The sequence below is a fragment of the Paenibacillus pseudetheri genome (assembly GCF_924513355.1).
GTDB lineage: Bacteria > Bacillota > Bacilli > Paenibacillales > Paenibacillaceae > Paenibacillus_AQ > Paenibacillus_AQ pseudetheri.
In genome coordinates, this window is record NZ_CAKMAB010000002.1 from 230,687 (window position 1) to 288,357 (window position 57,671).

49 protein-coding genes (2 of these 49 running past the window's edge) are annotated in these 57,671 nt (G+C 45.1%); 17 read left to right on the forward strand and 32 right to left on the reverse strand.

What is annotated here, in order from left to right; all coding sequences use genetic code 11:
* The 4 genes from L1028_RS02460 to L1028_RS02475 form a co-directional block, all read right to left on the reverse strand.
* On the reverse strand, positions 1-945 hold the 5' portion of the coding sequence (locus L1028_RS02460) for a Gfo/Idh/MocA family protein (RefSeq protein ID WP_042192615.1). It extends 51 nt beyond the left edge of the window; 945 of the gene's 996 nt are visible here — the first part of the coding sequence; its start codon is at positions 943-945; its stop codon lies beyond the left edge, outside the window.
* A gap of 161 nt (positions 946-1,106) precedes the next feature.
* Positions 1,107-2,060: a 1,4-dihydroxy-2-naphthoate polyprenyltransferase gene (gene menA, locus L1028_RS02465; RefSeq protein ID WP_234530892.1), complete on the reverse strand. Its 954-nt coding sequence runs from the start codon at positions 2,058-2,060 to the stop codon at positions 1,107-1,109.
* 38 nt (positions 2,061-2,098) lie between these two features.
* On the reverse strand, positions 2,099-2,872 hold the full coding sequence (locus L1028_RS02470; protein ID WP_234530904.1) for a DUF6081 family protein: 774 nt from the start codon (positions 2,870-2,872) through the stop codon (positions 2,099-2,101).
* A 133-nt stretch (positions 2,873-3,005) separates the two neighbouring features.
* Positions 3,006-3,923 (reverse strand): prenyltransferase, encoded by a 918-nt coding sequence (locus L1028_RS02475; RefSeq protein WP_234530906.1) that lies wholly within the window; start codon positions 3,921-3,923, stop codon positions 3,006-3,008.
* A gap of 335 nt (positions 3,924-4,258) precedes the next feature.
* Here L1028_RS02475 and L1028_RS02480 point away from each other — a divergent pair, with 335 nt between their 5' ends.
* From L1028_RS02480 to L1028_RS02490, 3 genes are all read left to right on the forward strand, one after another.
* Entirely contained in the window at positions 4,259-4,882 is a 624-nt protein-coding gene (locus L1028_RS02480) for an acetate uptake transporter (protein ID WP_042192624.1), read from the forward strand.
* A gap of 54 nt (positions 4,883-4,936) precedes the next feature.
* Entirely contained in the window at positions 4,937-5,254 is a 318-nt protein-coding gene (locus L1028_RS02485; protein WP_042192626.1) for a hypothetical protein, read from the forward strand.
* A 243-nt stretch (positions 5,255-5,497) separates the two neighbouring features.
* Entirely contained in the window at positions 5,498-5,974 is a 477-nt protein-coding gene (locus tag L1028_RS02490; protein WP_042192628.1) for a DsrE/DsrF/DrsH-like family protein, read from the forward strand.
* 86 nt (positions 5,975-6,060) lie between these two features.
* On the opposite strand, the gene L1028_RS02495 is transcribed toward L1028_RS02490, so the two are convergent.
* The 4 genes from L1028_RS02495 to L1028_RS02510 form a co-directional block, all read right to left on the reverse strand.
* Positions 6,061-8,337, reverse strand: a complete 2,277-nt coding sequence (locus L1028_RS02495; protein WP_234530908.1) for a glycoside hydrolase family 65 protein — start codon at positions 8,335-8,337, stop codon at positions 6,061-6,063.
* Positions 8,338-8,359: 22 nt separating this feature from the next.
* Positions 8,360-9,208 (reverse strand): carbohydrate ABC transporter permease, encoded by an 849-nt coding sequence (locus L1028_RS02500; RefSeq protein ID WP_076284877.1) that lies wholly within the window; start codon positions 9,206-9,208, stop codon positions 8,360-8,362.
* A complete protein-coding gene (locus L1028_RS02505) occupies positions 9,208-10,086 on the reverse strand; it encodes a carbohydrate ABC transporter permease (RefSeq protein WP_231573358.1) in 879 nt (292 codons plus the stop codon). Before L1028_RS02505 ends, L1028_RS02500 begins: the two co-directional genes overlap by 1 nt.
* 83 nt (positions 10,087-10,169) lie before the next feature.
* The gene (locus L1028_RS02510; protein WP_234530910.1) at positions 10,170-11,465 is read right to left on the reverse strand and encodes an ABC transporter substrate-binding protein; all 1,296 of its coding nucleotides are present in this window, start codon (positions 11,463-11,465) and stop codon (positions 10,170-10,172) included.
* A 188-nt stretch (positions 11,466-11,653) separates the two neighbouring features.
* Between L1028_RS02510 and L1028_RS02515 the strand changes: the two genes are divergently transcribed.
* Positions 11,654-12,376 carry a helix-turn-helix transcriptional regulator gene (locus L1028_RS02515; protein ID WP_234530912.1) on the forward strand — a complete coding sequence of 241 codons (723 nt, stop codon included), beginning with the start codon at positions 11,654-11,656 and terminating at the stop codon, positions 12,374-12,376.
* 172 nt (positions 12,377-12,548) lie between these two features.
* Here L1028_RS02515 and L1028_RS02520 read toward each other — a convergent pair whose 3' ends face one another.
* Complete coding sequence (locus L1028_RS02520) at positions 12,549-14,822, reverse strand: copper amine oxidase N-terminal domain-containing protein (protein WP_234530922.1); 2,274 nt, start codon at positions 14,820-14,822, stop codon at positions 12,549-12,551.
* Positions 14,823-15,191: 369 nt separating this feature from the next.
* Here L1028_RS02520 and L1028_RS02525 point away from each other — a divergent pair, with 369 nt between their 5' ends.
* Positions 15,192-16,703 (forward strand): aminotransferase class V-fold PLP-dependent enzyme, encoded by a 1,512-nt coding sequence (locus tag L1028_RS02525; protein ID WP_234530924.1) that lies wholly within the window; start codon positions 15,192-15,194, stop codon positions 16,701-16,703.
* A gap of 8 nt (positions 16,704-16,711) precedes the next feature.
* Here L1028_RS02525 and L1028_RS02530 read toward each other — a convergent pair whose 3' ends face one another.
* Both L1028_RS02530 and L1028_RS02535 read right to left on the reverse strand, forming a co-directional pair.
* Entirely contained in the window at positions 16,712-17,626 is a 915-nt protein-coding gene (locus L1028_RS02530) for an aldo/keto reductase (RefSeq protein WP_234530926.1), read from the reverse strand.
* Between the two features lie 44 nt (positions 17,627-17,670).
* Positions 17,671-18,288 carry a TVP38/TMEM64 family protein gene (locus L1028_RS02535; protein WP_234530928.1) on the reverse strand — a complete coding sequence of 206 codons (618 nt, stop codon included), beginning with the start codon at positions 18,286-18,288 and terminating at the stop codon, positions 17,671-17,673.
* Between the two features lie 299 nt (positions 18,289-18,587).
* Between L1028_RS02535 and L1028_RS02540 the strand changes: the two genes are divergently transcribed.
* Positions 18,588-19,586 carry a copper amine oxidase N-terminal domain-containing protein gene (locus tag L1028_RS02540; RefSeq protein WP_234530930.1) on the forward strand — a complete coding sequence of 333 codons (999 nt, stop codon included), beginning with the start codon at positions 18,588-18,590 and terminating at the stop codon, positions 19,584-19,586.
* A 13-nt stretch (positions 19,587-19,599) separates the two neighbouring features.
* Here the strand turns inward: L1028_RS02540 and L1028_RS02545 are convergent, their stop codons facing one another.
* Entirely contained in the window at positions 19,600-19,827 is a 228-nt protein-coding gene (locus L1028_RS02545) for an ATP-binding cassette domain-containing protein (RefSeq protein ID WP_234530943.1), read from the reverse strand.
* Positions 19,828-20,106: 279 nt separating this feature from the next.
* Here L1028_RS02545 and L1028_RS02550 point away from each other — a divergent pair, with 279 nt between their 5' ends.
* A complete protein-coding gene (locus L1028_RS02550; RefSeq protein WP_234530979.1) occupies positions 20,107-21,699 on the forward strand; it encodes a histidine kinase N-terminal 7TM domain-containing diguanylate cyclase in 1,593 nt (530 codons plus the stop codon).
* A 138-nt stretch (positions 21,700-21,837) separates the two neighbouring features.
* Positions 21,838-23,310, forward strand: coding sequence for an alpha-amylase (locus L1028_RS02555; RefSeq protein ID WP_234531157.1), 1,473 nt, complete (start codon positions 21,838-21,840; stop codon positions 23,308-23,310).
* A gap of 94 nt (positions 23,311-23,404) precedes the next feature.
* On the opposite strand, the gene mprF is transcribed toward L1028_RS02555, so the two are convergent.
* The 7 genes from mprF to L1028_RS02590 form a co-directional block, all read right to left on the reverse strand.
* Positions 23,405-26,056 (reverse strand): bifunctional lysylphosphatidylglycerol flippase/synthetase MprF, encoded by a 2,652-nt coding sequence (gene mprF / locus L1028_RS02560; RefSeq protein ID WP_234530981.1) that lies wholly within the window; start codon positions 26,054-26,056, stop codon positions 23,405-23,407.
* A 282-nt stretch (positions 26,057-26,338) separates the two neighbouring features.
* Entirely contained in the window at positions 26,339-26,683 is a 345-nt protein-coding gene (locus L1028_RS02565; protein WP_234530983.1) for a FlxA-like family protein, read from the reverse strand.
* Positions 26,684-26,693: 10 nt separating this feature from the next.
* Positions 26,694-27,926 (reverse strand): multidrug effflux MFS transporter, encoded by a 1,233-nt coding sequence (locus tag L1028_RS02570; protein ID WP_234530985.1) that lies wholly within the window; start codon positions 27,924-27,926, stop codon positions 26,694-26,696.
* 154 nt (positions 27,927-28,080) lie between these two features.
* The gene (locus L1028_RS02575) at positions 28,081-28,701 is read right to left on the reverse strand and encodes an alpha/beta hydrolase (RefSeq protein WP_234530987.1); all 621 of its coding nucleotides are present in this window, start codon (positions 28,699-28,701) and stop codon (positions 28,081-28,083) included.
* Positions 28,698-29,648: a ring-cleaving dioxygenase gene (locus tag L1028_RS02580; RefSeq protein WP_234530990.1), complete on the reverse strand. Its 951-nt coding sequence runs from the start codon at positions 29,646-29,648 to the stop codon at positions 28,698-28,700. Before L1028_RS02580 ends, L1028_RS02575 begins: the two co-directional genes overlap by 4 nt.
* 17 nt (positions 29,649-29,665) lie before the next feature.
* A complete protein-coding gene (locus L1028_RS02585; RefSeq protein ID WP_042192683.1) occupies positions 29,666-30,067 on the reverse strand; it encodes a DoxX family protein in 402 nt (133 codons plus the stop codon).
* A 139-nt stretch (positions 30,068-30,206) separates the two neighbouring features.
* Entirely contained in the window at positions 30,207-30,677 is a 471-nt protein-coding gene (locus L1028_RS02590) for a MarR family winged helix-turn-helix transcriptional regulator (protein ID WP_423803004.1), read from the reverse strand.
* Positions 30,678-30,967: 290 nt separating this feature from the next.
* On the opposite strand from L1028_RS02590, the gene L1028_RS02595 reads away from it, so the two are divergent.
* From L1028_RS02595 to L1028_RS02605, 3 genes are all read left to right on the forward strand, one after another.
* A complete protein-coding gene (locus tag L1028_RS02595) occupies positions 30,968-31,630 on the forward strand; it encodes a futalosine hydrolase (protein WP_234530992.1) in 663 nt (220 codons plus the stop codon).
* The gene (locus L1028_RS02600) at positions 31,630-32,481 is read left to right on the forward strand and encodes a 1,4-dihydroxy-6-naphtoate synthase (RefSeq protein ID WP_234530995.1); all 852 of its coding nucleotides are present in this window, start codon (positions 31,630-31,632) and stop codon (positions 32,479-32,481) included. Before L1028_RS02595 ends, L1028_RS02600 begins: the two co-directional genes overlap by 1 nt.
* 293 nt (positions 32,482-32,774) lie before the next feature.
* Entirely contained in the window at positions 32,775-33,596 is an 822-nt protein-coding gene (locus L1028_RS02605) for a class I SAM-dependent methyltransferase (RefSeq protein WP_234530997.1), read from the forward strand.
* Between the two features lie 67 nt (positions 33,597-33,663).
* On the opposite strand, the gene L1028_RS02610 is transcribed toward L1028_RS02605, so the two are convergent.
* From L1028_RS02610 to L1028_RS02640, 7 genes are all read right to left on the reverse strand, one after another.
* The gene (locus L1028_RS02610; RefSeq protein WP_234531008.1) at positions 33,664-34,644 is read right to left on the reverse strand and encodes an alpha/beta hydrolase; all 981 of its coding nucleotides are present in this window, start codon (positions 34,642-34,644) and stop codon (positions 33,664-33,666) included.
* A gap of 220 nt (positions 34,645-34,864) precedes the next feature.
* Positions 34,865-36,232, reverse strand: a complete 1,368-nt coding sequence (locus tag L1028_RS02615; protein WP_234531021.1) for a sensor histidine kinase — start codon at positions 36,230-36,232, stop codon at positions 34,865-34,867.
* Positions 36,229-36,903 carry a response regulator transcription factor gene (locus L1028_RS02620; RefSeq protein ID WP_234531024.1) on the reverse strand — a complete coding sequence of 225 codons (675 nt, stop codon included), beginning with the start codon at positions 36,901-36,903 and terminating at the stop codon, positions 36,229-36,231. The genes L1028_RS02615 and L1028_RS02620 overlap by 4 nt, the downstream gene beginning before the upstream one ends.
* A gap of 228 nt (positions 36,904-37,131) precedes the next feature.
* The gene (locus L1028_RS02625) at positions 37,132-38,205 is read right to left on the reverse strand and encodes an ABC transporter substrate-binding protein (RefSeq protein WP_234531036.1); all 1,074 of its coding nucleotides are present in this window, start codon (positions 38,203-38,205) and stop codon (positions 37,132-37,134) included.
* Positions 38,202-39,035: an ABC transporter permease gene (locus L1028_RS02630; protein WP_042131492.1), complete on the reverse strand. Its 834-nt coding sequence runs from the start codon at positions 39,033-39,035 to the stop codon at positions 38,202-38,204. The genes L1028_RS02625 and L1028_RS02630 overlap by 4 nt, the downstream gene beginning before the upstream one ends.
* A complete protein-coding gene (locus L1028_RS02635; RefSeq protein ID WP_042192705.1) occupies positions 39,025-39,837 on the reverse strand; it encodes an ABC transporter permease in 813 nt (270 codons plus the stop codon). Before L1028_RS02635 ends, L1028_RS02630 begins: the two co-directional genes overlap by 11 nt.
* Entirely contained in the window at positions 39,827-40,936 is a 1,110-nt protein-coding gene (locus tag L1028_RS02640; RefSeq protein WP_149645568.1) for an ABC transporter ATP-binding protein, read from the reverse strand. The genes L1028_RS02635 and L1028_RS02640 overlap by 11 nt, the downstream gene beginning before the upstream one ends.
* A 307-nt stretch (positions 40,937-41,243) precedes the next feature.
* On the opposite strand from L1028_RS02640, the gene L1028_RS02645 reads away from it, so the two are divergent.
* Complete coding sequence (locus L1028_RS02645; RefSeq protein WP_234531038.1) at positions 41,244-42,341, forward strand: FUSC family protein; 1,098 nt, start codon at positions 41,244-41,246, stop codon at positions 42,339-42,341.
* A 78-nt stretch (positions 42,342-42,419) separates the two neighbouring features.
* On the opposite strand, the gene L1028_RS02650 is transcribed toward L1028_RS02645, so the two are convergent.
* Complete coding sequence (locus tag L1028_RS02650; RefSeq protein ID WP_234531040.1) at positions 42,420-43,307, reverse strand: DMT family transporter; 888 nt, start codon at positions 43,305-43,307, stop codon at positions 42,420-42,422.
* A gap of 96 nt (positions 43,308-43,403) precedes the next feature.
* On the opposite strand from L1028_RS02650, the gene L1028_RS02655 reads away from it, so the two are divergent.
* Genes L1028_RS02655 through L1028_RS02665 form a run of 3 tightly spaced genes read left to right on the forward strand, consistent with a single transcriptional unit; the run spans position 43,404 to position 46,700 of the window.
* Positions 43,404-44,300: a LysR family transcriptional regulator gene (locus L1028_RS02655; RefSeq protein WP_234531042.1), complete on the forward strand. Its 897-nt coding sequence runs from the start codon at positions 43,404-43,406 to the stop codon at positions 44,298-44,300.
* A gap of 2 nt (positions 44,301-44,302) precedes the next feature.
* Positions 44,303-45,277, forward strand: coding sequence for an aldo/keto reductase (locus L1028_RS02660; RefSeq protein ID WP_234531054.1), 975 nt, complete (start codon positions 44,303-44,305; stop codon positions 45,275-45,277).
* 31 nt (positions 45,278-45,308) lie between these two features.
* Positions 45,309-46,700, forward strand: coding sequence for an aldehyde dehydrogenase (locus tag L1028_RS02665; RefSeq protein WP_234531057.1), 1,392 nt, complete (start codon positions 45,309-45,311; stop codon positions 46,698-46,700).
* A 63-nt stretch (positions 46,701-46,763) separates the two neighbouring features.
* Here L1028_RS02665 and pgmB read toward each other — a convergent pair whose 3' ends face one another.
* The 5 genes from pgmB to L1028_RS02690 form a co-directional block, all read right to left on the reverse strand.
* Positions 46,764-49,769: a beta-phosphoglucomutase gene (gene pgmB / locus L1028_RS02670; protein ID WP_234531070.1), complete on the reverse strand. Its 3,006-nt coding sequence runs from the start codon at positions 49,767-49,769 to the stop codon at positions 46,764-46,766.
* Positions 49,770-49,803: 34 nt separating this feature from the next.
* Entirely contained in the window at positions 49,804-50,895 is a 1,092-nt protein-coding gene (locus tag L1028_RS02675; protein ID WP_234531072.1) for a carbohydrate ABC transporter permease, read from the reverse strand.
* Positions 50,895-51,983, reverse strand: coding sequence for a carbohydrate ABC transporter permease (locus L1028_RS02680; RefSeq protein WP_042194677.1), 1,089 nt, complete (start codon positions 51,981-51,983; stop codon positions 50,895-50,897). The genes L1028_RS02675 and L1028_RS02680 overlap by 1 nt, the downstream gene beginning before the upstream one ends.
* 136 nt (positions 51,984-52,119) lie before the next feature.
* Positions 52,120-53,544, reverse strand: coding sequence for an ABC transporter substrate-binding protein (locus L1028_RS02685; protein WP_234531074.1), 1,425 nt, complete (start codon positions 53,542-53,544; stop codon positions 52,120-52,122).
* Positions 53,545-53,875: 331 nt separating this feature from the next.
* Positions 53,876-54,880, reverse strand: coding sequence for a LacI family DNA-binding transcriptional regulator (locus L1028_RS02690; protein ID WP_234531076.1), 1,005 nt, complete (start codon positions 54,878-54,880; stop codon positions 53,876-53,878).
* Positions 54,881-55,236: 356 nt separating this feature from the next.
* Here L1028_RS02690 and L1028_RS02695 point away from each other — a divergent pair, with 356 nt between their 5' ends.
* A complete protein-coding gene (locus L1028_RS02695; RefSeq protein WP_234531078.1) occupies positions 55,237-56,250 on the forward strand; it encodes an LLM class flavin-dependent oxidoreductase in 1,014 nt (337 codons plus the stop codon).
* 475 nt (positions 56,251-56,725) lie between these two features.
* Positions 56,726-57,671, forward strand: the 5' portion of a protein-coding gene (locus L1028_RS02700) for a hypothetical protein (RefSeq protein ID WP_234531090.1). Its footprint extends 41 nt past the window's final position; the window shows 946 of its 987 coding nt (coding positions 1-946); it begins with the start codon at positions 56,726-56,728; the stop codon falls past the right edge of the window.

A 57,671-nucleotide genomic window follows, 5' to 3' on the forward strand; every position in this document is an offset into this window, starting at 1 on the left:
AACCAGCCGCATACTTAGCACCGGATCCTCCGGTGCAATGAGTCTCTTACCTGTGAACACAGCGGCTGCAAAATCATCCACCTGCCGAATGTATGGATTAGCCCCTGTGGCATCGACCCGTCTCACCTCATCACCAGTGTACACAAAGAATTCCGCATCCTCGTCTCTAGCGTTGAAAGGCATAGGCACTTCAATTCGTCCCTCAGTCCCAAGAATCTCCAAGAGCTGGCGGTTATATGCCCACATTCCGCAATCAAAGATCAAGCTTAAACCATTTGGAAACTCTACCAGCCCTGAAGCCATCATATCTACATTATCATGTTCAGGGGAGAACTTCGCATGCACGGTCACAGCTTCCGGCTCCGTCCCAAACAACAGCCGTGCCGCGCTTAACGGATAACAGCCAACATCATAAAGCGAGCCGCCACCCCAAGCTGATTTAAAACGAATATTTGAAGTGTCTGTAGCATCATTGTAAGTAAATGTACCTCGAATCGAGCGTAATTCTCCGATTTCACCGCTAGCGATAATGTCCTGGAGTTCAGCAATCCGTGGATGATGCCGATACATGTACGCTTCTGCTAAGTGAACGCCTGCATCGTTGCATGCTTTCACCATCTCTGCAGCCTCTGCACTGTTCAGTGCGATCGGTTTCTCACACAACACATGCTTACCTGCTTCTGCCGCACGGATCACCCATTCTCGATGGAGATGGTTAGGGAGTGGAACATACACCGCATCGATTTCTTTATCCGCAAGTAACTCTTCGTAACTGCCATATGCTTTCTCTATTCCGAACTCTGCGGCTACAGCGCTGCTTTTTTCCAAGCCACGACTCGCTACCGCTGTAATTACTCCCGAATCTGAATTCATGATAGCTGGCATCACTGAACCAGTCGCAATCTGCGCACAGCCTATGATTCCCCACCGAAGTTTTTGTACCATAATGGCTACACCTCTTCCCTTGGATTAGTTACTATACTTTAAGACACCTTATCATATAATGAAACTCATCACTAATAGAAAAGTACAGGCACAACACAAAAAGCAGCATCCATAGGAGCTTCAACTCCGATAGATACTGCTTATTAATTCAAATGAAAAAATTACATTATCATATTTAACAGCACAGCCGCACCAAGCACAGCAATACGCGCCGCGTTCATCAACACGAAATTTTTGACGGCAAGAATAAAGGTACTCGCCTTCTCCTGCTTCTGTTTGAACAAATCGATATTTCGGTGCAATGGGATCAGTGTAAGCAGAATCGCCAAGACAAGAATTGGGTTAATCCCCAAGATCAGCAGCACTACAAGATCCAGATAAGAGACGTAGTAGAGATATTTAAACAGCACAAGCGCATTACGTCGGCCAATGTAGACTGGAAGCGTGTATCTGCGGTTCTCCACATCTTCATCAATATCACAAATATTATTAGCGAGCATAATCCCTGCAATCCCCAGAATGGCAGGAACAGAGAACCAGAACAGGTACAGCACTTCCACAATATTGATATTCAAGCTGACCCAACCGTTCTGAAGCAACAGCGATACCACATGCTCGTCCGTATGAATATAGGCAGAAATAAAAATAATGACAAAGCCCATAAACAAACCCGAGAACAACTCACCTAACGGCATCCGCGAAATCGGGATCGGCCCGAACGAATAAAGGATACCTATCAAGAACGACAGCCCACCCAGCAAGAAGACCAGCAAACCCGTCTGCAAAACAAGCGCAATCCCGCCCCCTGCAGCCAGAGCCAGCAAAATAACAATCGTCGCCACGACGGTGCTCTCTTTTAGCTTAAAATGTACAATCGCATTATGCGTCTCATAGCCATAGCCGTGGGTTTTGGAAGCTTTTTTGAAATCGTAATAGTTGTTAATCGCCGTCGTTGCCATATCAAAGCTAAGCAGGGAAACGAACATCAAACCAAAACGCAACACATAAAAATCTTCAAACCGATACAGGGCATACAGCGTTCCCATCAGAAAGGGGATCATACTGGCTACTTTTGTCGGCAGCTCCACAAATCTTAGAAAGCTTTTAATATTCACACCATACACCCTTATTTATCAATTGAGCCTGCAAGGTATTACTGTTCAGTCGTTGTAATCTTCACTGGAGACCATTCTGCAATAACCGTTTGTCCATGCACAGACACGCTGCCTTCAGGACTCAGATCCTTCTCTGTCATAATTCCAAGCGCCACTGTAAAGTTGTTGAATTTGACCGGAATATTTTCCTCACGACGCACTTCTTTGCCATTCAAATAGAATACAGCCTCATCGTTGCCACGGTGGTACGTTATGCGGTAGGTATTAAATTCACGTGGTTTGAAATCCGTATCTTCTTTAAAAATGCAGAAATATTTCGTCCCTTTACTCTCTGGTACTTGTACCCCCGGGAACGGCAAAATACCATATACACTAGCATATTTATCATTTCCTGCAAAAAAGTCTAATGCAGCACCTGTCGTAAAATCAAGCAAGTTCAGGGATACATAACCGTCATACAAATCTCCTGGTGCTGTTCCCTGTGTACGGCAACGAATTTGCAGCTCGAAGCTGATCTCTCCAGCCTCAGGAATTTCCACTGGCTCCGCGGAGTAATACATATGCTTAGCATTGTCTAGAATTTGTACTTGATGGTTCTCACGAGACAATTTCGCACGCACATACAGCGTATCATTACGAACGATAACTACCGCTTCCGGTTCACGATAAGCCCAAAAGGATCCATCAGGCAGTGTAAATCCACCTGTCTTCCAGACCTTTCCTTCTTCTAAAATGGAGTGAAAATCTCCGAGCACTATTTGGTTGCCTTTAGCGCTTTGTTCCTTCATCAATTCCTTGTCCTTCTTTTCCATGAAAACTCACTCCTTCTGTATGGTAATTATTAGTACAAGCAAAAACGCCTTCGGCGTCCCTAATGGACGGTAAGCGTTTATGCGAGAAATATAAGGATAATGTATAGCGTGAAACCTATAAATTCTTATATTTTCAGAATAACCCTTGAATTAGTAAGGTTGCTGCCATCACTACTCCGCAACGAACGGAGGCTTTTTGTGAAGCACCCATGAGCGGGATATAGGCTGGTGAAGCATTATGCGGCTTCAGTCCACGATAAATACGAATCGGCCAGAAGGCTGTAACCAAGGCCAATAGTGCATAAACTGGAAGTACGCCCATCAGCACACAGATTACCACAGAAGCATAACCAGTGAAGAGAAGCACACGCGAGAAGACAAGTGCCTTCTGTTCTCCCCACACTACAACAAGCGTAAGTTTTCCAGCCTGCTCGTCCGCTTTCCAATGTAAGAAATGATGATTAAACAACAGCAATGTAGTCAAGAATCCAACCGGCAACGAAAGAATGACAGGCTTCATGCTAAAATGACCAGTTTGTACGAAAAAGGAACCTAACACAGGCATAATCCCAAAAGCTATAAAAATAGCTATCTCACTGTAACCTTTGCCGCGATAGCCATACCGCAGGGGTGGGGCTACATAGAAATAAGCGATTAAAGCACCTACAAGTACAAACCAGAGGATATTCCAGCCGCTATATATACTTAGGATTCCACCACAGATGAGGGCAATCGCCAACATACTCCAGGTCATTTTTGCATAAAAAGACTCCGAGAGGATTCCACCTGTCAGTAGCCCGGAGTTTGTGCTGATTTCACCAGCGGAATTCTTCGCCTTTGTATCTGTTCCGTTGCGATAATCCCATAAATCATTCACCATATTGGAAAACAGATGCGCCGAAATCGCTCCTATTAAGGTTAGAATAAATAAGACCGGATGGAATGACCTTTCCCATACATATGCCCCAACTGTACCTAAAACAATCGGGATAAGCATAACTGAAAAACTCCAAAACCGGGTCGCCTTCGTAAATAATGTCCATTTGCTCACTTCAAGCTTACCGCCTTTTCATTATGACTTGATAATAATTATCACTGACTATTATACATCAATTTTCAACAGATTGTGAAGATTATCACTGCATATAATGTCTAATCTTGACATAATACCTCGGTTTTTTTAGCTAAAAGGTTTCTTCAATGAAGCTGAAAATGTAAATAACCTCTTATTGGACATAGGGCCACCCTTTTACAACAAAAAATGAGCGCTGTTTTATAGGCAAGCACATACCGATATGATATGATAGGCAAGCCTATGAACAGCGCTCCTTGAGTGCTGTTTTTAAGAGCGTAAAACTATATATAATAATGGAGGCTTTTACTGTCATGTCAGCGCAATCCCCTAACACCCAATCTGTCAAAATCGTCACCGCAGACCCTAGCGCCATCGGGCTATTCGGACTGGCTATTGTCACATTGGTTGCTTCTTCACAGAAGCTTGAGTTTACAACAGGACTTAGCTACGTCATTCCTTGGGCTATCTTCCTCGGAGCATTTGCTCAACTATTTGCCGCAATTCAAGATGCTAAGCACAACAACACCTTTGGTATGACCGCCTTTGGCGCCTACGCTTTCTTTTGGTTCGGCATGGCTAGCAGCTGGCTGATCAAGCTCGGCGTATTCGGCCCAACGCTTGCAGAGGCTGTAGATCCTAAGCAGCTCGGATTTGTATTTCTGGGTTACTTGATCTTTACAATCTTTATGACCATTGGCGCGGTTGAGGCTAATAGAGTTTTGCTTATCATTTTTGTATTGATAGATTTCCTTTTTATTGGACTAACCTTCGATTCCTTTGGTATCGCTCCAGAATTCTTTCATAAGCTTGCTGCTTGTGCCGAACTTGGAATTGGTATCGTATCCTTATACGGATGTGGCGCTTCTGTGCTAAACGCTCATTTCGGACGCACTTTCTTACCGATCGGAGCTCCGCTAGGTATTTTCAAGAAATAGTAATTCACCTTTTTTGAATCCTAACTTTTGCAAGCCGAAAGGATGCCTGAGACCATGCATGTCCTATCCTCTTCTGAATTAGCCGTAACCGCTATATTTGCGCTTATTCTCGCAGTTATTGCCTATTGGATCATTCGGAATATCCCAAAGATGTCTGGAGATATTGCGGCTTTTCGCAAAAGAACACTGGTCTGGACCCAGGTTTCGCTTGTACTAACGGTACTTCAGCTGAACTTCAAAGCAGGCGACTGGCGATTTTCTATCGTTCTTGGACTCATCGTATTATTTACCGGAAGCATTTGGCTTTCCGCCCGTTACCATGACATCCGCAGCACCTTAGATCCAGAATCCAAAGATTCTGAAGTACATTAGTAGAAGCTAGGTAACAAAATAAAGGTGATGAAGCTCCCGTAAGGGGGCTTTTTTTTGTGAATTCGGAAGGTCCCTTCGCATACTTCTCCCCTCCATAACCATACTAATGACATTCCAAGCTAAAACGCCTTCGGCGTCCTCTTAAGGACGTTTAAGCGTTTATGCGAGAATTATAAGGATAACGTATACCGTGAAACTTATACTTTCTTATAATTCAATATAAGTAACGGGAGGACTATGCAGGTGAGTAAAAAAATAAATCTTCTGATGTTCAGCGGAGAATACGACAAAGCCATGGCGGGATTGATCCTAGCGAATGCCGCGAGAGATATTGATGTAGAGGTTACGATGTTTTTCTCTTTCTGGGGTTTGTTTCTGGTGCGTGATCCGGAGAAGATGACGCTAGAGGATAAAAGTATTTATGAGAAGCTGATGGATGTCATTACGCCAAAGGGCCCTGGGCAGCTGCCACTCTCCCATTTGAATTTCAGCGGGCTGGGCCGGATGATGCTAGAGGAGATGATGGAGGAGCAAGGCGCGCCGAAGCTGATTCATTTTCTTAAAGGAGCTCGTAAAAAAAACATCAAGTTCTATGCATGTAAGCTCTCCGTCGAAATCATGGGCTTTAAAACAGAAGAACTGCTGCCAGAGGTCGAGATTATCGATGCTGCGGCGTATTTAAGAGATGCTTTGGAGAGTGATGTTCAGCTGTTCATTTAGCGGTTAAAATTAATTAATATAAGAAAACATAAAGCGACATGGGGAATTTCTCATGCCGCTTCGGATTTCAATTGAAAGGATATAAATTATACCGTGATGATTGTCTTGCCCATTGGAATCTTGAAGCTCTTCTCCATTACTTTGATATGAATCAGCTCTTGTGCATCCACGATTAATTGCGTCTTCAAATGGTTCACTTCCACGGTAATCGTCGCTTGACGGTAACGCATCGTGAAGGTGTATCCCTTCCATTGCTTCGGCAATGACGGGTTCAATGCCAAATGATCATCCTTGATCCTTACACCCGAGAAGCCATAGACGATCGACATCCATGTACCACCCATGTTCGCCATATGCAATCCGTCTTTCGTGTTGCCATGAGTGTTATCCAAATCCATTCGTGCCGTTTCAATGAAATAATCGTACGCCTTGTCCGAGTAACCTAACTTCGAAGCCATGATGCTATAGATCGCGCAGGATAAGGACGAATCATGAGTTGTCAGCTTCTCGTAATAATCGTAGGAGTTCCGCAAGACATCGGTTGAAATGCCATCCTCGAGCAAGAAATGCGCCAGCACCGTATCGGCCTGCTTCAACACCTGATGACGATAGATGTGTAGCGGGTGATAGTGAAGCAGCAGTGGGTGTTTTTCTTCCGATGTGTTCTCGAAATCCCACACCTTCTTCGCTAAGAAAGAATCATCTTGTGCATGAATGTTCAACTTCTCATCGAAAGGCAGATACATCTTCGCAGCCGCTTCTTCAAATGCTGTAATCTCATCTGTTGTTAAGCCAATGCGACTACACAAAGCTTCCCATGCTCCAGGATGAGTTTCTGCCAGCTGTTTATACCACGATGCAGCCCACTCTAGATTATATTTTGCAAGTACATTCGTGTAATAGTTATTGTTTACGATGGCCGTATACTCATCCGGACCTGTTACATCATCAATCTTGAATAGACCTTCATGATAATGACCTAGCTCCATCCAAGTTCTTGCAGTTTCAAATACGACTTCCGCACCGAATTCCGCAATGAAATCTTTATCGCCTGTCGCGAGATAATATTGAATATACGTATAAGCAATATCACCATTAATATGATACTGTGCCGTACCAGCTGGGAAGTACCCCGAGCACTCTTCCCCTGTAATGGTACGCCATGCGTAAGCGGCCCCCTTCTTGTGGCCTAGCTCTAGCGCACGCTTCTTCGCTTCGCCTAGAATCGTATAACGGTAACGAAGCAACTGCTTCGCCAGCTCTGGCTGACAGAGGATGAAGAACGGCAGGATATAGATTTCGGTATCCCAGAAATAATGTCCCTCGTAGCCCTCACCGCTTAAGCCTTTGGCTGCGATGTTACTGTATTTATCTTTGCCCACAGATTGCAGCAACTGATATACATTATATCGAAGACCTTGCTCAAGTACCTCATCACCTTGGATCTCGATATTTGCAATTTCCCAAAAATGTTGTAAATATACTTCTTGTGCCATGTAAGCCGCTTGAATCCCTTGCGTTAATACCAAAGCCATCAACTCACGTCCGTGAGCAGCTGGATCTTCGTGTCGACGTGTATCTGTAAATACGTTGAATTTTGTGAATTGAACAATATCCTTACCGGCTGGGAACGCATACCGCACCATTACACTTTTCTCACCCTTGATCAGTTCACCGTTCACCGCAGGCGTTGTCTGATGAACTGTTGTTGCCGCCACTTGTAGCTTCGATGTATTTGTCTCAAGCACGATTTGTAAGGAGGTCTCGTCGAACACCTCGATATTCTTCATATCCAATAGCTTGGCATGACCCGATGCAACACGAGGGTCCTTCGCATTCGTATAGTTACTCACATCGCCATTCACGCCAGAGGTAATCGTCACTTCATCCTGACAATTGATACGAGTTACCTCAATATCTATCGTGAACAATTCGAGTGTTGTCAATGACGCCATGCGTGTGAATGAAATTTCGACCTCTTTACCTTGTGGTGATATCCAGTGCACGAGCCGTACGTACTTACCTTCGCGCATATCGAGATAACGCCGCCCAGATACGACCGTTCCTGTGAAAAGACTGAACTTCTCCTCCCCGATATGAATGGTCACATCCTGTACATCCATCACATTCACAAGTTTCTGTTGTGTATCGGGAAAGCCATACGCGCTCTCCCCATATAGCATCGGTGTAATATCATAAAATGCATTTATATATGTTCCACGAACCGTTGGCTCGTCACCTTCGTAACCTTCTTCAAAATTACCTCGAACACCTACATAACCATTAGCCACATTAAAAATACTCTCACTAACGCCGAGGTCTTGCATATCCCTATGATTCTCAATAATCCAGCCCGACTTCATATGAAGGCCCCCTCATCCAATTTTATTTCACAGCACCTGCCATAACGCCTTTAATAATGTATTTCTGTGCGAACAGATAAAAGATAATAACCGGAATAATCGATACGACAAGTCCTGCCATTGCAAGGTTCCACTGAATTGTAAATTCTCCAAAGAAGAAGAAGGTTGACAATGGAATGGTACGAAGCGCTGGGCTTGTTAAGGTCAAGGATGGAAGTAAATAGTCATTCCAAATCCACAATAGATTCAAGATTCCTACAGTCATCGTAATTGGCGTAAGCATTGGGAATACAACCTTCCAGAATGTCTGCCACGTATTACAGCCCTCTATCATCGCCGCTTCTTCAAGAGCAATCGGTACCCCTTTAATAAAACCATGATAAAGGAAGACCGACATACTTAGCCCAAATCCGATATACATGAAAATTAGGCCATAATGTGTATTAATCATAGAGAAATTAAGTGATGGGATATCCCATTTGTTTAAATATTGCATTAGCGGAATCATCACCGATTGAAACGGGATGAGCATCGTACCTACGAATAAGAGGAGAATGCCATTGGACAATTTATTCTTCATGCGAACAAGCATCCAAGATGTCATCGCTGAGAAGATAATAATAAGCCCAATACTAATGACACTCACTAAGAGCGAGTTTTTAAATGCTGACAAAAAGTTCATTTTGTCCATTGCCGCAGCATAGTACTCGAAGGAAAAGGATTTCGGCAGGCCGAACGTATCGGTGAATATCTCGGCACGTCCTTTGAACGAATTCACAAACATAATATACATAGGCAACAGCATAAGAAGTCCACTAACCCAAGCTATAACTTCAAGCAATATTGAAGTTGATTTATTGCGACGTTTCATTATTGTTCAACCTCCCTTTTCTTCGAGATAACGACCTGTGTAACCGTCACAACTAAGATGACGAGGAAGAAAATAATCGCCTTGGATTGCGCGAGCGCATATTGATTCATACTAAACGCGGTTTTAAAGATATTCATTGCAACAAGCTCGGTTGTACCGTAAGGACCACCGTTCGTTAGTGAGATATTGGTATCATATTGTTTGAATGCGTTCGACAGCGTCAAGAACAAGCTGATCGTGAAGGCTGGCATAATGAGTGGGAACATAATTTTGCGGAATCGCATCCATCCGCCTGCGCCATCCATATCAGCTGCCTCCAGCACCTCATCCGAAACACCTTGAATAGCTGCGATGTAGATGATCATGACGTAGCCGGCCATTTGCCATGTTCCTACGAAGACCAGCGCCCAGAAGGAAGCCGTCGGATCATCCAACCAATTGAAGAAGATCGAGCTATTCCCCATTACTTCTCCAACCTGTACGAAGAATTTCGTGAATACGAACTTCCAGATGAAACCTAGGATCAGACCACCGATCAAGTTCGGCAGGAAGTATATTGAGCGTAAAAGATTACGCGACTTAATTTTGGAAGTCACCAGCATCGCGAGTGAAAGTCCGATAACGTTAACGAGAATAATCATGCATACGGCATATTTAAATGTCAGGCCGAAGGATGTAAGAAAATCTGAATCTTGAAACACCCGTACATAATTATCGAAGCCTACAAAGTTAGAACCTGCAAATTTAAACCCATCCCAATCTGTAAAAGAGTACACAATCCCCATAACGAATGGAATGATGACTACATTTATAAAGATGAATAATGATGGAACAATAAAAGCTGCCGCTATTAAATTTCTCTTTACACTTTTCTTCAATGGTTTCACCTCTTATCCATTTCTACAAAACAGGAAGAGGCCGCTTAACGAATATTCGAGAAGCAGCCTCCATAGCCATACGATTATTTTTTAACCGCAGTCATCCAAACATTCTGAAGTGCTTCTAACAAGCCCTCGCCCGTTAATTTTCCTGCATAGTATTTTTCCACTTGGTTCGCAAACTCTTGATCTGCTCCCGCTGGGAATTGATCGAATACCCATTTCACTGTCTTGCCTTCACTTGCATAACGGTTCACTTCTTGGGATAACGGATCCATTTTGCTAGTATCAAAACCGGAGTACACAGGGATAAAGTTAAACTCATCCGTTACATAGTGCTGACCCGCTGGATCTGTTAGCAACCAATCCAAGAACGCCTTCGCACCCGCTTGTTGATCTTCCGATGCATGCTTGTTCACGCGGAAGAAGTTACTGTTACCTACCGCAATACCTTGATTACCTTCGAACGGTACTGGCAAGAAACCATATTCAAATTTCACATCATAATCGTTCAAGAGACCTTGTGCCCAGTTTCCTTGGTGAATCATCGCATATTGGCCTGCCGCGAAGCCTGCAACTTGTTCATCATACGTATCTTTACTCAAGTTCGTATGGTCTTTGATCTTGTCCAGATCAGCAACGTACTCTTTCAATTCAGGAATATCTTGAAGCTTCAATTCGCCAGCATTAATCTTAGCAATCGTACCCGATGTATCTTTCATTAATGCAAATGGCCAGTTAAATGGATGCATGAAACGGAAGTAAGACTCTTGTGCATACGCTATTGCCTTCTTCACGCCTTTCACTTGCTCCAACTTGGTACTTGCTGCAACAAGGTCATCCCATGTCTTAATATCGTCCGCATTCACGCCTGCTTCCTTGAACATATCCTTATTGTAGATAAGTCCGAAGCCTTCAAGCGCAACTGGCAAGCCATATAATTTACCATCACTACGCGCTGCTGTATCTTGTCCTTCAACAATTTTGCTAGCCGCTTTCATATCATCCAAGGGTGCCATATATGGAAGGTATTTTTGAAACTCTGAGCCAGATGCTGTTGTGAAAATGGTTGGTGCTTTTTCTGGTGCGGAGCTGAATTGTGTCTGGAGCACCGTCATCAGGTTGTCACCTGCTGCTCCTAATGCTTGTACTTCATATTTATCTTGAGTTTTATTGAATTCTTTCACTGCATCCTCTAGTGCACTTTGGATTTCTACTTTATTCTGAATGATTGTAATAACCGCTTTTTTACCAGTTCCTTTAGACGTTGTGTCTGCGCTATTTGCCTTGTTTGCCCCATCATCACTTTTTGCTCCACAAGCGACTAACGTGGATAACATAGCTACAGATAATAATGCTGCCCCTACTTTTTTCTTCATCTGCAATACCCCTCTTCTGAAGATTTCATAATTTTTATTGATATTTCTAAAATTGAAAGCCTTTACAAAACTGATATTACACGATAATATAACACTTAATTATAAATTCTTAACATTAGTTTCGATTTATAAATACGGATTATATTGTAAAATCCTCCCTTAAACAGGTAGCCTAAAGGAGATTATCCATGCTAGACATTACTGCCGTCCTCGAACGCAATATGGCGAAGAATCGCTATCAGAACTATATGCACCCTTCCTATGAGCACGAAAAGAAGCTCGTCTATGCAATCCAACGCACTGATCGTGAAGGTGCCGTTAAAATATTGAATGAAATCAACCTGCTGGAACGAGCCAACCTGTCACCAAAGCCTTTGCAGTCGTTGAAATATTCTCTAGTCGCTAGCTGCACCATTTTTACGCGTGCGATCATTGAGGCGGGAGTCGATTCCGAGTCCGCGTTCATTCTCAGTGACCATTACATCAACTTAATTGATGAGAGCGACTCGATCGTGAAGACCGTTGAGATTGAATACCTCATGCTAAATAGCTTTATTAGTGTCATCTCAACCCATCGTTCGTATTCGTATGGACCTATCATTAATAAGACGATCGCCTATATTAAAAAGCACATTGAAGAGAAGCCTACGCTAGAGCGAGTTGCGGAAATCGTGCAGTTGCATCCGAATTACCTCGCAACGCTATTCAAACAAGAAACAGGGAGCACTGTCCTCAACTTCATCCATAAAGAAAGAATTGATGCGATCAAGAACTTCCTGATCCATACAAATATGGCGCTTCAGGATATTAGTGATATCTTCGGCTTCGCTTCCTCTGCCTACTTCTCTACCTACTGCAAGACGCATCTAGGCATGACCGCAAGGGAGTATCGAAAAGATCACATGAAATGACAAGCAAAAACGCCTTCGGCGTCCTTAAGGACGGAAAGCGTTTTTGCGAGAAATATAAGGATAAAGTATAGCGTGAAACTTATACTTCCGTATATTTTTTAAAAAAGGCGAATTCTCTTTCATAGCTGAATGGAATCTCGCCTATTGGTCCCCTAATGATTACTTTGCATAACTATCTCTTCGGTGGTTGCGGTGTAATCAGGAAGTTAACCGGCAAATTACTACCAGACGCTGCAGTGAACAATATCTCAACAGAGCCCCCTTCATCACCTGTACGATAAACCACACTATTCAAGTTTGCATTTGTAATACTGCCGGTACTTGGCATTTGAACAATTTGACCATTCACCATAACAGGTCCCATATAATTACCACCACGCGGGTTAAAGGTAATTAATGAATTTGGAGCAACATGTTCAAATTTGATTTTGTATAGTACTCCGAAGTTGCCTGCATTGGATGCCTTAGTTCCTGACATAGGGTCGGTGCCCATCAAATTCAAATCACTTGAATTATCACCGATGAGAAGTCTCGCAGGTGTTCTTCCTACTTCATCCGTAACAGTCATGATACGTGTAGAATCAGCATAAGTCCCTCGGTTATGCACGCCATCACGATCCAGTATTGGAAGCGTAGGAAGTGTGGTTAACGGATCTTTATTCGTATCAATCATCATAACATTGTATTCAATAGGATAATCACTATATAAGTCCGCTTGGAGTGACACGATTTCGCCCGGTTTTATTGCAATATTATTCAGATCAGACAGGATAGAGACGCTTTCACCAGGTTGCAGGACCGTTGTCTTGTAATCTTTTTTCGTTTGCATGGATTCCCAATAACGTTGCACTGAGAGTTTACCCGTAGCTTCCGGAAAGGGGTGTGGGCCTCCAACGCCTAAATATTCTGTTGTGATCGTCGTAGGGGATAGATTGTTGTTCTTAGCTATCACATATACCTTCATTTTAGTATTCATATTATTCTTGTGGTGAATCAAAAAGCGGGTTCCACCGAACGATGTTTCACGATAAGTAATCCCTTCCATATTTACGGTTTCTGGACTGTTAGCGCGAATAAGATTATAAGGCTCAGAAGTGAGCGTATAAGCTACCTTCTGCCAGTTTGGAACATTAGATCCGTCAATATCAAATACACCACCCGGAGAAGCGAACAATCTATAGAAATCTTCCTTACTGTACAAGACTTCACCCGTAATATTAATGACTTTTTCAAAAGTGCTGATTGCGCCATGTGAATCTTCTACTTGAATAGAAACTGTTGCAGGACCAGGCGTGAAGAAAGCTTCCGCTTTATTCGTCCAGGTCGTTGTTTTAAGTGTATCTCCGTCTGGGTCGGTGCTCATATCCGTATAAGTGATCATCTCACCCATTTTGTAGGAATTCTTATCGGTCGTAAAATTTGCAACCGGCGGTGTATTCGGTTTTAGAATCGTGATCGTCGTGGAGTAAGGATCACTCCATTGTCCATTAGCATCCCTAACAGAGTAGGATACTACATATTGCCCAGGTGTATCATAGATATCCTGCTTCCCTTCCCACTTCTCTTCAACTATGGCTGAACCAATCGGTGAAGAGCTAGAAGTCAGGAAATTCACTGGATCACCAGCATAAATTATAGCCGGTACTGTAAAAGAAGCTTTAGGCTTCAAATTTAGCGAAAGAATGACTCGTTTTTGCACATTATCCACGGTATACGGAATGCCCAGCGCCCCAGTAATGGACGTCAATGGAATCATAAAGGTTCCTTTGAATTGATAAGCTGGACCTTTCATTGTCACATTCTTACCATTTACGGAATAAATCTTACTGTCTGTCTTGAACCGCATAACGTCGCTGCCTTTAGTAATAATAGTCTCTTTCGTCTTATAATCGTAAATGTATTTCACACCTACACGTTCAACCATAGCTCTAATCGAAACGTAGGAAACGCCATTCTTCACTGCCATTGGCTGATTAGCCAAATATTCAATGCCATTCTGATACATTTTGTTACTATTCATCATAAGTACAAGCTGATTGCTAGCCCCTGCATTAACTATATCAGTTGTAATCGGTGGTGTGGTGGTCGCAGGTATAAGTGTAAGACTTGGACTCGGTGTGGGGGATGGTAACGTTGTTAAAGTAGAATCGGTTGTTACCCCTGTAATTGGCGTTACTGTCGCTGTTGGTGTTGCTGTTGGCGTTGGTGTTGCTGTTGGTGTTGCTGTTGGTGTTGCTGTTGGTGTTGCCCCTTCTGCTACCGGACGTGTCAATGATGGCAATGGATCAGTAGCTTCTGGAATTACTTCCGTAACAGATGTAGTAGCCACTCTTACTCCACTGGTGTTACTGGAGGTAACATTTCCAGCTTCAGCAAAAACGGGCACTGCCGCAGCAGTCTGAGATACGGCCAATAGTACAACTAATGTTAGTTTTTTTAAATGCATGATTTGACTCCTCTGCTCCATTTGTAAATATAAGTGGCCCCTATCTTTATTTTCCTCTTATATTTCTTGTAAAAACGCTTTCACCCCTAACGAGACAATGGTTTTACTTCATGGTACATTCATTATTTCAAATCGTATTATTTGACGCAGTAGATCTCAAAAAGTTTCATTATAAGTAAATAAAAAACAATGTTGTATATTAATTACACCATTCACCTCCTATCTCCCTTATTTGTTATTCATATAAACTCCACCTAGGCTTTAACCCAATTCTCCAAGCAAGCATATACTGATGCCATAGAAACTACTGGCACGCCGAAAATAAACCATGACCTTACCACTATCGGCGTACGGGCTGGAGGGAAATCCGTGCTAAACATCATCCACGCCTCTTCTGCAGAGACGCCCGCTTCACTACAAAACCATTTCGAGATTTTTCGTGAGCACACCATTGGAATTCGGCATCAGATCACCACACCCTATGGTAGACAGCCACTGCTGTACGCCGATTGGACCGCAAGCGGACGCTTATATGAACCGATTGAACGGAAGCTGCAGGAAGCCTTCGGTCCATATGTTAGCAATCCACATACAGACTCCAACACGACCGGATTAACCATGACACTGGCTTATAATGAAGCGCGGCAAATTATTAAAAAGCATGTAAATGCTGGCCCACAGGACATCCTGCTCTTCTGCGGAAATGGAACAACAGGAGCCGTAAACAAGCTGCAGCGCATCATGGGCTTAAGGCTCCCTGAATGGCTTCAGGACTATAGCTCCCATTCGATGAAGGAACGTCCTGTGATCTTCACCAGCCATATGGAGCATCATTCCAATATCCTTCCCTGGCAGGAGGGGATTGGTGATGTTGTGACTGTTCCTCCCGGAGAAAATGGAAATATAGATCTTCAGCAGCTTGAAGCCCAGTTGAAATTGTATCAGCATCGCCGCTGGAAAATCGGTTCATTTACGGCTTGCTCCAATGTGACCGGAATTCAGACTCCCTATCAGAAGCTTGCCGCGATTATGCACCGTCACGGAGGCCTATGTTTTGTAGATTTTGCTGCCAGCGCTCCCTATGAGCCTATCGATATGCATCCTGTCTCACCGCTGGAGAAGCTGGATGCAATCTTTTTTTCTCCGCATAAATTTCTGGGTGGACCGGGCACGAATGGCGTTCTAATCTTTGATGAGGCTCTAAGTAATGGACGTATTCCTGACGAACCGGGTGGAGGTACAGTGGCTTGGGTCAATCCTTGGGGAGGACGCCGCTACACCAATGAAATAGAGATGCGGGAAGACGGGGGAACGCCGGGGTTTCTGCAAGCTTTTCGGACGGCACTTTGCGTGAAGCTGAAGGAACAGATGAATGGAAACGGTCAATATATGGTGATTAGAGAGCACGAGCTATGCCAGCAATTAATGAACGGGCTCTGTAGCATACCCGAATGCTCACTGCTAGCTGGACACCATACAGAACGTCATGGCATTGTCTCTTTTACACTACGTGATATTCATTATAATCTTGCAGTTCAACTACTGAATGATCGCTTTGGTATACAAGCCCGGGGTGGTTGCTCTTGTGCAGGTCCTTATGGGCATTACTTACTTGAATTAGGGTGGGCGCAATCTGCTCAGATCGCTGAGGCAATTACTGTAGGAGACCAGTCGCTTAGACCGGGTTGGATCCGCATCTCTCTACACCCCATTATGACGAATCAGGAGGTAGAGAGAATTGTATCCGCAGTACGAAATATCGCGATCCATTTCCAGCAATGGAAACAGGACTATTTTTATGATGCTTCCACGAACAGTTGGACCCATATCTACAATGAGGATCCCGCTGAGGCGAAGGTTAAGGAGCTTTTTTCGGTGTAGTTTCCAGCTTATTGTGTAGTGTCCTTCACCATGTCCAGATCGGCAGCACTAGCGTTGGAGATAACTTGTTCTATATTTTTGCAACCTGGAATTACACTGGTTACTGCGGGATGCTGAAGGCACCACGCCAAAGCCCACTGCGCCATATCGAGTCCAGAAGGGACTTCGTTGGTAGCAATTTCAGCTACAGCGCGCAGCTGTTTTTGCCTTACATCCTCTTTATGGTTAGCACGCACATCACCCTGACCAAATACCGCATCCGGCTTGTACTTGCCGCTTAAATAACCACTCGCTAACGGAACACGCGCCAGCACACCTAATTTATGCTCGATGCAGAGCGGAAGAATCTCTTCCTCAGGTTGACGATCCAGCCGATTATATACTACTTGTATGGCCTCTGCTTGCACATCCGCTGCTGCAGAGGTCTGATGTACACCAGAGCCCGATGCACTAATCGAGACACCTAAATGACGGATTTTCCCTGCCTGCTTCTGTCTATCGAGCATACTCCACAGCTTATCATTGTCGAATTGCTCATCGGTTCCGGAATGGAATTGATAGAGGTCGATGTACTCTGTCTGAAGCGCCCGTAGGGAATCATCCAGCTGCTTCAGCACATCCTCAGCACGCCATAGCTGTTCCCGCTGCAAATGTCCCTGAAAATGATGACCAAATTTCGTAGCTACAATCCAGTCCTCACGTTTCCGGCGAGCCAGATAACCCCCGATGAACTTCTCTGACAAGTGATCTCCATAACATTCTGCCGTATCAATCAGGTTAATACCGAGCTCTCCAGCCTTATCCAGCATGGCATCGACTTCAACTTGAGTGAAATCCTTGCCCCACTCTCCACCGAACTGCCAAGTACCCAAGCCGATCACCGATACATTCATCCCTGTACTGCCAAGTTTACGATATTTCATCAACATTTCCTCCTTCGTTCTATCAAAATAGTCCTTACACAGCGCTAAGCAATCTTTTTCCCTTCCTGTGCTGTTCTAGCGAACCGCGCTTCGATGGCTTTGACTCCCCATAACGACAGTCCAATAAACAAGACAACATAGATAATCTCCCACGGTTGGCGGATGAAGCGTTCCAAATCGTTGCCAATGTATGAAACTGCGAATACCATGATCGCTTTGCCCACAGTGAGCGCAAGGAGATACGAACGAAACCTCATCCCGGCAAGACCGGCAGCCATATTAATTACAACGAAGGGGCCCACCGGGAATATACTAAGCAGAAAAACATAGCTGAATCCGCTTTGGCGCACCCATGTCATGCTTTTGGCTACTTTGGGCCGCTCCGCCCATTTTCGCAGATAACGATGAGAGGCCACTTTGCGAATAATCCAAAATGTAGTCACACAACCCGCAACCAAGCCGATCCAAGAATACAAAAAACCTAACCATAACCCATATACTGCCCCATTTAACCCTACGATCGCAATCGTTGGTAGTGGTGGTATAAATGATTTCATAAACGTCAATGCGATACCCGGAAAGGGCCCAAACGAACGATATTGTTCAAGCAGATGCCGCAGATTATCCTCTGTCAGCCAAGACATAATATCAAGAAAGTACATAACCAGCTGATCTCCTCATCCGATTGGAATTCTTAACACCTGGTCTCAATTATACACGAAGTTGCGAGCATTCCTACAGCTCTTCCAATATAAAGAAAACAAGCTAGAACTACACGAATGACAGTAGGTAAACACTCAGTTACCATAGATAGAAAATACATATGAGATAGGGTTGCGTGAGTAAGGCTAGCCTAAGGAAAAGATCAACTTCATTATTACGAGACTTTATTACGAGACTTCAAGACATCTATATTGACAGTACACCGATTGATAGTAAGATGAGAGTTGATGGAAATAAAATGAATTTATGGGGGCGTTATTTGTTGAAGAGATTGTCGATTCTAGCAATGATATGCGTTTTGATTTTTTCTGTAGGTCTTATTCCTGCTCCAGCGTCAGCGGCTTCTAAGGGATCGCACATTTTTGTGGATGGGATGCCACTAAATTCGAGATCTGTGAGCAAAAACGGAGTTTCGTTCGTGCCTTTCCGAGAATTATTTGAGAAGCTTAAAATGAGTATAGACTATAACCCAAAACTGAAACAAGTTACGGGCACCAAAGGCGATTTGAAAATAACTTTTACTATTGGTAGCACAACAGCATACGTAAATGGTCAGAAAAAAACGCTGCAGGCGGCGCCGTTTGCTCAGAATGGCACAACGTTAATTCCGGTTCGTATCGTTGGTGAAGCAACCGGAAACGCCGTTTATTATTCAGCAGCAGCAGATGTGATTCAAATTAATAGCCCTTCTTTTAAAGGTGCCTCTTATACCATTGACGGCATCCCGATCTTATTCAATGCCAATGGAACTGTCTTGTTTGGTCCCAACGCATTAAAAGACATGAATCTACAAAAGGAATTAGCTGAGAACGATGCCATTAAAAATTTCACAGCTAACGCTCCCAAAATTCGTATTGTCGGAGTACCTCCAACACAAGAACAATCCAAAGATCCCGGCTATAAAGGATACCCTGATTATTTTGACGCCAATTATGTAACCGCAGCCGGAAACAAGGAAACATTGCCTCCGCTTATGAGCGAAGGTTGGATTTCATTATCTATGCTCTCCGAAATTGAAAAAGTCATTAATCTTGGAAATAGTGATTCCAACACAATTAGCATAGGTAAATATGCTGAGATGGACCTCGTAAGATATAATATCGTTATGACAGATGAATACAAAAAAGCAAAAACAGGCCAATTCACGTTAAGCGACATACGTGTAAAGAAATATAAGGGCACTATGTATCTTAACATTGAAGATTTACAGACCGTTGGCCTCATCGAGCCTAATTAAACTAGCTTGTTAGTTAGTTCAATAATTCAGGGAAAAGGCCATCCTGCAAAAGGATGGCCTTTAAAATTTTCATTGACGTTGTTTTGCCACATCCTGAAGGTCCGAGCAGTGAGACGAACTCCCCCTTTGCAATATCAAGACTCACCTGATGCAGTGCAAGCACTTCCGCAGCTTCTGCCCTATAGCGCATTTCAACATTTTCCAGCTGAATTTCAGGAATATTTGTCGCGAGTAATGACATCCTCAGCCCCCCCTTATCAAAATAAGCTATGCAATTAATGTTAATAACCTGACTCATTAGAGTGTGTCGAGTTAAAATCTCCTGTTGTGTAGTATTAACTAACATGTTACGCGCTGCTAACTGGACTCTCATTAGACAATTAGTAAAATAGCTCCCGCTAAATCACGTCATTTTGTCTAGGAGCCATTTATTCGAGTTTCAAATGAAGTGATTTTTAAATATTTGTAGATATGTGGTAATATTTATCCATATCTTTCCTCGGCAGGAGACAATAGACCCATGGGATCTGTAATTTCGAATTATATTGTTATTGTGGCTATATCTGGTGTCCTGAGCGTTTTACTAGCCCTTTTCGCCTATTATAAAAAAACGGATTTTTTAGGAATTAGAGCCTTTGTTATAAGCTCCTTCACTTCCGCGATTTATACCTTCGGCTTCGCACTAGAACTGTCGGGGAAAACGCTGGAGGAAATGAGTTTTTGGATTAAAGTAGAGTATCTGGGGATGCCTTTTATAGCGCCCGCCAGCCTTATTATGGTGATGCATTTCGTGGGGCTGGAGAGTCTAATTAAAAAGGGCATGCGAGCAGCGCTGTACATAATACCTTTCATCACAACACTGATGGTGTGGACCAATGATTACCACCACTTTTTCTATAAATCCATTTATTTGCGGGACAACACGCCCTCCCCACTCGTTGATGTAGTGATGGGACCTTGGTATATCGTTCACGGCAGCTTTACCTTTGGCTGTCTACTGGCAGCTATCTGCCTTATGTTATGGCAGTGGAACCGGATGAAACGGGTATACCGGAGACAAATCGTTACCATTCTAATTGGACTAAGCCTTCCAACGTTAGGCTCTTTTTTATATTTGATGGGCCTGACTCCCTACGGGATGGATCCCGTCCCCGTCATTATGAGTATCACTTCCACGCTATATATTTGGGCCATCCTGTCGAGAGGCATGTTAACAGCTGCGCCTATCGCCCGTGAGAATTTGTTCGAAAGCATGCGAGACGGGGTGCTTGTCACCGATCGTTCGGACATGCTCGTCGATTACAATCGCGCAGCCGCGGATATGATAGAAGGACTTAATTCCTCGGCGATTGGTAAACCGCTGGCTCAACTGTTTCTTAATGCCGGCAAAGATGCCTTGTCCTATGTTATGGATGCAGAGCCGCTGCTACGCGAAGAACGGGAAGTTGCTTGGATCAAAGGAGACGAGATTTGTTACTATCAAATTCGATCCTCTCCCGTACAGAAACAAGGAGGATACTTAGCAGGACAAATGATCATGCTGATTGACGTAACTGAACGAATACTGCTTCAAGATAAGCTGCGTCAATTGGCTACGATGGATAGTCTGACGGGGATCTATAACCGTACCTATTTTTTGGAGCTGAGCCGAGGGCTTCTTGTTCAGGCCGCGAGCAATCGGAGTTCATTATCGATTATTTTGCTGGATGTAGACTTCTTCAAAAGCATTAATGATCGATTCGGACATCAATATGGAGATCAAGCCCTTCAGCACATTGTTCAGGTCTGCAGTAGACACCTTCGGGAGGGAGATCTCTTTGGCCGTTACGGTGGCGAGGAATTTGTAATCTGTCTACCAAATACATCACTAAAGCAAGCCGCACAACGCTGTGAAACTATCCGTGCAGACATTGAACAAAGTGTCTTATATACGCTCATCGGGTCCATTAACGTGACTGCCAGCTTCGGAGTAGTAGAAGCCCTAAGTCCTGAAGCCACTCTAGAAGAGCTGCTGTCAGAGGCTGACCATGCTCTGTACAGTTCCAAACGAAACGGACGCAATGCTGTCCACCTCTCCCAGAGGTCAGAAATCACACTTTTCAAGCCTATATAAATAGCATCTTTGTCCCTCCCAGCGCATTCATCGGCCGGTCTTATTTTTCATAGTCTGTTTTTAAGTTTAATAAAAGTTATCTGAAAATCTAATCAGAGTATAGAAAAAATTCGCTTTATGGACATGGAGGCGCTAGAAATAATGAGGAACCATACAATGATGCAATTTTTTGAATGGAATGTTGCTGCGGACGGCAAACACTGGGATCGACTAAAAGAAACAGCTCCCGCACTAAAGGCCGTAGGCATTGATTCTGTTTGGGTACCTCCTGTGACAAAGGCCGTCTCCGCCGACGATACAGGTTATGGGGTGTATGACCTATACGATCTGGGCGAATATGACCAAAAAGGCACGGTACGCACCAAATATGGCACCAAGCAAGCACTGATTGATGCCATTTCGGAATGTCAAAAAAACGGCATTGCCGTGTACGTTGATTTGGTCATGAATCATAAAGCAGGGGCGGATGAAAAGGAAGTCTTCCAGGTGATCGAGGTCGACCCCAATGACCGGATGAAAGAAATCTCAAAGCCTTTCGAGATTGAGGGCTGGACTAAATTCACCTTCCCCGGCCGTGGGGATGAACACTCTTCCTTTAAATGGAATTACAATCACTTTAACGGCACTGACTTTGACGCCAAATTGGGGCGAACAGGTGTATTCCGTATCGCAGGCGAGAATAAAACATGGAACCAGAATGTTGACGACGAGTTCGGCAACTACGATTATCTAATGTTCGCAAATATTGATTACAGTCATCCAGAAGTCAAAAAAGAAATGATCCAATGGGGAAAATGGCTGGTGGACACGCTCCACTGCAGTGGCTTTCGTTTAGATGCCATCAAGCATATCAACCATGAGTTTGTGAAAGAATTCGCGGTAGAAATGTTTAATAAATGTGAGAAGGATTTCTATATCGTGGGTGAGTTCTGGAATTCGGATTTAGAATCCTGCCGACAATTTCTAAATACCGTCGATTATAAGATCGACCTCTTCGATGTCTCCCTTCACTACAAACTGCATTCAGCTTCCTTGGGGGGCAGAAACTTTGATTTAACCAAAATTCTAGATGACACACTGGTGCAGACCCATCCCACCAATGCCGTAACATTCGTGGACAATCATGATTCTCAGCCTCATGAGGCTCTGGAATCGTGGGTAGATGATTGGTTTAAGCAAAGTGCTTATGCGCTTATCCTGCTGCGACGCGATGGTTATCCGGTTCTGTTTTATGGCGATTATTATGGAATTGAGGGACCTACACCCATTGCAGGCAAAAAAGCGGCGATTGATCCGCTGCTATACACCCGCTATCACAAGTCTTATGGTGAACAGAAGGATTATTTCGATCATCCTAACACGATTGGCTGGACACGGCTCGGCGTGAAAGACATCGAACGCTCCGGTTGCGCGGTTGTGATTAGTAACGGTGAGAACGGTCAGAAAAGAATGTTCGTAGGGGAACAACGCGCTGGTGAAGTATGGGTAGATTTCACTCATAATCACAAGGCGACTATAACGATTGAAAAAGATGGCTGGGCGACCTTCCCGGTCAACGGTGGTAGCGTATCTGTCTGGGCTCTGCCTGATGAAAAAGTCGACGAAAAATAAGGATTCGCATTACCTCTCAAAAAAAAGATGTCCAGAGCCATTATGGCTTTGGACACCTCCTCTAGTTGTTTCAATGTATACAGAGACTACAGCTCTATTCCTCCGCCTTTGGATGGCGGGATACTAATCTCACCAGATCGAGCGTTAAGATCGGCAATGCTATGGAAGCCGGATAAGCCAAGTAACGCGGTTCCCACTCTGGGCTGAACTTTTCTTTATACCGGCGAAGTCCGACAAAGCCGTACCAATGCCCCCCTCTTTTAAATACGAGATGAGCCAGCTTCTCCTCTTTCAAGGCCCCAGCATTCTCACCCACACTGGACAGCGGAGCATTACCTAGATTAAATCGATGATATCCCTTAGATTTCGCCCATTCTAGCAAACGAACAAATAAATAATCCATCGTTCCGTTTGGCACATTCTTTCGATGACGCATCAAATCAATCGATAGGGTCATACCCTGATCATACCCGTGTGCAATCGAAGCAAATGCCAGTATCGTCCCTTTGGCATTCCGCAGGAGCACGATTGGAGCCAGCTGCAGATAGGCCTCGTTAAACCAACCCAGCGAATACCCTTTTTCGGTGCGTCCATTCAACCATTCGTCCGAAACGGATCGCAACTCTCGTAACAAATCTTCAACGTGAGGTGCTTCTACAACTTCGAATGCATATCCTTCCCGTTCAAATCGGTTGCATACGCTTCGCAAATCACTGTTCTTTTTGCCACTGAGTGTAAAGGTATCGAGCGTTACTAATGCCTCTTCCCCCAGCTTAAAAAAGCGATATCCCTGCTCATGATAGATCGATAAGAAATCAGGTGTGGCCTGATAAAAAACTACAACCAGACCGTACTTATCTGCAGCTTGTCTAAATTCACTGATTGCCTCATTCATGAGACTTCTCTCTCCCAATGGATCACCAAGGACTACAAGCTTATCCCTAACCCTGGCGAAGGCGAGCAATACCTTGCTCTCTTGCGCCCAGAAGAAGCTTTTGTCACCCAAAAACAGCATATGGGTTAAGGCATTGCCTTGAACTTCGCCTAGGAAGCTTTTCAGCCTTGCCATATCAAAATTTCCGAATAACTCCTCCGGTTTACGATGGGGTCTAAGGGTGATCAGCAAAGTAAGAATGATCCAAGAGAAAGCTAGTCCCCCTACGGCTGTAAAAGCAACATGACTATGCCGCTGTAGCCACTCTGGCTGTACACCGGGTGGGAGATGCTTCAGAAATCCACGATGGGCATAGCTGCCCAATAGATAGTAGCTTAGGGCAATTACAGAAGTAAGCGCAAGCCACCAAATCGTACTCTGTCTGCTAACGGGAGCACTGATCCGGTAGAACCGAGATCTGGAGATCCACAGAATGAGTGCAACGAGGAGCAGAAACAGTGCCTCTTCATAATCAAAGCCTTTAGCCACCGCAAACACAGACCCAGAAAATAATAAAATGCTGGTCCAGATGTACGCGCTACGAATCCGTAATGTTATGCCTCTCGACAACAAAATGAGCATAAAGCCAATAAGAACAGATAAATGATGTGAGAGCTGCATGATCGAGAATGACAATATTTCCTCTGTAATCTTCAGCCGGTACAACAATCCGGGTGTAGCTGTTGATAGTAAGAGAATAAGCCCGCTAGCTAATACAAGCTTGCCTAGAGCCCACACACCAAGATCGCTCAGAAAGGTATACTGACCCGGCCAACCCCAGATCTTCTGCCAAATGTTAAGAGAGGGTTCAAACCCTGGAGCTGAACGATCTTGACCCTTTTTTCCCTGCAGACCAAATTCCAGTGCAGCCAGCACCAATCCGATCAGCCATGGAATGAGATAATAGAACAATCTAAAAATAACAAGCACTGCCATGGCTTGATCACTTTTGAATCCAAGCTGCGTAAGACCCAGCAATGCAATAAGGTCAAAAGCACCGATACCACCAGGCGCCATACTCAAGATGCCTGCGATAGCAGCAATCGTAAAAATGCCGAATATGACTGAAAAATGAACCTCGTGCAAGAGATGGCTACTGATTGTCCAAAACGTTACGCCAGCAAAACTCCATTCCAGAAAGGAAGCACCCACAGAGGCAACTACTGTAAGCCAGGGTGTTCTACCTTGTCCCCGATTAATCCACTTTGCATAAAGAGCAGAGCGCTGTACAAACACAAAAAACGGCAAATAAAGCGCCATCCCCCATACCGCAAATAGTAACCAATGATGCTCTTCCAGCAATGCCGTGGCCGGGAGTAAGCCAAAAATATTTGCCCAAGAAAGTAAAGATAACCCGGTAATCATGAGCGGTGATAGAAATACGATTGCCGGCGTCAGGACGGAAGTTGACACTCCGCTTTTTTTGTACATCAACGTCCTTAAACCCACTCCAGCCAGACCTGCAAAACCAATTAAATTATTAAATGTATTAGCTATCCAAGCATAACGGAAGGTGTCCCACAGCCCTACTTTTAAACGAAAATGTGCTCGTATCAAATAATCATAAGCACTCATTACAGCTACTGCGAGAAGTGCAAATCCGATCATTTGCAAAACGGCAGATGTAGGCACTCTTCTTAGCTCACGCATAATAAGTCCTAAATGAACCTGCTTCAGCTCATGTTGCCCCTCCCAATACACCAGCGCTATGATAGCTACTGGAAAGAGAGCTCTCACCGCCCGAATCCGATAGATGGATAAGAACAGCCTTACTATTTTGAATCTTTCTAATGTTTGTTGTTTTGATTGCATTAGGCCACCTACCCTTACCGCCGACACACGTTGTGCTAGACAATTTTTACAACCATTTCATTATAACAATTATTGGAATAAAATACCCATGATAATCAACACCTACTACATTAGACTGCCAGCACAGCCCTAATCCCTGCAATAGTTAAGGAATGTTAATGAAATTCTATTTAGCTAAAGAACATTGAGACTGTAGTTTACACATAAAATTGCACAACAAAAAGGACATCCCTCACGGCAAAGGATGTCCTCTCTGTTATGTAGCACGGTTCTAACCAGCGTTCATACTCGAATATCAAACCTGCCTTTACTATCCGTTGTTGCGGTAGCTATCTCTTGCGGACTTGCTGCAGCAAGCGCATTGTTCGCAGGTTTGGCAGGTGCCTCTACAACACTGCTAGCGGAGGAAGCACTGCTCTGAGACTTCTGCGAGATTTGTGCCTCAATGGTCTTGATCTGTTGCTCAATTTGCTTCGTCTTCGTTTCCTTGGTCTTGTCATCGTCTGAGCTGGCATCAATCTTGTCTAGTTCAGCTTCCAGCTTCGCTCTTTGTTTCTCAAGCGCACTGGTATCTGTAGTGCTTGATGTCGAGGTAGAATACGATGTGGATCCTGAGACTGCTGACAAGGATAGACTACTAGGAGCTTGCTTTTCCTCGTCTAACAAGCAGCATATAAGAAAGAATCGAGAGAAGTCCTGTGCATGCTATCACAATCGCCATTGGAAGTGCTGATTCAACTCCCCCAAGACCCACAAGTGGCGCTACACTGCTACCTAGCAGCAGGGGAATTAATCCGATTAACGCCGAGGCACTGCCTGCCGATTCACCTTGATCTTGCATCGCCAATGAGAAGCTGGTCGCTCCGACGATCCCCACACTGGAGACAACTGCAAATAGACAGATCAGAATAGGGATCAGCCCTCCTCCTACTAGAATCGTCAGTAGTAGTAAGAGGCCTCCCGTCGTACAGAGCAATAGTCCACTAAGTAGCAATTTAGTCTCACTTACCTTGCCAGCAAGTCTGCCGGCAATTTGGCCTGTAATAATAATTCCAATCCCATTCACAGCAAAGATCAGACTGTATACCTGCGGTGTAACTGCAAAAATATTTTGCAATACAAAAGAAGAACCTGAGATATAAGCAAACATAGATGCCATAACAAAACCTTGAGACAAGGCATAACCCATAAACTTACGATTGCCAAGCAATACCCGGAAGGTAAGCAGCGTACCCTTCAGTCCACTCTTAGAGCGTCGCTCCTTCGGAAGTGTCTCCGGCAAGCGCAATAAAATGGTTAGGCAAAAGATAATTCCGGCAGCAAATAAGACTAAGAATATCCCCTGCCATGTAGTTACTCTTAGCAGTTGGCCCCCAATAACCGGAGCTAATATCGGTCCGAGACCATTCACAATCATCAATAGTGAGAAGAACTTCGTGAGTTCAGAGCCACTATATAAATCACGAACAGCCGCTCTAGAGACAACCACACCTACTGAACCAGCAAGCCCCTGAATAAACCGCAAAGCTACCAGCAGTCCAATCGAAGGACTAAAAGCACACAGCACTGAAGATATGGCATAGATAAACATTCCTATAAGCAGCGGACGGCGACGGCCATACACATCACTCAGCGGTCCAGCTACCAACTGACCTGAAGCTAGTCCCAGCAAAAAGAAGGTCAGACTAAGCTGTACTAGAGCAGCAGTCGTACCGAAATCTGCGACAAGTGTAGGCAGTGCCGGCAAATACATATCAATCGACAACGGGCCGATCGTTGTAATAGAGCCAAGAATCACGGCGAGCTGCAATCTCTGCTTCCGTGAAGGGCCATCTGCGGCAAGCTTATTCCCATTTTGAATTCCAATCATGATCCTTACTTCAACCTTTCTAAAACAACCCGTGGGCCTTTTTTTGTATTCTTCATACTAACGTAAAGGAAGTGAATTGATCAATCCTAATATGAAGGGTTACAGGGGCCTGTATAACAAGAATAACCGCCATTCGGCGGTTATTCTGATTGTTTCATGCATTTGTAGATGTGCTGCGTATCTGCAACCAATCTCTAGCGGCTTCAGCTTCAGCAACACTCAGACGATGGCCTTGATTGCCCCAGTGTGTTGTAACCTCTGCGCCCGCTTTCTGCAAAATACTCTCCAGATCCTCAGTCTCCGAAGAAGCTATAAGCGGATCATTTGTACCTGCTCCAATGAAGATAGACGCCCCATCAAGAGAAGGAAGCTCTACATTCCGCAGCGGCACCATCGGATGCAGTAGAATTGCGGCGCGGAAAACATCCTTATAGTGGAACAGCAAGCTACCGGCAATGTTTGCACCGTTGGAGTAACCCACGGCTACCAGATTGTTAGCATCGAATCCGTGCTGCGCTGCGGCATCGCCTAGAAACTGCTTAATCTCGTGAGTACGGAAGATTAGATCGGCTTCATCGAACACCCCTTCAGCCAGCCGTCGGAAGAACCGCGGCATACCGTTCTCCAGTACATTCCCTCTGATGCCCAGCACCGAGGAATCGGGAGATAACAACCCAGCAAGCGGTAGCAAGTCTTGCTCATTGCCTCCCGTACCGTGGAATAATACAAGCGTGGGCTTCGTTACATCTTTACCTTTATGAAATACATGAATCATCCCTGCTTCACCTCAATTTCTCTTATCTGAATAGGACTTAAGTTTTCTTCGATAACCGCACGATGCGGTTCATACCAAGATGGCAGCATCAACTTTTCACCCAGAGCATCCGGTGCCTCATCTCGAGCAAAGCCTGGAGGGTCTGTAGCGATCTCGAAGAGGATTCCCCCTCTTTCACGGAAATAGATCGCATTGAAGTATTGGCGGTCTTGAACCGGTGTCGGATGATGTCCATGACTCTGCACATGATGCCCCCATTCCAGCTGTTCAGAATCATCTTTTGCACGCCAAGCGATATGGTGAACCGTACCTGCACCTCCTACACCTAGCGGGATTGGCGTTGTCTTCAGATCAATAATATTACCCAAATCGCCAGTAGTTCTATAACGGCTATATCCATCTCCATCCGCGATATGCTCCATTCCCATCGTATGGACAAGCGTTTCTGCCGTTTGTAGCGGATTGTTGCTATAGAGCACAGCGCCGCCGAACCCTTTGATCGCATGTTCAGTAGGAACCCCTCCGAAAGACCACTTGCTAAGCGGTCCTTCCTCACGTTCCACGAGTTCAATGCGCAAACCGTCATAGTCAGCAAAGGATAAATAAGATTCCGAGATTCTTTGCTTAAGAGTAACCGGAATTTGATATGCCGCAAGACGCTGTTCCCAGAATGTCAGAGAGCCCACTGGTACTGCGTAAATCGTTACACCGACCTGTCCAGCACCGATTCTACCTTTACGCCCTACGGGAGATGGAAAGAATGTAATAATCGTCCCCGGCGCACCCTGTTCGTTCCCAAAATATAAATGATAAACTTCCGGAGCATCAAAGTTAATCGTTTTCTTCACCAGCCGTAGTCCTAAAATACCGGCGTAAAAATCAACGTTACGCTGAGCATCTCCAACAAAAGCGGTAATATGATGGATTCCTGCAGTTTGAAGTGTCATAATGATAAACCCCCTTCTTAGTTAAAAATCAATGCATCCAGAGAAATCGAACCTGGCCCTGTAAGTGCTATACCTGCAGCGACTACCAGTACCGTAAGCGGAAACTCAATTCCGTTCGAAGTAGACCAGAAGCCATTTGGAGCGTGAACCTTAATGATAGCCCCCAGCATAGTGGCAACAATCAACACCGCTGCAACAGGCGTCAGAAGGCCTGCCGCGAACATGAATCCGCCTACCAGCTCCATTAGTCCTGCTAATACCGCCATAGTAACCCCCGGTTTAATGCCGATGGATTCCATCCAGCCACCTGTACCCTTCGGGCCGTAACCACCAAACCATCCAAACAACTTTTGGGCACCATGCCCTATAAACGCAATCCCGATCACTAATCTCATCAATAATATTCCTACACTTATCATTGTTAATCCACTCCAATTTTCTTTGATTTAATTATCTTAACATTAAGATATATGATAAAAATTTTTATCTTTCAGTGGTAAGAAGCAGCGAACTGCTTCTGACCTTATAATAAAACCTTGATGCGATATTTCAGCGCTCCTACACACCTTTGCCTAGCTTCTTCAGTAATTCAATCGCCTGACCCTTCTCATCATTATCCAGTCCACGCATCAAATCATGAATCGAAGCCACATGACGCGGGAAAATCTTATCGAACAGCTCACGCCCTGCATCCGTAATCTCCGCATAGGTCACGCGTCTGTCCTCGCTACACGGCACACGTTTCAGCAGACCTTTCTTCTCCAGCTTGTCGATATTATAGGTGATGCTTCCACTCGTAACGAGAATCTTCTCCCCGATCTGTTGTAGTGGAATACGGGTCCGGTGATACAGCACCTCAAGCACCATGAACTCGGCAGATGCCAGCCCATAACTCTTCATATCCTTCACAGCTTGATCCATCAAGCTTCTGTAAGCCTTAGATAATACAACAAATAACTTTAAAGAAGACGCCTGATCCATCTCCGTAGTATTCTCTGTATTACGAACATTCTCTTCGGTATTACTCATCATTTCCACCTCCAGTTTGACAGCGATGTTGTTCAATATAAAGTGAATATCTTTACATTAAATATCTTTAAGTTAAGATAACTATACTTCCTCACACTACCTTTGTCAACCTCACCACTCAAAAAAGATAACATAAGGTGCTTAACGAGCTGTTAATGTTCTTTCTACGACTTTTTAAGAGCGTGATGAAAATCACTCTAAGTTTGACCTGACCCTTAAAACGGCGTATTCTTGTCTTTACGAATGACTATTTAGTAAGCGATTTCACATCTCTCAAAGGAGGCAACCTGATGGTGGAGGAACAAGCTGGTGCGCGGCGCGTGCTGATCGTAACAGCCGTAGCCGCAGAGCGAGACGCGGTCCTGCGCGGCCTACAAGGCAGCGACAGGTTCCATGTGATTGCTGCCGGCGCAGGTACGGCAGCAGCGGCGGCGGGAACCGCCGCGGCACTCGCAGCCGGTTCTTACGGCTGCGTAATCAGCGCCGGGATCGGCGGCGGGTTCCCGGGGGTGGCACCTTTAGGCTCGCTGGTCATTGCCAGCGAGATGATTGCCGCCGACCTCGGGGCCGAGACGCCGGAGGGCTTCCGCAGCGCTGCCGAGCTTGGCTTCGGCAGCGTGTCCGTGCCGGCTGACCGCGGCACGGTACAGGCGGTTTCGGCCGCGCTGGCAGCGGCCGGACTGACCGTAAGCACGGGGACCGTGCTTACGGTCTCGACGGCGACCGGCACCGCGGAGACGGCCGCCGCCCTTATCGCGCGGCATCAAGGTGCCGTCGCGGAAGCGATGGAAGGCCACGGAGTTGCCGTGGCCGCTGAGGCGCTGGGGCTCCCGGTACTGGAGCTCCGTGCCATTTCGAACCCGGTCGGTCCCCGCGACCGGGCCGCCTGGAAGATCGGCGATGCAATGGAAGCATTAACGGCGGCAGCCGCTATACTATTGGAGGTGCTGTAATGACAACTGAGCTTAATATCGCTTTTTCCCCTTGCCCTAACGATACCTTTGTATTCCATGCCTGGGCACACGGGCTTGTTCCGAATGCACCACAACTTAATGTAACCTATGCCGACATTGATATTACCAACACGCTTGCTGCTAACGGAGAAGGCCCTGAAGTCCTTAAAATCTCCTATGCCGCTCTACCATGGGTTCTTGAGCATTACAAACTGCTGCCATGTGGCGGTGCACTGGGTCGTGGCTGCGGTCCATTGCTTCTTACGGCAAGTGGCCCGACTGCAATCAAACGTCCCGAGAAGCTTGCCGGACGCCGGATTGCGGTGCCAAGCGAGCGTTCTACAGCTTATTTACTCTTCAGATTATGGGCAGCACAGCATATAACAGGGGACATTGGCGAAATCGTCGTCATGCCTTTCGATGAGATCATGCCTGCCGTACGCGATGGACATATCGATGCCGGATTGGTGATTCACGAAGCCCGCTTTACTTACGCGTCTTATGGTCTTAATATGCTGACTGACCTTGGCAGCTGGTGGGAGAGCGATACCGGATTGCCGATTCCACTCGGCGCGATCATTGCTCGCCGCGATCTGGATGCCAATGCCATCACTGGCTGGATTCGCAGCTCTCTTCAATATGCGTGGGATCATCCTACCGATTCTAGAGACTATGTGCTTAGCCACGCTCAAGAGCTGGCTCCAGAAGTGGCTAAATCACACATTGATCTCTATGTGAACGACTTCTCGATGAATCTAGGCGATGACGGCTACGCTGCAATCACCGCCTTACTAAATCGTGCTGCAGCAGAAGGACTTGTACCTGCCATCGATCCTGCATTACTTCGGTAACATTTGCTAGACGTTCTTAGCGCACTTAAAACTAGACATAACCCACAATCCCCGGTACACCATAAGGTGTCCTCCGGGGATTTTTGTTTAAAATATAAGAAAGTATAAGTTTCACACCATACTTTATGTCTTATATTTCTCGCTTAAACGCTTGCCGTCCTTATAAGGACGCCGAAGGTATTTATGCTTGTTCTGAGTAACATTCCCCGTGATTCCTTTCGATCCATTATTTGGCATAGTGAAGCGATGGCTATACAATAGACCTATAAATAGGTTCTATGAAGGAGGATCACATGATACCTGAAAACAATAGCAAGCAAAACATCGATCGATTTCTCGGCTTTCAAGAGGACTATGACCGCTACCGTCCTGAAGCTCCTGCCATGATCATCAAGCTGCTGACCGACTACTTGAGCGGCACACCTTCAGTCGTCGCAGATATAGGCTGCGGCACGGGCTTGTCTACTTTTCTGTGGAAGGATGTCGCGGACAACGTAATTGGCATTGAACCGAATCCAGATATGCTGGGAAAAGCAATCGATAAATTAAGTCGAATTGAAGATCCCCAATCTATCACTTTTGTACAAGGTTATTCTAACCAGCTTCCACTTGCAGTGGACAGCGTAGACATAGTGACCTGCTCGCAATCATTCCACTGGATGGATCCTGAAAGCACACTTCGAGAAGTCTCCAGGGTCTTAAGAACAGGTGGCGTCTTTGCTACCTACGATTGCGACTGGCCTCTCCCCCTTCAACAGAAGGTAGAAGAACGTTACAACCAACTGATCTCCAAATCCGAGGAACTGCTCGCCTCACTCTTACCTGATGCTGAGAGAGCACATAAATGGGACAAAGAAGGGCATTTGTCACGAATTCAGGCTAGTGGAGCTTTCTCTTTTGCAAGAGAGATCGTATTTCATAATCTTGAATCCTGCGATGCGCAGCGCTATGTAGGACTCGCTTTAAGTCAAGGCGGAATACGAACCGTGTTGAAACAGGACGCTACCTTGCTCGATCAGGACATTGCAGATTTCAGCGCTGCAGTTGAAGACCATTTTCAAGGACGCACCTTAGAGGTACTGATCAGCTACCGAATGAGAATCGGCATCAAATAATCTCTACCCATAACGCAAAAACGCCCCGATTCTCCCCTTAGGAGGAAGGTCGGAGCGTTTTCTTATTTTATTTGACTTCTTCCATGAACAAATTTAGGTTCTCAACGATTTCCTTAGATCTGGAATGGTGTAAATAATGTCCGCCCTCGAACGTCATCACTTTTCCATGCACAGATTCCTTAACTTGCCCTTCATGCAGAGGAATCCAATCTTTCACGGTTGTATTATTCGCTTGTATAAAGAATATAATGGGAAGATTCTTGTCAAATTTCAACCCTCTGGCTGCGACAAAGTTAGGATATATATGTTCCATTTCATTTAAGGTAGTGGAATTATTCATATTTTTGAGCGATATCAATTTCATTTGTTTTTTGGTCTCATCATCAAATGGCAGTCCATCATAAGGGTCACCGCTTAATTGCAATCCCAATCTAAAGATACCTGAGTCTTTGAGCAGCTTTAATTTTTTTATCGGGAATTTAACATCCATACCACCTTGCTCAGGAACACTACTATCAACCCCTACAAATGCACTCACTTCGTTTGGATATTTCTTCGCATATTCCAATCCGTAAATACCTCCAATGGAGTGACCCATTAGAATATATTGGTCAATGTTTAGATTCTGTACGGCTTCATGAACCTCACTTATGATATTCGCTGTAGTTCGTTCCTTATCGGTCTCATCACTTAATCCATACCCAAACGGCTCAACCGCGACCACTTTGTAAAATGGTGATAACTCATCAATCAACGGCTTAAAATCAAGTGCTGGCGCTCCAGTTCCAAAGCCCGGGATAAGCACAATAGTCTGCTTCCCTTGTCCTTGGATCAAAACATTCATACTTTTTCCGTCAACAGGAACTAACTGACCATATTGATGTATTTTTTTCTGATCTGTTTTGTTGCTAATCACATTAACTGTATAAACAACGGCTAGAAAAAGCACGATCAAAATCACGATTGCTCCTAATATTTTTAGCAACAAGTTACGTACTTTATGTTTCTTCTTTCCATTCTCCGTTTTTATTACCTCTGTTTGTGTCACCCTCATCTTCTCCTGTCCTAATCTATTTATTAAATCGCCTAACGTTTCGCTAATGAGATCTTAACTAACGAAGATGTACTCCTCATGACGACAATATGAATTAAGTATGAACAGGCAAAAAAATACTACGGCAGCGCAAGCAAGAAATCTTACCTGTGCTGCCGTAGCTTGAACAATGAGGTACGCATTCAACACCTCGCAAGAATACCCTTAACACTAATTATTCTGTCGGTATTATAATTGGTAAGGTGACGATGAAGGTCGTTCCTTGGCCAGGTTCGCTTTCCACTCGGATATCCCCTTTATGAAGCGATACGATCTGTTTAACAATGGCTAGTCCCATCCCGCTACCGCCATACTTACGACTGTGAGAACGATCGGCTTTAAAGAAGCGTTCAAATATACGCTCTTGGTCCTCGGGAGAAATACCAATGCCAGTGTCGGATATTCGGACGGTTACATTGTCCAAATCTTGTTTGACGCTGACGTTAATCACACTGTCATCCTTGGAGAACTTGATGCTATTTCCAAGGAGATTCGTCCACACCTGACTTAACAGGTCATGGTCTGCCCATACGATTACTGATTTCAATTCAAGTTCAAAACTAATGTTGCGTGCCGACCATTGGGGCTGTATCGCCACGATTACACGTCTGATCTGTTCATCCAAACTGAACGTAATAAGCCGCAGTTGTTGGGATTGCGATTCAAGCAAGCTCAGCTTTAACAAACTATCGCTCATCTTGGACATCCGCTCCGCTTCAGCAATAATAATGTCGAGATAACGATTCCGTTCATCCTCTGTGAGGGCTACTTTCTTGAGCGCAATAGCATAACCAGATATCGAGGTAAGCGGAGACTGAACCTCATGCGACACATTCGTTACGAACTCCCTGCGCATTTGCTCAAGGTGCTGCAGATCATGCATCATTTCCTCGAAGCTATTAGCCAAGGTACCTAGCTCACCCATCTGCTTAATATTCAATTCGACGTTGAAATCCCCAGTTGCTATACGCCTAGTTGCCTTTGTAAGCCTTTTGATCGGTCTCACTAAGAACATGGAAGCGACCAGTATCAATACGCTCCCCGTTATTAACGAATACGCCAAAAAATTAAATAGCAGATTCCTCGTAGAAGACAAAGTAGGAGGCACAAGCGGCTCCACAAACATCGCCTTCGTTCCCATTTCGGTTTTCAAAGGTAGTCCTAAGAGGTTGGAAGAACCTATACTCGGTTTAACTTGAACAGCTTCACCACCCAATACTTTCTTTAATTGCTCCCTAGTCACGGTAGCAGGGCTCTCTCCATTAAGCGCTCCGTAAGACTGAACCTGACCGTTCTCATCGTAAATTCGAATATGGTAGGAATCAAGCTGCTTCATTCCACTTATAAGAGCATCGGCTTCACGTGAGGGTAAGGTTTCGTATATCCGTTCGATGTCCTGACCAAAGCGAAGTAAGGGAATTCGCAGGTTTTCGTTTAATTTATCTTGAAATACCCAGGTTGTCACAAATAGAGAAATCAGTGTGCCTCCGATCACGGAGACTAGAAAGGTCAGAACAACACGTGTATATAATGATCTGATCATTCATATACCTCAAGCCGGTAGCCAAGTCCACGAACCGTCTCGATACGAAAATCAGGAGTAGTCGAGAACCGCTCGCGCAGACGTTTGATATGCACATCTATCGTTCGATCGTCTCCAGCGTAATCAATCCCCCAAATCTGATCAATTAGCTGCTCGCGCGTATAGACTTGTCCGGGTGTTCCAGCGAGCTTATATAGCAATTCGAACTCCTTGAGTGGCAACGTGAATGACTCCGTCCCTCTCATCACTTTATAGGTCTGTCGATCAAGAATGACGTCACCGAAATGGATCGTCTGTGTCGAACCAATCTTGTATCGCTTCAATAAGGATCTAACACGAACCGTCAGCTCCAGCGGATCGAATGGCTTCGTCAAATAATCGTCTGTCCCCAGTTCGAAGCCCTTCACCTTCTCCCAGGTTTCACCTCTCGCAGTTAGCATAAGTAAGGGAAGATCCGGATTGGCTTTTCGGAGCTCTTTGCATAACGTCCACCCATCCATAATCGGCATCATGATATCGAGTACAACAAGATCAACTTGCTTTGAGGCGTAAACGGCTAATGCTTCTTTGCCGTCTGCAGCTTCGGCTGTATCAAATCCGTCGTTACGTAGAAATAAACAGACGAGTTCGCGAATGTTCGCATCGTCGTCAGCAACTAGTATAGTAGGCATTCGTACCCTCTTTTCCTGTTATCCATCTTAGTCATTATACTACAATATACTTTCACCCAAGAAGGAACGCCTTCGGCATCCTCTCAAGGACGATGATCGTTTCGCGAACAATAGAAGGATCATGTATAGCGAGAAACTTATACTTTCTTATATTTCAAAAAAGAGCGTCTAATACGGTAATCCGCATGTAGACGCTCTTGGAGTCGTTTGACTTCACCTTCAAACGACTTACTTCTTATTCATCTTAAACTTCAGGAAGAGCTCATTGTAATGCGCAAGCATCCGTTTGCCAAGGTTATCATACACCTCAAGCCGATCCGTAATCTCGGCAGGCGGGTAGAACCGGGTATCCTCGGAAGTTTCCTTCGGAAGCAGCTCCAGCGCAGGAATGTTAGGCGTGGAATAACCTACGTATTCTGCATTCTTAGCCGCTACATCTGGGCGAAGCATGAAGTTAATGAACTTATGCGCTCCATCCACATTATCCGCAGTTCGTGGAATGACCATGTTATCAAACCACTTGTTCGAGCCTTCCTCAGGCACTACATAATCCAATTTATCATTCTCATCCATGATCTCAGAAGCATCACCGGACCACACAATCCCGACCGCAGCCTCTTCATTGGCAAGCAGCATCTTGATCTCATCTCCGACAATTGCTTTCACGTTAGGAGACAGCCTATTCAGCTTGGTTAGTGCCTCTTGAAGATGCCCTTCATCCCGGTCATTAACGGAATAGTGTAGGCTGTTCAAGGCCATACCCATCACTTCACGCGCTCCATCCACCAGGAAAATGTTATTCTTCAGCCTGCTGTCCCAGAGGGAATCCCAGCTGGTAAAGTCCATCCCTTGGGTCATGTCAGGGTTGAAAATAATCCCAACCGTTCCCCAGAAATAAGGCACGGAATACTTGTTGCCAGGATCGAAAGAAAGGTCCATAAACCGCGCATCAATATTCTTTAAATTCGGAACCTTGCTATGATCCAGCGGTATGAGCAAGTTTTCTTCTTTCATCTTGGCAATGGCGTAATCCGAAGGAATTACGACATCAAAAGTAGTTCCACCCTGCTCCACTTTCGTTAGCATGGCTTCATTAGAGTCAAAAGTTTGGTAAATGACCGTTAATCCGGTCTCTTTTTCAAATTCCTTCAACAGATCAGGATCGACATAGTCGCCCCAGTTATAGATAGTCAGTGTATTCCCTCCGGAATAGCCCTCTCTCGAGTTCATCCAAGAGCCCAAGTACATTAGCGCGAATGCCGTGATCATGATCGCCAGAAAAGCATTTACCAGCTGTTTCATCTAGGCACCCCCGCTTCCGCTACTGGCTCCGCCACAGCTTCCGAGGTATTCTGACGGTTCTTCTTAAGGGTCAGGAAGTAATAACCGACAACGAGCAGTATCGTGAACAGGAAGATCAGTGTCGATAGCGCATTAATGGATAACGACACCCCTTGCCGAGCTCTGGAATAAATCTCAACCGATAGCGTCGAATAACCATTACCCGTTACGAAGAACGTAACTGCAAAGTCATCCAGTGAATACGTAAGTGCCATGAAGAATCCACTAAAGATCCCCGGTTTGATAATGGGCAGAATAACCTTAGTCAGAACATCCTTGCGGCTTGCGCCGAGGTCACGTGCTGCATCCGTCAATGAAGGACTCATATCCTGTAAATGCGGCAGAATCATCAACACGGCAATCGGTACACTGAACGCGACATGCGAAAGCAGGACGGATACGAAGCCAAGCTTGATGCCTGCAATGGTGAACAGGATCAGGAACGATGCACCGATAATGACATCCGGACTAACGATCAACACGTTGTTCAAAGATAACAAGGTATTTTTAGCACGGCGGTTCTGTACACTCTTAATGGCCAGTGCACCAATAATAGCGATAAGAGTGGCGATAGCCGAAGACAGAAGCGCGATTACAAGCGTGTTGATCATGATGATAATTAGACGTGTATCCTGAAGGACCTCTCGGTAGTAATCCAGCGTAAAGCCCTCGAACTTGTGCATCGTCCCCCCGCTGTTGAACGAATAGTACATCAGATAGAAGATTGGCGCATACAGAACAGCGAACACTAGCACTAGGTACAGATTGGAGAACCCGTTTTTATTTCTCATTCCGCACCCCTTTCCGCGATCCGCCGGTAATAATCATGAACAGTGCCATAATAGCAATCAGAAACACTGCAACCGTGGAGCCCATACCCCAGTCCTGTGTGACCAGAAAATGCTGCTCAATCGCAGTACCGAGTGTAATGACCCTGTTGCCTGCAATCAGACGAGTAATCATAAACAGGGACAGCGCTGGTATGAATACTGCCATACATCCGGAACGTACACCCGAAATGGTCAATGGAAAAATAACGCGCCGGAACGTCGTCCAGCCCGAAGCACCCAGATCACGTGCCGCATCCAGCAAGGATAAATTAAGATCCTCCAAAGCGCTGTAGATCGGCAAGATCATGAATGGGATAAAGATATACACAGATACAAATACAAAGCTGAAGCCCGTAAATAAAATTTGCTGTTCTCCGATTCCAAGCAGATCAAAGAAATTGTTGATCGGTCCGAACGTACCAAATATGCCAATAAAAGCGTAAGTTTTCAGTAGCAAATTAATCCATGTCGGTAAAATAATCAGCAATAACCATAGCTGCTTATGCTTCGTTCTCGTCAACAGATATGCCGCCGGATAGGCGACCAGCAAAGAGAATGCTGTAATCAAAAACGCATACCAGAATGAGGTCAGCGTCATTTTTAAGTACACAGGTGTAAAGAAGTTCACGTAATTATCTAGCGTAAGATGCCCATCCAGATCAAATAGAGAATAATAGATGACAAGCAGCACTGGTGCGATTACAAACAAGGCGATCCACAGGTAATAAGGGATGAGATAATACGATCTGCCCTTATTCTTCATGACTCTCCACCTCGCCGTAAGCTTCCAGACGTTTGTCGAACTCTTCCTCCGTTTCACCAAAACGCATAACATGAATCGCTTCCGGATCAAAATAAAGGCCAATTTCACTACCTACAGTCGCCTTACGTGTAGAATGCACAAGCCATTCATGTCCGGATTCATCATAACAACTGATTTCATAGTGGACACCCCGGAACAACTGGGAATCCACTCGCACACGTAGTTTACCCTGTTCCAGTGTTGAAATTTCCAAATCCTCGGGACGTATAACAATCTCCACAGATTCGTTTGATTTAAGACCGGCATCGAAACATTCAAAGCGGCGACCGTTAAACTCCACCAGATAGTCTTCAATCATAACACCCGGAACAATGTTGGACTCGCCAATAAAATCAGCCACGAAACGGTTAATTGGCTCATCATAGATATCGTTAGGTGTTCCGCTTTGTTCGATTTTGCCTTTGTTCATGACAAAAATCCAGTCGGACATCGCGAGTGCCTCTTCCTGGTCATGTGTAACAAAAATAAAGGTAATGCCAAGCCGTTGCTGCATTTCACGCAGTATGTACTGCATCTCTGTTCGCAGCTTCAGATCGAGCGCAGATAGCGGCTCGTCCAGCAAAAGAACCTGCGGCTCATTCACAATCGCACGAGCAATGGCCACGCGCTGACGCTGACCACCGGACATTTCGTTAATAGCACGCTGCTCGTAGCCAACAAGGTTAACGAAACTTAGCGCTTCCTGCACCTTCTTCGTGATGACATCTTTCTTAAGCTTCTTAATCCGCAGTCCGAAAGCCACATTCTCGAATACGTTCAGGTGTGGAAATAATGCATAATCCTGAAAGACCGTATTGACCTGCCGCTCATTGGCTGGAATGTGGTTGATCACTTTACCGTTTAAATAGATAGAACCGCTTGTTGGCTCTGCGAACCCAGCGATCAATCGTAGAATAGTCGTTTTACCACAGCCTGATGGACCAAGTAGTGTATAGAATTTGCCGCGCTCTATCTCAAAACTGACTCCTTTTAACACCGGATCTTCGTCGTCATATTGCTTGGTAACCTCTTCAAATGAAATAATAGTGCCTTCCTGAATAGCTATAGCTAACAACCTCCCTGCCTAAAGTATCACAATACTATTTTACCCGCATCTCGCGGAGAACAATCGAATGGGCATGCTCAGCGCTAATAAGCGACAATTCCTCCTCTCATTCGACACTCCAATAGATATAGCATATTAGATTGTACCATTATATGCGATAGCGTAAAGGAAAAAGGAATGCGTAAACTTAACAACTTTGTAAAATATCCAGTCCTCCAAGCCTTTTTTAAGATGCTATAATGAAAGCGAACTGAAAGACCAGACAGTTTTTTCATTTTTTTCCGAAAGAAGATGAATGATAATGAACGAGGGGTTACAAGACCGCCTTGAAAAATATGGTTTCTCACTTTACATGATACGAATTACGCTGGCCGCTTCACTTTCATGGGTCGCTGTACACAGCATATATGGTAGCCAATATTTATATTTTGCACCCCTTGCGGCTATCCTCATCACCCAAGCCAGCGTTAAAGCATCGCTAGAAAAAGGAATCTACCGCCTGATCGGCATTATTCTTGGCGGGATCGTTAGCCTAATTGTTGGCCAGTTTTTTGATGTTGGTGGACTTTCTATCCTGCTCATTCTACTCATCGGGATTGGCATCGCTACGGCCTGTAAGATGAACATTCAAGCTGTCTCACAGGTGGGTGTTACTTCCGTTCTAGCTCTTACTTTCTACCAGAATGACTACGTGCTTTGGAGAATAGGGGAAACATTTATTGGTGTGCTGATCGCCCTGGCCATCAATATGATTATCGTGCCGCCGAACAGGTTCGTCAAGGTAAAAGCATTGGCATTCGAAGGAAGTCTTCTACTTGCAGATGCATTAAAAGATCTCGTAGGCGTAAGACGTGATTCTCCGAAAGACAATTTGCTGGAGGAAGCAGGTAAACTCCTGTCGAATAGCAGCCGGGAACAGAAAGAAATGTTCTATACCCTCACACATTATCAGTGCCGGGGTGAACTGAAGGGGCTCATACAGGCTACCTCACATCTAAAAAGCATTCATTCCTACGTCAAAGAAATCGCCGACGATATTCGTCTTCTGCCAGCGCATCACGCCTCTTCGGACTGGATGAAGGATGTGCTGGAGTCAACCGCAGATTGCATTGCTCTTTATGGAACCAGAACCTTGTCTGGCGCGGAGTGCCAACGTTCTCTTGCCGATTGTATAGAGCGTGCTCGTGACCTGCAATTGGCAAGCTTCTCTGAACTGCAAGGGAATTGTTCGCTAGCAAGCATTCGTGATCTCGGTGCGGTCTTCAGTCACTTAAACCGGGTGCTGGAGGAAGTAGAACGTGCTAAATCTGCTACTTATGTTGTAGCCACCCGGCCCTCAACGGCTGAAGTCGCACGCGCTTTACATTTTATTAAAAAGGGACTCTCCCAGAAGCTATAAGCTTTGGGAGTGTCCCTTTTGTTCAAATATAAGCCCTCTTACAACCCTGATTACTACTTATACTTTCTTATATTTGAACTAAACCGACTGTTTCGCGGCACGCCCGATCCTCACGTTCACCAGAACAATGCTGCTAACAATAAGCAGTAGACCCATCACAAGATTTAAAGTAATCTGCTCATTTAAAAAGACTACGCTAGTACCTATCGAGATCAGTGGGATCAAAAAAGTAAATGATCCGACCTTCCCTGCCTCTCCCTCGTTAATCAGCTTGAAATAAATCAGCCAACCTAAAGCGATCACAAAGACTGCAATAAACAGTGTATCGGCTATAAACGTTCCACTCCAGGTGATATCCGACCACTTCTCTGTAGCAGATCCCGAAAGTAGCAAAATGATACCACCGATCGTTATTTGCATAGCGGTCATCCATAGCATATTCACGCGCACAGCATTTCGTTTCATATATACCGTTCCTAATGCCCAGCTCAAAGCACTGGCTAAAGCAAGCACAATTCCCCATATAGAGATGCTTCCGTTAAGTCCTCCAATACTGAGGGAGCCTACTCCGATGAACCCTAGCAACAGACCTGCCATTTTGAGCCCGTACATGCTCTCTCCTAACCACAGCCATGAAAAAATGCCCAGCAATACCGGCTGCAGAAATACAATGGACGAGAATAATCCTGCGGGTACATACTGCAAGCCAATCGTCTGAAATCCATAATAAAACACGATACTTAATATAGCCGAGATCAGATAGATCGGCCATAGTTGCTTGAAGCGAAGCTCCTTCATCTTAGGAAGTGCAATTAGAATAAGAATGCATCCGCCGATGACGGTTCGGATACCTGCAAATAATAAGGGTGGAGCGTAGTCTAAGGCGATTTTGGATATAGGCCAATTAATGCCCCATACAATCACCAAAAATATAAGAAGGATGATGCTTTTCTTCTGCTGATTCATGTATTCACTCCTTGGTGTAGATTCATCACAAATGATACAATAATTAAGAATATAAATGAAATGAATAATACTCATAAGGGGCATATCATATTTGTTATGAACAATAATCAAATTCGTTTGTTCGTCAAAATCGCAGAGAGCGGTAGTTTTACCAAAGCTGGCGTAGAACTGAATATGACCCAGCCTGCTGTCAGTCGAGCAATTTCCTCTTTAGAAGCCGAACTGGATGTAAAGCTATTACTTCGAGATCGACGGAACGGTCTAATGCTTACTGACATCGGCAAGCGTATCCTTGTTATTTTTCGTGAAATTCTAATGGGCTTTGATAAGGTCAATCAGGAAATTTTCGCCGAGAGGGGGCTTGAGAAGGGAAGCATTCGAATTGGGGCTTTTCCAGTGGCTTCTGCCTATTTTTTACCGAAGATTATTAGCTCTATCACTGAAAGATATCCGAATATTACGATTAGCCTGCAGGAGGGCTCTATCGCCGAAGTCAGAGAATGGCTGGAATCCAAAGAAATTGATGTTGGCTTATTGCTCGCTCCTTGCGAGGCGTTCGAAGCCATCCCACTATATAGAGAAAAGCTGTACGCTGTAATCAGAGATGACCATCCTTTGCATGAGCGTTCTGTCATAGGTGTGAGAGAATTAGCGGGTGAGCCAATGCTGATCTGTAAAGCTGGTTATGAACCACCGGTGGTAGATTTATTCCGCAGAAGCAACAGCTATCTGAATGTAAAATATGTGGTTAATAACTATGCAACAGCTCTTAATATGGTTCAAGAGGGGCTGGCTGTAGGTGTGATGTCTGAGTTATCTTTGTTATCTTTACCTCCAAATGTAGTAACCCGTGAACTGCAGCCCGACGCCTACAGAGATATACATATCGCAGTCAGCTCGCTTACCGATACTTCCATAGCTGTAAAGATGTTCATGGAGACAGCTATGGATCTTTTTACTAAGCCTAATAAAATGGATGATGAGGAGTGCTGAAGATGAACTTTAAAAGACTTGGAAATAGCGGACTACAAGTATCCGCATTGGGACTGGGGACAAACGCTTTTGGTAAAAGGGCGGATCAAGAGACCTCCATTCAGATCGTACATACTGCGCTGGATCATGGCATTAACTTTATCGATACTGCTAATATTTACGCTGGCTCCGAATCTGAGCGAATCATCGGTCTGGCCTTGGAAAGTAGAAGACATGAGGCTGTTCTCGCCACTAAAGCAGGCTTAGTTAAGAATGACGGACCTAACGGAAGCGGCTCCTCGAGGCGCCATTTGATGCAGGAATTAGAAGATAGTCTTCGCCGCCTAAAAACGGACTATGTCGATTTATACCAGATTCACACCTTCGATCCCAATACGCCACTTGAAGAGACGTTACGGACCTTGGACGATATGGTATCTTCGGGAAAAGTACGCTATATCGGGGCTTCCAACTATACAGCATGGCAATTAATGAAGGCGATTGGAATTAGTGAGGCACGGAGCTTCGCCAAATATATTTCAATTCAGTGTAGCTATTCCTTAGCGGATCGGACCCCGGAGAATGAGCTTCTCTCCCTTTGTCTTGATCAAGGTGTAGGGATCATTCCTTATTTTCCACTAGCGGGCGGAATTCTCACAGGCAAATATAATTCAAGAGGTTCCGCACCCTCAGGGTCCAGAGCAGATACCGATCCTAATTTCAAAAGATTCCTGAATCATGAGCGGATCGAACTGGGGAACAAAGTGGGGCAGATCGCTGAAGAACTGGGAACCTCTTCTACTGCACTTTCCTTAGCTTGGCTCATGAATCGTCCTGCCGTCTCGACGGTTATTGTTGGGGCTACACGCGTGGAGCAGCTGGAACAGAATTTGCATAGTACCTCCCTTCAGCTTAATGAGGAAACTACGAGCAAGCTGGATGCGGCCAGTAATTCCTTCCGCTTTGGCGAGCCTTTCGCCTTTTATCGGCTCCCATAGTCTGAATACTATAATGAAGGAGGGGAGTATTATGACAACACATACAACGGCTAGCATTCAAGTGATGCTTGAAGAGCATAAGGACTTTTTTAATCGTGGCGCAACTAAAGAGGTTGCCTTTCGACTTAGTCAGCTTCAGAAACTTAAAGACAGTATCAAGCGATACGAGAGTCGTATTATTACTGCCTTACAACAGGATTTAGGAAAGAGTGAGTTCGAGGCTTATGCCACAGAAATCGGCTTCACCTTGGACAGCCTAGGTTACATGATGAAGCATCTCAAACGTTGGGCGAAGCCCGTAAAGGTTAGATCACCTCTGCATTTATTTCCTGCAAAGAGTTATATCTTAAGTGAACCTTACGGTACCGTGCTCATTATTGGGCCTTTTAATTATCCATTTCAGTTGCTGATCGAGCCGCTGATCGGCGCCATTGCCGCTGGAAACTGCGCTGTCCTCAAGCCATCGGAGAGCACACCATCCATCACGGCTGTTATAGAGCAGCTCATTCAGGAGACCTTCGAACCCCAGTATATTCGCGTAGTTCAGGGGGAGAAAGAGACCACCCATCTGCTGATCCATGCCAAGTTTGATTATATTTTCTTCACGGGCAGTGTTCCGGTCGGCAAAATCGTGATGGAAGCCGCTGCGAAGAATCTAGTGCCTGTAACCTTGGAGCTTGGCGGGAAAAGTCCGGTCATTGTCGACACATCAGCCAATCTTGATGTTGCAGCGAAGCGAATCGTATGGGGCAAATTATTAAATGCCGGTCAAACCTGTATCGCCCCCGATTATTTGCTCGTTCATAAGGACATTGCTAATGAATTGATCAACAAAATCAAACATCAGATTACTGAATTCTACGGTCAAAATGCGCAGCCGAATACAGATTATGGCCGGATCGTAAATGAGCGCCAGCTGCAAAGGCTTGCCAGTCTCATTGACCGGGATCAGGAAAAGGTGGTTATGGGCGGAACCGTCATTTCAGTAGAACGTTATATTGAACCTACACTAATCTATCCTGCGGCTTGGACTGACGCTTCTATGGAAGATGAGATCTTCGGTCCGATCCTACCCATATTGGAATATCATCAATTGGATGAAGCTATCCGGAGTATTAATGAGCATCCAAAACCACTTGCACTTTATCTGTTCACAGAGGATAAAAATGTTGAACAAGAGGTGCTTTCCCGAGTCTCTTTCGGAGGAGGCTGCATCAATGATACGATCTCGCATGTGGCGAACGCTAGCTTGCCGTTTGGTGGGGTAGGCAACTCTGGAATCGGCGGTTATCACGGGAAGCACAGCTTTGAAGTCTTTTCCCACCGCAAAAGCATCGTTAAGAGAGGCACACGAATCGACCTCGGGATTGTGTACCCACCTTATGGTAATAAGATCAAGCTGGTACGAAAAGTATTAAAATAGACAAAGCAGCAAGCCTCCCATGACTGGGAGGCTTGCTAGGCTTATCAAGAGAACCACTTTTCACTACTCAAACAGCTGTACCAATTTCTTTACATGCAACTCCGCGGTAGAAGGAAACCATAGCTCAGCACTCTCTTTCAAGGATACACTTCCAGCTCCAACGGACCTCATACCGGCGGCTTTAATAGCAGCTATGCCATCCTCTTTGTCCTCGATACCTACGCAGCAATCAGGTGATATATCCAGCATCTCAGTAACCTGCAAATATATTTCCGGATCTGGCTTGCCCATACGGATGTTTTTAGGGTCAGCAATTGCCTGAAACAATCGCCCGATCTTCAAGCGTTCAAGAATCAACATTGCATTCTCATTGACTGAAGCCAACCCGACAGGGATTCTCTTTTTTTTCAAATCGGTCAGAAGACTATGGATACCCGGGTATAAATCATCTGGAGTCATTTGTTGAATCAGCTCTTTATACTTTTCGTTCTTTTTGTTGCAGAGCATTCCTTTTACCGGTTGGGGTAAATTCAAACCACTTCCCTCCAGTAGAATCTCTAAACTTTCCATTCGACTATGGCCCTTCAGACGTTCATGCTTCTCTCTATCAAAAGAAATCGCAAGCTCTTCAGCTAAGGATTTCCAGGCCTGGTAATGATGCTCACTAGAATCGGTAATAATCCCGTCCAGCTCGAAAATAACAGCCTCAAGCTGCTTCACATTTGAAAGGGTCACCGGCTTCTTTACAGTTAACTGCACAAGGCTCCCTTTATGTAGAATTTCAATCACTTCACCTGTCAGTAGTGTATAAATCACTGCCTTACTATCAACATAAATATCCAATAAGTGCCCACCGCTTGTTATTTTAAACCGATAGCTGTCCCATTGTGCTGGCAAGGCAGGATTAAAGGATAGCATACCGCCACATAAGCGCATCCCACCAAACCCATTCACAATCGACAGCCAAGATCCTGCCATAGCAGCAGTATGCAGCCCGTCCTTCACGTTACGGTTAATATCATCTAAGTCCATCCGTACCGTGCGGTCAAAATAGGCGTACGCCCCCGTTAAATCACCAATCTCAGCAGAAATAATACTGTGAATGCACGGTGACAAAGAAGAATCATGTGTCGTCAGCGGCTCATAGTAATTGTAATTGCGGATCTTGTCCGCCAAGCTGAACTGATCACCCAGCAGAAACATGGCCATCACCAGGTCTGCCTGTTTGAGCACCTGATGACGGTAAATCACCAGCGGATGGTAATGAAGCAGTAGTGGATATTTATCCGCTGGCGTATGTTCAAAATCCCACTTCTTCTTAGTCAGAAACGTATCATCCTGAGCATAGATGCCAAGCTCCTCATCAAAAGGGATATACATTTTTTCTGCAGCGACCAGCCAACCACCAGGCTCTTCCTCCGTCAGACCAATTTTGCCCTTCAGCCGTTCAAAATACTCCGGATACTGCTTTCCTAACAGTCTGGCTATCTCATATGCATAATAGAGTTGATCCCGTACCATTAGATTAGTGTATGCATTATTGTTAACGATAGCTGTATACTCATCGGGGCCCGTTACTGCGTCAATACAGAACGCACCCTCCCTAGCCGGATTAAAATGACCCAGATCCACCCAAAAGCGGGAGGTCTCGAATATCATTTCCGCCCCCTCCAGGACCAGAAACTCATAATCGCCAGTTGCCCGCACATACTGTTTAATGGCATAGGCAATATCCGCGTTTATATGCATTTGTGCCGTTCCTGCCGGAAAATAGGAAGAGTTCTCAGCCCCATCTATGGTGCGCCAAGGATACAGCGCTCCCTTCTGAGACATCACTGCTGCCCGTTCCCGTGCCTTATCTAACGTAGCATAACGAAACTCGAGTAGCTTCCGGCTAATCTCCGGCTGTGTAAATGTAAAGAAGGGTATCATATACATCTCGGTATCCCAGAAATAGTGACCTTCGTATCCTTCACCCGTCAGGCCCTTGGCCCCGATGTTCGTAACCCCGTCACGTCCTACGGATTGCAGCAATTGAAAAGCATTAAAACGGATACCCTGTTGAAGCGCAAGATCGCCCTGAATCTCCACATCGGCATGTGCCCAGAAATGATCGAGAAAAGCCCGTTGTTCATGAACTAGCGCTTCAAACCCACAGTTCTCCGCCAAGTGTTGCACTTCTAAGCACCTACTTAACAGCTCGTCTTCTGCATAATCCTTAGAAGTGTGATACGAAATGTACTTGGTCAGGGAGATCCTTTCCCCCATCATCACTGGAACAACCCATTGCATGGATAATCGCTGATCTCCTAGCTGCAAGAGCCTTTCATATCCAGAGCTACAATTCAGACTGTGACTTATCCCTGTTAAAAGAGCAAACCCGGTATGCCGCGTCCTCTGCTTCATCCACAAAAAGGACTGCTCGAGCTCATGACCGGTTTCCACTAGCAGCAAATTGGGTTCCTTACTCCCTGATCCCAGCCGGGGGTCATCCGTGACCTCCGGCCTTTGAATCTCACCATCGATCGATGAAGTAAACGTTAGGGTTCCCTCAAAATTCAATGCCTTGACCTCGTAATCTATGGCTGCTAAATGTTTATGCTGCATGGCCACCATCCGACGAATGTTCAGCTGTACCCTGTGTCCGGCAGGAGATTCCCATTCTACCTGCCGATGCAAGATTCCATTTCGCATATCCAGCTTCCGTTCATAACGATGCACTTGCCCACTGTTTAACTGAAAGGTATGACCCTCAATGCTGAGCTCAATAATCTTGGCGTCCGTCACGTTCAGCATGGCTTGGTTGCGGGAAGGATATCCATAAGCTCCCTCTGGATACACAATAGGCTCGGAATCAAAAAATCCATTCAAATAGTTCCCTGTTACAGATGAGCCCGAGTGGCCATGGTAACCTTCCTCGAAATTACCGCGCATGCCAATGTATCCATTACCCAGAGCAAATACACTTTCGCTTCTTTGATTGTTCACTTCATCATAAGTCTCCTCATCAAGACTCCACTCCCGGTAAGGATACACCGCAGCCGGATGTACGTATGGTTTCATCTTCATCTCTCTATGTTCCTCCTGACACAGTTTTGTTCAATTAACCCTTTATCGACCCACCCATAAGCCCTCTGACAAAATACTTTTGCAGCAGGAAAAAAATCGCGAGCGGCATCAGCATGGAGATAAATGCAGCCGAAGTGAGCAAATGCCAGTCGTTGCCTCGTGAGCCTACTAAGTCGGCGATCTTCATCGACATGACCTGCACTGACGGTTGATTGCCGATAAAAATCAGCGAGACTAAATAGTCATTCCACACCCATAGGAATTGAAAGATTCCGATAGAAGCCAGTGCGGGCACAGATAACGGTAGAATCAGCCTACTGAAAATAGTGAAGTGGCTCGCCCCATCCATAAAAGCCGACTCAAACAAATCCTTAGGAAGCTGACTGATAAAGTTATACATAAAGTAGGTAACCAGCGGTAATCCAAAGGCCGTATGCGCCAGCCAAATGCCCAAGTAACTTCCGTTCAGTCCAAGAGCCGTATAATCTTTGAGCACTGGAATAAGTGCAACTTGTATTGGAATAACGAGCATAGCGATAATGATAACAAAAAGTGTGCGGCGCCCAGGAAAACGTAGCCAAGCAAAAGCATAGGCGGCAAAAGAAGCAATTAACACCGGAATTACCGTAGCCGGAACCGCAATCGTCAGTGTATTCCAGAAGGCTTGCGACAATCCGGTGCCTTTTTGCACCGTTTCACTGCCATCGGCTTGCTTGAGCTTGTATTCCTTACCCGAGAGCACATTATTGTAGTTATCCAATGTGAGATCTGGTGTCATTTTCCAGCCTTGTTCCTGTTGATTTATGGTACGCGCTCTGCGGTTCTCCCACATCAAACGACTGCCATCGGCCTTCACGCCTGCCTTCAGCTGATCATCTGTATAGGTTTTGCCATCCACCTCGATCGGCTCCCGCAGATCCACATCTTTAGATAGCTGAAGGGTCTCTCCAGCCTTCCACTCCTGATGGGGAAAAGCTTTCCACCATCCAGTCTGCAGGATATCGGCAGCCGGACGGAAGGAGGAAATGAAGAGCCCAAGGGTCGGAAGCAACCAAATGAAACAAATCACACCCAGCACGATATTAACAATCGCCTTGCTGCCTTTTCTCTTCTTTTTCCCGGACATTAGAATCCCCCTTGCTTACGGAACTGACGTAGATTGATTATGATCACAGGCAACACCGCGATCAGCAGAACAATAGCCAGCGTGGAGCCGTAACCGAAATTCCGGTACATAAAGAATTGGCGGTAAAACTGTGTAGCCACTACCTCTGTATCGTATTGACCTCCTGTCATCACCATGACGACGTCAAATATTTTCAACGTAAAGACGATAATGGTCGTTGTCACAGTCAGAATGGTTGCTGAAATGTAGGGGATCATGATTCCAAAGAAAATCTTCACCTCATTAGCACCATCCACTCGCGCAGCTTCCAATATGTCATCAGGGACTCCCTTAATAGCTGCCGAGAATATCACCATCGCAAATCCGGTCTGCATCCAGATCAGAATGATGATGAGGAAAAAGTTATTCCACGGCTGAAGCATACTCGTCCATGCCTGTGGTTCTCCCCCAAAATAAGTAACGATGGCGTTCAATAATCCAATTTGTTCATCGCCGGGTTGATAGTAATATACAAACTTCCAAATAACGCCTGCGGCTACAAAAGAAATAGCCATCGGCATAAAGATGATCGATTTAGCTAGCTTCTCATAGCTGCTTCTGTCGGCAAGAATTGCAATCAAGAGCCCAAAAGCTACACATGCCAGTGTACCAACGAATACCCAAAGTAAATTGTTACGCAGTGCCGTCGCCATTAGATGGTCGCTAAAGATCGCTGCATAGTTGCTGAGACCCACAAATTTCTCTGAAGAAGCATTGAAAAAGCTTAAATACAGCGTCCGTAGTGCAGGCAGCACCAGTAGCCACCCCAATATAATCACTGCCGGACCAATAAAAATATAAGGCAATACCTTTCGGCGTACGTAATCAGGATATTGCTCGACTGCCCAGGTAAGTGTGTAATAGATCAGATAAACACCCAGAACCCCCCATAGAACAGCCAGAACCGCCGTTAGTAGCGGGTTTAGCGTCGAATCCCGAAAGAATAAAAAGATCGAGCCATTAACAACAACATTGGCTATTAATACTAAAAGAGACAGCAATACCGCCCTAAGGCTTACCGTCTGCTTGGCTTTTAATTGTGGCTTCATTTGTGGTTGTAGTTGTGATTGTCCACCCATATTAGCTCCAGCTCCTCCTATACTCGCGCTTTGGAAAACAAAAAGAGAGGCAGAGAACCTTCAAATCTCGCTGCCCCTCTTTTAACTGTGTGCTTTCAATATTAGGTTAGTTGTTCCAGCCAGACTGAATTTGTTCCAAAGCCTGATCCAGTGTCGCAGTACCACTTACGTAGTCGGTCATGCCCTTCCAGAAGGTACCTGCGCCCACTTTGCCCGGCATCAGGTCAGAGCCATCAAAGCGCAGCGTGGAAGCATCCTGAACCAGCTTCGCCATCCGGCGATCGGATTCTGAGGTATACCAATCCAGGGAAGCATCGTTCATTGGAGCAATTACGCCGCCCGATTGTACCCAGCTCTTAATGGATTCTCCTGTAGTGAAGAATTCCATAACCGCACGAACTTCAGGACGATCGTTGAACATCGCGTAAATATCACCAGCAACTAGCACTGGTTTGCCATATTGAGGATCAATCGGCGGCAGGTAGAACCAATCATAATCTACATCAACCTTTGCCGTTTCAGGGAAGAAGCTCGTAATAAAATTGCCAAGCATATTAAACCATGCTTTAGGAGGATTATTGAACATTGGCGCTGGAGCATCCCCGAATGATGTCGTCACAATGGATTTAGCACCCCCGTAGACATAATCCTTGTTGAGCCAGATTTTGGACATGACTTCTACTGCATTCTTCACTTCTGGAGAGGTAAATGGCAGCTCACCTTTTACCCATTTATCGTAGTTCTCAGGTGCAGTTGTGCGCAGCATTATATTTTCTACCCAGTCTGTTGCTGGCCATCCTGTTGCAGCACCACTCTCGATTCCAATAGCCCAAGCAGGATCACCGTCTTTCGCAATTTGTTCCGTCAGAGCCATCATCTCATCCCATGTCTCAGGAACCTTGTAGCCGGCTTCATCAAATTGCTTCTTTGGGTACCAAACCAAGCTCTTAACATTACTGCGGTTCCAGATCCCCGCCATGATCTTGCCGTCTTTTCCGTCCATATTAGACATATCAAGCCAGCTCTTGTTGTAATTAGCCGTCAATTTAGCTTGATCCAGCACGTTAGTTAAATCGATAACCTTCCCAGTCTTAGCAATCGAGGCTAGCAGTCCCGGCTGCGGAAAGTCAGCGATATCCGGAGCATTTCCACCATCTACTCGAATGTTTATCGTAGCTTCGAACTCTTTGGAGCCCTCGTATTGAATATCAATTCCTGTCTTCTCTTCAAACTCTTTAATACTATTCTCAAATTTCACTTGGTCAGCATCTACGAAGGGACCGAACATCGTTACTTTAGTTCCTTTATAGTCGCCCTTCATGGCTAGCTCTAGCGGAGATCCCGAAGGCTCGGTGCTAGGAGAAGTTGTAGCTTTCCCGGTGTTATCTGCTGTCGGGCTGGTTGTTGCCGCAGGCGGATCTGTAGGCGCTGCATTGTTGTTATTACCTCCGCCGCATGCGCTCAGCATCATAGTGAAGGATAAACACAGTACTAAAGCCAATGACTTTTTACGTCCTGAGGTTTTCTTCATCTTTTGTACATCCCCTTTAATGGTTTTAGAGATTGCTTCTGACTCAATCATCCGGTACCCTGGCATGTATAAGCAGCTTGAAGCAGATCACCTCCTTGCAAAGCTTTTCAGAATCTAAGGATCTATACTAAAAAAGAATCGAATCGCAAATTCCAATTAATTGTAGCGCTTACATTTGTTATAATATCACATAAAGTAAGCGTTTCCAATCCGTATTGAAATGTTTTGGTAAAAATTAATTTTATTGTCCAAGCAAATATTCAAATGTTGCTTAAGACGAGCGTTGAATTCTGAAAAGCTTTTCAGAGGGTGGTACAAAAGTGAACTACCCCTATTTTTCCCGTGTAGATTCCCGCACAATCAGCTTATGCTCCATCTTCTCATTCAATACCTGCACTTCACCTGTTGTAAGTAATTCATGCAGCTTCTCGGCCGCACGATACCCTAACTCGTAAATCGGTTGTGCAATCGTGGTTAGCTTCGGGATGAACATACTCGACATTCTCAGATTATCAAACCCAATCACAGACACCTGACCGGGAACCAGAATATTACGATCCTTCAGATAAGAAATCGTCCCCATTGCGAATTCATCGGCCACACAGAAAACAGCAGTTAGTTCAGGGTAATCTGTAAATAGTTCATGCGCAGCTTGATAAGCATGTTCAAACCGGTGACTGGCATATTTACTCTTCATAATATTCTGCTGTAACCCAGACTCTGTTAGTGCTCTTACAAACCCCTCATAGCGTGGTGGTCCTGATACCGAATTATCATGGTTAAAACCAATCATACCAATATCTTTATGACCTAAATCAATCAGGAACTTTACCGCATCATAGGCAGCCTCTTCATCATCCACCTCCACACTTGGAATGTCGAACTCATCGGAATGCGAGGACACAAGCACAAATGGAATTCTACAACCGACCAATTTGTCATGATATTCAGGGTAAAGGACATCACTGGCGAATACAATTCCATCCACCTGTTTCTCGTGGAAGTTATCAATATAGGACAGTAGTCGTTCTTTGTCGCGGTCCGTATTGCAGATCATTAGACTGTACCCAAGCTTAATGCAAGCATCCTGCATCCCCCGAATCACCCCTGCAAAATACAAGTTCTCAATATCCGGAATAAGCAGGCCCAGTGTAAAGGACTTCTTGTAAATCAGACCACGTGCAAATGAATTAGGTTGATACCGCAATCGTTCTACAGCCTCCATCACTCGATTCCGTTTGCTCTCCACTACCGAATTCGGTGCATTCATAACACGTGATACTGTGCTAATCGACACCTCGGCCATTCTGGCAACATCTCTTATGGTTGGCTTCATAATGATAACTTCCTTTTTTTAAAATATAAGAATTTATATGTTCCACGCTATAAATTATCCTTATATTTCTCGCTTAAACGCTTACCGTCCTTATAGGGACGTCGAAGACGTTTATACTTGGGTAACTTTTCGATGTGATTATAGCAAGCCCGATTGGAAATAACAATAGAATCTATGAAGCGCTTACATTATTTTTAAAAATTCCTCTTCTCCTCCTCTTTCTCCACTCGGAAGACAGACAACTTACTTAAAGTGTGTATATAGTTTTATTACATGGTATACTAGCCGAGTAGCGATATTCGCAGCTACAAATACTGCTCTATGAGCATAGAGCATTTATTATAGGAGGGATAACATTGAAACAACCTCGTGACATTCGATTCTCCGTACTGGACCTGGCTTCTATTGTAGAAGGAGGGACAGCGGCAGACTCTTTTCATAACTCTCTAGATTTAGCCCGGCACGCTGAGAAGTGGGGCTATCATCGGTATTGGTTCGCTGAACATCATAATATGATCGGAGTTGCCAGCTCTGCTACCTCACTCTTGATCGGACATATTGCTGGTGGCACCCAAAGTATACGTGTTGGCTCTGGTGGTATTATGCTATCTAACCACGCACCACTTGTTATTGCCGAACAGTTCGGGACACTCGAATCTCTATATCCGGGACGGATCGATCTTGGACTGGGCAGAGCACCCGGATCTGATCAACCAGCTTCCCGTGCACTACGTCGCGGCCTCGGAAGCGATGGCAGTGAATTCCCTGAGCAGCTAAGTGAGCTAAGAGCTTACTTCGACCCTGCAGGAGCAGGATCGCGCCCAGCTGGAGTACGCGCGGTTCCTGGGGAAGGCTTAAATGTTCCCATCTGGCTCTTAGGCTCTAGTGGTTTTAGTGCTGAGCTAGCAGCCAAGCTAGGTTTGCCTTTTGCCTTTGCCAGCCATTTTGCACCTGAGTATTTACTTCAGGCGCTGCACATATACCACAGTAATTTCCGTCCATCAGAAGTACTAGACAAACCTTATGTTATGATCGGGCTCGGGGTTGCAGCAGCCGATACCGTAGATGAGGCAAGAAAGCTAGCTACCTCGCAGCAGCAGCAATTCCTCAATATCATCCGCGGGCGTACAGGCAAGTTACAACCACCCGTTGAGAGTATGGATGGGCTATGGACGGTACAAGAAAAAGCAATCATGCTCGATAAGCAGCGTTATTCTTTCTCTGGCGATAAAGCAGCGATTAAAGAACGACTTCAAGACATTCTGAAAGAGACTCAAGCAGATGAATTGATTATCTCCGCAGGGATTTATGATCATGAGGCTCGTCTTCGCTCCTATGAAATTGTAGCTGAGGCTATGAAAGAACTGTAAGATTGCAGTCTTAACAAGGCAGGACGTTATCTGAGTATCGGGAATTCTCCCGTTTCAGATATGCGTCATGCCTTTTTAGTTTTGTTTTCAGAAACGTTCTTAATAAAACACTACTAAGATATGAAAAAACATAAAAATAAAGAGATATAGAGAGAAATCAATAGATAAATAGACCATACACTTATTATTTAACCAAATATGATCTAATTAGTTGTAATACATCATTTTTCTTTGGATATCATTTTGATTATACTTTATATATTCGCTATAACGAACGTTTTGTATTTTAGCTATGCCCTCTTCCTTCGGTCTTTCGGAAAGATTCCGCTCATAATTGAAAGAGTGGTACTTCACAATACTACTTATTTCGACAATGTAGAATGGAATAATCGTTTAAAACGGAGGATTTTGCCGGAAGCCCGCAGATTTTGTTGTTCAACAGCTACAATGGGCTCAGGAGAAAGGAGCAAAGAAAGTGAAGAAGAAATACCATTCGGTCTTCATATCTGCTTACGTTCTGATTATTCTGGTAGGAGTAATATGGCACGCTGGAGGGGTAAGCGCTCAGGATACCATTAAACTTACTGTGAATTCTCATACCACGAGCACAGCCACCATGAACAATATGAAGCCTGGTGACGAAATGAGCTCAGAGTACACGATTATTAATGATGGCACAGAAGGCTTTGATTACTTTGTGGACTTTAAATTCATCTCTGGAGACGTAGAACTGTACAATATTCTCCAAATGACACTCGAAAAAGAGGGAGTAATCATCTATTCGGGAGTGATGAGTGAGGCTGCTGGCAGAGTAACCATCGGTTCACTTGCTGGAGGAGAGAAGAGTGTAATTCAAATGGATGTAACCTTCCCATGGGAAGCCGGCAACGAATATCAAGGGAAGGCCACGACCGTAGCTTTTGAATTCTCCGCTTCCGGAGAACCAGGTCCAACCGCCGAGCCTACTTCAACGCCAACAGCGACAGTTGCTCCTACACCTGATCCATCAGCTACACCTGAAGCTTCACCGACACCTACGGTTGCACCAATCTCAACACCTACGGATTCACCAACGACTACAACTTCACCTACAGCTGTCGTAACACCAGGTCAATCGGTGCCACCAACAGCCACACCAACACCATCGCCTACACCTAAGGCTTCACCGCCTGCAGTCGATGAAATAAGCGTTACTGAAGAACCGCTTCCAATGGGCAGAAGCAGTAATGAGCCTACACCTACGGTATCACCAGGTGCTGCTGGTAGTCAAACCACCAGTGCAACACCTCAGCCAAGCGATGAGGCAGCCTTACCAGACGGCGACATTCCTTTGGGAGCACCAGAGGCAGGCAATGAGCTTCCAAATACCGCCGAGCCTTGGTATAACTTAATTCTTGCCAGCTTAGCTATTGCGGTACTCA

What these genes read in the sequence shown, in the direction of transcription:
- L1028_RS02500 (WP_076284877.1), bottom strand. Translation starts at nt 9,208, where the DNA reads ATGAAACGTCGCAATAAATCAACTTCAATATTGCTTGAAGTTATAGCT.
- L1028_RS02680 (WP_042194677.1), bottom strand. Translation starts at nt 51,983, where the DNA reads ATGAAGCCACAATTAAAAGCCAAGCAGACGGTAAGCCTTAGGGCGGTA.
- L1028_RS02570 (WP_234530985.1), bottom strand. Translation starts at nt 27,926, where the DNA reads ATGATTGGAATTCAAAATGGGAATAAGCTTGCCGCAGATGGCCCTTCA.
- L1028_RS02635 (WP_042192705.1), bottom strand. Translation starts at nt 39,837, where the DNA reads ATGAAGAATAAGGGCAGATCGTATTATCTCATCCCTTATTACCTGTGG.
- L1028_RS02580 (WP_234530990.1), bottom strand. Translation starts at nt 29,648, where the DNA reads ATGACACTTCAAACTGCAGGAATCCATCATATTACCGCTTTTGTTGGA.
- L1028_RS02470 (WP_234530904.1), bottom strand. Translation starts at nt 2,872, where the DNA reads ATGGAAAAGAAGGACAAGGAATTGATGAAGGAACAAAGCGCTAAAGGC.
- L1028_RS02655 (WP_234531042.1), top strand. Translation starts at nt 43,404, where the DNA reads ATGAACAATAATCAAATTCGTTTGTTCGTCAAAATCGCAGAGAGCGGT.
- pgmB (WP_234531070.1), bottom strand. Translation starts at nt 49,769, where the DNA reads ATGAAGATGAAACCATACGTACATCCGGCTGCGGTGTATCCTTACCGG.
- L1028_RS02535 (WP_234530928.1), bottom strand. Translation starts at nt 18,288, where the DNA reads ATGTACTTTCTTGATATTATGTCTTGGCTGACAGAGGATAATCTGCGG.
- L1028_RS02650 (WP_234531040.1), bottom strand. Translation starts at nt 43,307, where the DNA reads ATGAATCAGCAGAAGAAAAGCATCATCCTTCTTATATTTTTGGTGATT.
- L1028_RS02510 (WP_234530910.1), bottom strand. Translation starts at nt 11,465, where the DNA reads ATGAAGAAAAAAGTAGGGGCAGCATTATTATCTGTAGCTATGTTATCC.
- L1028_RS02545 (WP_234530943.1), bottom strand. Translation starts at nt 19,827, where the DNA reads ATGTCATTACTCGCGACAAATATTCCTGAAATTCAGCTGGAAAATGTT.
- L1028_RS02630 (WP_042131492.1), bottom strand. Translation starts at nt 39,035, where the DNA reads ATGAGAAATAAAAACGGGTTCTCCAATCTGTACCTAGTGCTAGTGTTC.
- L1028_RS02585 (WP_042192683.1), bottom strand. Translation starts at nt 30,067, where the DNA reads ATGATAAGTGTAGGAATATTATTGATGAGATTAGTGATCGGGATTGCG.
- L1028_RS02605 (WP_234530997.1), top strand. Translation starts at nt 32,775, where the DNA reads ATGATACCTGAAAACAATAGCAAGCAAAACATCGATCGATTTCTCGGC.
- L1028_RS02675 (WP_234531072.1), bottom strand. Translation starts at nt 50,895, where the DNA reads ATGTCCGGGAAAAAGAAGAGAAAAGGCAGCAAGGCGATTGTTAATATC.
- L1028_RS02520 (WP_234530922.1), bottom strand. Translation starts at nt 14,822, where the DNA reads ATGCATTTAAAAAAACTAACATTAGTTGTACTATTGGCCGTATCTCAG.
- L1028_RS02575 (WP_234530987.1), bottom strand. Translation starts at nt 28,701, where the DNA reads ATGATTCATGTATTTCATAAAGGTAAAGATGTAACGAAGCCCACGCTT.
- L1028_RS02625 (WP_234531036.1), bottom strand. Translation starts at nt 38,205, where the DNA reads ATGAAACAGCTGGTAAATGCTTTTCTGGCGATCATGATCACGGCATTC.
- L1028_RS02685 (WP_234531074.1), bottom strand. Translation starts at nt 53,544, where the DNA reads ATGAAGAAAACCTCAGGACGTAAAAAGTCATTGGCTTTAGTACTGTGT.
- L1028_RS02600 (WP_234530995.1), top strand. Translation starts at nt 31,630, where the DNA reads ATGACAACTGAGCTTAATATCGCTTTTTCCCCTTGCCCTAACGATACC.
- L1028_RS02690 (WP_234531076.1), bottom strand. Translation starts at nt 54,880, where the DNA reads ATGAAGCCAACCATAAGAGATGTTGCCAGAATGGCCGAGGTGTCGATT.
- L1028_RS02645 (WP_234531038.1), top strand. Translation starts at nt 41,244, where the DNA reads ATGAACGAGGGGTTACAAGACCGCCTTGAAAAATATGGTTTCTCACTT.
- L1028_RS02595 (WP_234530992.1), top strand. Translation starts at nt 30,968, where the DNA reads ATGGTGGAGGAACAAGCTGGTGCGCGGCGCGTGCTGATCGTAACAGCC.
- L1028_RS02660 (WP_234531054.1), top strand. Translation starts at nt 44,303, where the DNA reads ATGAACTTTAAAAGACTTGGAAATAGCGGACTACAAGTATCCGCATTG.
- L1028_RS02485 (WP_042192626.1), top strand. Translation starts at nt 4,937, where the DNA reads ATGCATGTCCTATCCTCTTCTGAATTAGCCGTAACCGCTATATTTGCG.
- L1028_RS02515 (WP_234530912.1), top strand. Translation starts at nt 11,654, where the DNA reads ATGCTAGACATTACTGCCGTCCTCGAACGCAATATGGCGAAGAATCGC.
- L1028_RS02480 (WP_042192624.1), top strand. Translation starts at nt 4,259, where the DNA reads ATGTCAGCGCAATCCCCTAACACCCAATCTGTCAAAATCGTCACCGCA.
- L1028_RS02590 (WP_423803004.1), bottom strand. Translation starts at nt 30,677, where the DNA reads ATGAGTAATACCGAAGAGAATGTTCGTAATACAGAGAATACTACGGAG.
- L1028_RS02615 (WP_234531021.1), bottom strand. Translation starts at nt 36,232, where the DNA reads ATGATCAGATCATTATATACACGTGTTGTTCTGACCTTTCTAGTCTCC.
- L1028_RS02530 (WP_234530926.1), bottom strand. Translation starts at nt 17,626, where the DNA reads ATGAAATATCGTAAACTTGGCAGTACAGGGATGAATGTATCGGTGATC.
- L1028_RS02665 (WP_234531057.1), top strand. Translation starts at nt 45,309, where the DNA reads ATGACAACACATACAACGGCTAGCATTCAAGTGATGCTTGAAGAGCAT.
- L1028_RS02540 (WP_234530930.1), top strand. Translation starts at nt 18,588, where the DNA reads ATGAATTTATGGGGGCGTTATTTGTTGAAGAGATTGTCGATTCTAGCA.
- L1028_RS02550 (WP_234530979.1), top strand. Translation starts at nt 20,107, where the DNA reads ATGGGATCTGTAATTTCGAATTATATTGTTATTGTGGCTATATCTGGT.
- L1028_RS02620 (WP_234531024.1), bottom strand. Translation starts at nt 36,903, where the DNA reads ATGCCTACTATACTAGTTGCTGACGACGATGCGAACATTCGCGAACTC.
- L1028_RS02495 (WP_234530908.1), bottom strand. Translation starts at nt 8,337, where the DNA reads ATGAAGTCGGGCTGGATTATTGAGAATCATAGGGATATGCAAGACCTC.
- mprF (WP_234530981.1), bottom strand. Translation starts at nt 26,056, where the DNA reads ATGCAATCAAAACAACAAACATTAGAAAGATTCAAAATAGTAAGGCTG.